Origin of the sequence: Streptomyces sp. NPDC002680, from assembly GCF_042889145.1 — a bacterium.
In the GTDB taxonomy this organism is placed as follows: domain Bacteria; phylum Actinomycetota; class Actinomycetes; order Streptomycetales; family Streptomycetaceae; genus Streptomyces; species Streptomyces adonidis.
The window spans coordinates 113,520-170,237 of record NZ_JBIAQP010000017.1 but is presented as its reverse complement, the minus strand read 5'-3'; the positions used below and the strand labels follow the sequence as shown (position 1 = coordinate 170,237).

Sequence of the window (56,718 nt, the reverse complement as noted above, 5' to 3'; positions counted from 1 at the left end):
ACTCCGGCCCCTTCTCGACGACTTCACCGAGGTACTCGTGGCCGAGGACGATCGGGTACTCGGAGGGGAACAGGTGCCCTTCGAAGAAGGAGATGTCCGTCGAGCAGATCGACACGCAACGGGTGCGCAGCAGCACGCCGTCGGCCGGCGCCGAGGGACGCGGCACCTCCGCGACCTGGGTCTGGCGCGGGGCGACGAGCTGGAGGGCCTTCATGGTCGGCATGGTTGTCCTTCCGGGCAGATGACGATTCACGACAGATTCCGACAGATTCACGACAGGTTCAGGTGGCTGCTAGCGGCGCATGCTCAGACCGCCGCCGAGCAGGTACTGGCCGGTCATCTCGACGTTGGTCGGCGACAGGGTGATGTGCTTCGCGGCCGAGTGCGCGTCACGGAAGTAGCGTTCGAGCAGGCTGCTCGCGTACAGCGAGGACGTACCGGCGACGGTGAACAGGCTGTCGATGGCCTGGCAGCACTGCTCGGCCACGGTCGCCGCCGCCAGCCGTACGGTCGCGCTGAGCGCGTCCCCGCCGACCTCGCCGAGCCGTTCCGCGTGCCAGGCGGCGTCCGCGAGGAGCAGCCGGGAGGCCCGGACCTGCGCCTCGGCGCGGGCGTACCGCTCCTGCACGGTGTGGCTCGCGGCCAGGGTGGTCGTACCGGCCATCGGCCTCTTCGCGACGGCGAGCCGCTGGAACTCGTACAGCGCGCCCCGGGCGGCGCCCAGCACGGTCGAGGACGAGCCGAACAGCCCGAAGTCGTAGTAGCTGATGCCGTATCCGCGCGAGGGACGGGCGGGCGGGGCGAGGAACATGTCCCGCTGGGCGACCGTGTACGCGTCGGCGACGAAGACGTCCTCGACCTCGTAGTCCTCGCTGCCGGTGCCGCGCAGCCCGAGGGTGCGCCAGTTGTCCAGCATCCGTACGGCGTGCCGGGGCACGAACAGCATCCGGATCTCCGGGCCCTGTTCCGTGAGCCGGGGTGTGCCGCCGTCGGTGATCCGGGCCGCGCACACCAGCCAGGTGGCGTGCGCCGATCCGCTGGCGAAGCCCCAGCGCCCGGAGAGACGGTAGCCGCCGTCGACGGCCTCGGCGAGCCCCGTGGGGTTGACGGAGCCGATCACCAACCCGTCCTGGTCCCGGAAGAGTTCACGCGCGACCGGCTCGGGAAGGTAGTCCGACAGCCGGCCGATGGCGGCCTGCACGCCCATCTGCCAGGCGACCGCCGGGTCGAGCCGGGAGAGTGCCTGGAGTGCCTGCGACCCCGTCTCCAGGGAGACCTGGGAGCCGCCGAGGTCGTGGGAGACCAGCATCCGGGGGAAGCCCGCGTCCCGCAGTGCCTCGAACACCGGCACCGGGGAGAAGCGCTGGCGCTCGCCCTCCTCCCGCCACTTCTCGATGACCGGGGCGATCTCGTCGACCCGCCCGAGCCAGTCCGCGGTCTCCGCCGGTACGGGCCTGTCGTCGACCAGTGAGAGAGCGTGATCGTTCTCTTGGTTCTGAGTCGCTTGGTTCTGAGCCATGTCCACCTCCTGATGTTGCTGGGAACGTAGGCGGAGGAACCTCGCGTTCAAGACCGGAATCCGGCGGGCGTGGGGGCCTCTTGACCGACGTATTACGGCGGGAAGAGACACGGAAAAGGGGGTGGCCGGCGTCCTGAGGACGCCGGCCACCCCCTGTAGAGCGGCGGATCAGCCAGCCCGGTCGAGTACGTCGACGAAGGCCAGCCAGATGTCGATGTGTTCGTGGACCGCGAGGGTCAGGGCGGCCCGGCTGTGCGGCGGTACGGCGGCCAGCAGGGCGTCGCCCCCGGCCCCCAGAAGGGCCCGGTTGTCGAGCAGCCGCAGCAGCTGCCGCCCGGACGCGGAGAACCGCAGGGTGGGATCACGGGCCAGGACGGCGAGCGGGTCCTTGCCCGGGGGCGGACCCGTCGGGGTGCGGGGCCGGGCAGGCTCCCGGAGGTGCCCGTTCCGCTCTACGGCGGTCAGCGCCACGGGCTCGTCCCGTACGGCGGCTGCGGCGACCGCTCTGCGGCCGACGGGATCCTCGCCCCGCTGCACCCGGGCCCGGACATCGCGGGCGGTCCCGACGGAGATTCCGGCGGCGCCCGCGATCTGGCGCAGCGAGGCGTCCGGGTGTTCGCGCAGATAGGCGGCGGCACGTCTGCGGCCGACGGTGGGGTCCACCGGGCGGGCCCGGCCGTCACGGCCGACCCGGGTGTTCGACTGGGGCTCCTCCCCGGTTGCACGGCGTCTGACGGCCGCCACCGTCTTCGTGGACAGCCCCGCGGCCTGGGCGACCGCCCGGTTGGACCACCTCGGGTAGGTGGCCAGGATGCGCCGGGCCGCCGCCAGCCGCTCCCGCTGGTTCAGCCGCCGCCCACGGTGCAGATTGGCCTGGACGGCCTCGACGAACGCCTGCTTCTCGTCGCCGTCGAAGTAGCGGACGTCGATGTCCGCGCGGCCGGCCAGGGTCGCCGCCGTCAGCCGGTGCATACCGTCGATGACACGCAGGGTGCGCCGGCACACCAGGATCGGCGGCAGGTCCCGTACCTCCGCCAGTGATCTGGCGTAGGCGAGATCGATGTCCCCGGCACGCGGGGAGTCGGCGGGCACGAGCGCCGCGACCGGTAATCGTCCGGTGCGCGGCGCGGCCCCGTCTTCAGGTGGTTCTCGAACTGGAAAAAGCGCAGAACTGCTGGTCATGCTCCGACTCCCCCGTCGTATGGCCGCACGTAGCTCTCTGCAGTCGCTCCACCACCGAGTTCACTTGGCGCCCGGTCCGATTGCCAGGGTCAGTTGTGGCCGACTGGACACAAGCGGCCAGAATCCCGCGTTCCGCACCTCCGGATCCGCGTCGCGGCCTCCCCCGTCCCCCCGGCCCACGGCACCCCGGGCGCCTCCTCAGCAACCCCTCCGACCTGCGCGGACACCTCGAAGACGGCAATTTTCCGCACAAGTTCCGGTCAGTTCACGGGAGTTGTAACGGACCTTTGGGAGAGTGTGGCGCTCGAACACAGAACGGGGAGGAAGAAAGTGGACAACCGGCCATTGACAGCCGCGGCACCCATTGACATTCCGGCCGACATCTCAGCCACACCCGTCGGCGCGGCCGCGGAGCTGCTGACCCGGGCCGTCGACACGCTCGCGGCGCTGACGAGTACCGAGATCGCCGACAGCTACCGCGCCCTCGCGGAGGCGGACGGGCCCACCCCGCTCCAGGAGGCCGACCCGCCGCACCAGGCGCGGGGCGGGAGTTCGGCCCCGCTGCTGGCCCTGGGTCTCGCCCATGTACTGCCCCACGATCCACCGCTGCTGCGGGCGGCGGCGCCGGTGCCGGCCGTGGAGGCCGCCCTGGTCCACAAGAAGCACGAGCTGGACGCCCAGTACGACGTCGTCGCCCGCGCCCAGCGCGAGGTGCTGCGCATCCGCCAACTCGCCGACCGGCAGGCCCAGGACACCTCCTCGCACCGGCTCGCGCAGGTGCTCACCGACTCCGACGACATCGCCGCCCTGTCCAACACGATCGGCACGGCGGCCGTCCAGGAGCATCTGACACTGGAGACCTTCCAGTACGACCTTCCGCTGAAGGCGAGTTCGGCGCAGCCGCCGACGGACGCGTCGATCGCTCGGGGCGTACGGCACCGGAGCATCTACGAGACGGGCTTCCTGACCGACCCCGTGGGCACCGAGATCGTCGAACACTGTGCGGCAGCGGGCGAGGAGATACGACTCCTGCCCCGACTGCCGATGAAGCTGAAGATCACGGACGGCTCGCAGGCCCTGCTGGCCCTCACCCCGACCGGGTCGAGCGTGGCCCTCCATCTGACCTCGCCCGTCGCCGTGGAGGCGCTGCGCCACTACTTCGAGCTCCTGTGGCGCGAGGCCCGCCCGCTGACCAACTCCCCCTCGCCCAGCGGCAGCGACCGGGAACGGCAGCGCCACGAGATCGTCGCGCTGATGCGGCAGGGCTTCAAGGACGAGGCCATCGCCCGGAGGCTGGCACTGACCCCGCGTACCGTGCGCCGCCGCATCAGCGAGTTCATGGACGAACTCTCCGCCGAGACCCGCTTCGCGGCGGGGGCGGAGGCGCAGCGGCGCGGCTGGTTCGACGCACCGGACTCGTCCGACGCGTCGGACGAGTAGAGCGCTCGCCGTACGGGAGCGGGAGTGGAGCCTGCTACACCATCGATCGGGGAGGACGCTCCCTCGTGGCGTCGTGCCGTTTGCGGGATCGTCGATCTCACCAGGTCAGCGGCTCCCACCGGGAGCCCACCGCTCCCCGAAAGGCTGTCTCCCGTGAAGGCGCTGCTCTCCTCCCGCCCCGTCCTGTGGTTCCTCTTCCTGTTCAACCTCGTCGTGGCCCTGGCCGCGCCGCTCATCGACGACAGCGCGAAGGGCATCGCGACCAGCATCGGCATGGCGGTCGTCTCCCTCGGGGCGGGAAGCGCCCTGTACAAGGGCCGCGCGCAGGCCCGCGTGGAGACCGCGCAGGGCCGGCGGCACTGACCGGGTGATCCGCTCACTGTGCGCGGAGCGCGTCCGCGGGCGGGGTGCGCAGGGCGTGGCGGGTGGGGAGTTCGATGGTGAGGAACGCCGTGGCGGTCACCGTCAGGGCGAGCGCGGGCAGCAGCCACACCGGGCCCGCCGGCCAGGGGCGGCCGAGGAAGCCCTGGCCCAGGAGGGCGAGGGGTACGGCGGACAGCAGCAGGGCCGTGGTGAGCGCGGTGGCCGCGGTCACCGCCGCCTCGCGGCGCATCATCGCGCGGATCTGGCGGGGCGTCGTGCCGTTGAGACGCAGGGCGCCCAGTTCGACCCGGCGCTGGGCGGTCGCGGCGACGAGCTTGTTGGCGATGCTGAGCAGCAGATAGACCAGCAGGACCACGATCAGGGCCAGGTTGATCCACACCTCCGGCGGCGCGTCCGCCAGCCCCTTGCCGGAGGAGACCGGGTCGGTGTCCTCGACCGCGAGCCCCGGGCGGGACGCGGCGAAGGCGGCCACGGCCTGCCGGGCGTCCGCCGTACCGTCCGTACGGACCAGGATGCTCTGGTCGAGCCCGGTCGTGGTGTGACCGGCGGCCAGGTCGTGCGAGAGGACCACGTCGCCGAAGCCGAGGCCCCGGTCGTAGACGGCGACCACCTCGGCGTCGGCCTTCGCGCCGTCACCGAGCACGAGACTCACCCGCCGCCCCACTGCCGCGTCCCGCGAACGGGCGGCATCGCTGCTGACGGCGACGGTCGCCCCGGTGAGCCGGCTCAGACTCCCGTCCCGTACACCGAGGTCCAGGACGTCCGCCGCGTCCGGCGTGAGGATCATCGCGGAGCCGGACTCGGTCTGCGGATCGCCGAACAGGTCGTACGTCCACACCACACCGGTGTAGCTCACGGGAGCCGCCGCACGCACACCGCTGGTCCCGCGTACGTCGGCGAGCGTGCCGCCGGGCAGTCCACCCAGTCCCGGTGCGCTCAGGCTCTGTTGGGCGAGGGTGCCGGTGCGGGTGTCGTCGGCGGTGGCGGCCAGCACGGTGGTCTGGGTCAGGGTGTACGTCAGCACGAACACGACCGCCATGGCCAGCGTGCTGACGATCCCCGCGTTGCGCAGGGCGTAGGCGCGGACGTTGGCCATCGCCAGCCAGGTCGGCGCGGAGGCCCCGGAGCGCGTCAGCCGGGCCGCCGTGTCGCCGATGCCCCGCACGAGCGCCGGACCGGCCATGGCCAGGCCGATCGCGCCGAAAATGCCCGCCAGGGAGGTGGCGGTGGCGCCGAGGACCGTACGGGAGAACAGCGGCAGGGCCGACATGGCGGTCGCGGCGACGATGACGAGAACGCCGACGCGCGTCCGGATCCGCGAGGGCTCACGCGGCTCGCTGCGCGACTCGGCGACGGCCTCGGTGGCCGGCATCCGCGAGGTACGCCACGCCGAGCCCCGGGCCGAGACCTGCACGACCAGGCCCAGCAGAAGGATCGTCGCGAGGGCGGGCAACGGGCTGAAGGTGAGCGGGAGTTCGGCGGGTACGACCCCCCGGTCCGCCAGTAGTTGACGGAACTGTCCGGCCAGCAGATAGCCGAGCGCCACACCGGGTACGAGGGCCACGGCCGCGACGACGCTCGACTGGACGGCGGCAAGTCGCCTTATCTGCCGGGGAGTTGCTCCCACGGCCCGCATCAGCGCCAGCTCCCGACGCTGCCCGGCGATGGACACGGCCAGCGCGCTCGCCATCACGAACCCGGTGATCAGCAGGACGATCCCGGAGAGCGACCCGGCGAGGAGTATCAGGAGGGAACGGGACGCACCCGCCCCGGGCGAGACGAGATCCCCACGATCACCACCGGTGACCACCTCAAGTCCGGTGCCCTTCAACTTGGTTCGGACTTCGGCGGCGACCTTTTCCTCGGCGCCGGGGGCAGTGCGCAGGGCGATGAGATCGACGGTTCCGGCGCGGGGGCTGGTGGTGCTGGTGCCTTCGCTGGGGGCGGTGGTGGCGCCGTCTCCGGTACCGCTCGCGCCGGCGCCGCTCCCCCCACCACCCCGCCCCGCCAGCCGTACGGCCGTCGTGTCGGTGAAGAAGACGCCGGCGTCGGTGTCCGGTGCGTCGATGATCGCCGAGACTCGGTACCCGGTGGCCGGGCGGGCGTTCGTCATCACCTGGACGCTGTCTCCCAGCTCGACGCCCGCCGCCGTGGCCGTGGCGCTGTCGACGGCGATCTCGTCGGCACCGGCCGGCCCTGCACCCTCCACCCGCGCGCCCTCCAGCAGCTTCACCGAGGACCAGCCGTGTCCGGCGACCCGGGGATCCCCCGCCGGTACGACCCGCCCGTGGGCGTCGATGAGCGCGGCGGGGAAGCCGAGGTCGCCGACGGCGTCGGTGACACCCGGCAACTCCGCCAGGTCGCCGACCAGTTGGGCCGGGACGGTACGACGCTCCGGGAGCGCCAGGGGCAGGTCTCCCGGCGGATGGAACTCCTGGTCGGCGGCGACGATCACGTCCGCACCGGCGAGCCGGCCCGCCGGGAGGTGGGAGCGCAGGCCGGACTCGGCGAGGACGCCGGTTCCGGTGATCAGGGCCGCGCCGCCGAGGACCGCGCACGCCACGGCGATCAGCGCGGAGATCCGGTGCCGGACCATCTGTACGGCGAGACCGAGCATGCCAGTCATGGCATTCATGGCTTTCATGGGTCAGACCTCTCCCAACTCGACTAGACGGCGGGCCAGTTCGGGGGCGGTCGGCGCGTCGAGGGCCTCGACGACCCGGCCGTCGGCCATCACCAGCACGTGGTGCGCACGGGCGGCGGCGGCCGGGTCGTGGGTGACCATCACGACCGTCTGGCCCAGGTCGTCGACCAAGTCCCGCAGCAGGTCCAGGACTTCATGGGCACTGCGCAGATCGAGCGCCCCGGTCGGCTCGTCGGCGAACACGACGGCCGGTCTGGCCACCAACGCCCGTACGACGGCGGCCCGTTGCTGCTGACCGCCGGACAGCTCGGCCGGACGGTGGGCGAGCCGGTCGCCGAGCCCGACCCGCTCCACCAGCGTCCGCAGCCAGTCCCGGTCCGGCGTACGGCCCGCCAGGCGCAGCGGCAGCGTGATGTTGTCCTCGATGCTGAGCGAGGGGATCAGGTTGTACGCCTGGAACACGAACCCGACGCGCTCCCGGCGCAGTTCGGTACGGCGGGTCTCGTTCAGTCCGGCGATCTCGTGACCGTCGATCCGGACGCTGCCCGAGGTCGGGGAGTCGAGCCCGGCGGCGCAGTGCATCAGCGTGCTCTTGCCGGATCCCGAGGGGCCCATCACCGCGAGGAACGTGCCGCGCCGCACGGTCAGCGACACCTCGTCGAGGGCGCGTACGCCACCCGCGTACTCCTTGCCGACCCGGTCCAGGACGATGGCCGGCGCCGACGCGTCGTACCCGGTGGCCGCGGGGCGGCGGGTCCGGGCGAACACGGGGCTCATCGACGGCCCCGCAGGCTGCGTACGACAAGGGTGCCGCCGGCGAGCACGGTGACCGCGCCGCAGGACAGGTTCACCCAGGTGTGCGCGCCACTGAACGAGGCCGCCATGTTGGCGACCGCACTGAGCACAACCAGGATCCAGAGCAGGCTGCGGGCGATGTCCGCGCGGGTGGGGGCGGTGTCGCGCCGCTGGTGAAGGGGGTGGGGGTCGGTGTTCGTCATGGGGTTCGTCATGGGTTCCTCCCGAGGTCCGCTGTCGTCACCGACGCTATGGATCGGGACCCCCTCGGGCCGATCCCGCAGCCCGCCCGGTTCGGGGTACAGCAGGCTGTACTTTCCGGCCCCTGGACCGACGGCCAACGGGCCTACGCCATAAGGTCCTTCGCAACGAAGGGAGGGCGCATGGCCGTATCGCGAGACACCACGGCCGGTGACCGGAGCGCGGAGTTCGAGGACTCGGGGCTCAGGGAGACCGTCGTACGGAGTCTGCGTGCCGCGCGTGCCGCGATCGGGGAGTTGGCGTCCGGGCTCGGTACCGCACTCCCCGCCCTGCTTCTGCTGCTCTGGCTCGCCGTCACCGCCGTGACCAGTGTGGTCGGCGTCGGGCTGCTCATGGTGCCCGCGCTGCTGCGCGCCCTGCACCGCCTCGCCGGGCGGGAGCGGGCGCGGCTGGGGCGGCGCGGGCCCGAGGTCGTCGCGCCCGAGACTCCGCCGACGCGGCTGCGGCCCGCCCTCGTCGACCCCACCACCCGGCGGGAGCTGCGCTGGCTGGTGCGGCACGCGAGCCTGGGGCTGGTGCTGGGGGTGCTCGGCGTGCTGCTGCCGCTCGTCGCCGTGCGCGACACCCTCTTCCCGCTGTACTGGACGTTCATGCCGGGCAACGCCACGGCCACGTCCGTCGGTTACGGCAACGCGCACTCCTGGCCGGACGCCCTCGCCGTGGCCATGCTGGGCCTGGGCTGGGTCTTCATCATCCTGGGGCTCGGTCCGGGCATGGCCCGGCTCCAGGCGCGCCCCGGGCGTGAACTCCTCGCGGCCGGACCGGAGACGGATCTGTCCCTCCGTATCGTCGAACTCACCGCGACCCGCGCCGCCGCGCTCGACGCCCACGCCACCGAACTGCGCCGGATCGAGCGGTCGTTGCACGACGGCACGCAGAACCGGATCGTCTCCGTGACCGTCCTGCTCGGCGCCGCCCGCCGGATGGTGGCCCGTGACCCGGCCGGCGCCGACGAACTCCTCGAACGCGCCCAGTCCGCCGCCGAACAGGCCCTGGCGGAGCTGCGTACCGTCTCCCGGAGCATCCTGCCGCCGGTGCTCGCCGACCGCGGTCTCGCCGGGGCGCTCTCCGGGCTGGCCGCGAACTGCGCGGTGCCCTGCCGGGTCGACGTCGACGTGCCCGCTCGCTGCGCCGCCTCCGTCGAGGCCACCGCCTACTTCGTCGTCGCCGAGGCCCTGACCAACATCGCGAAGCACAGCGGCGCCACCCACGCCACCGTCACCGCGTACAGCCGGGGCGGCCGTCTCGTCCTGTGCGTCGAGGACGACGGCCGGGGCGGCGCCGACGAGGACGGCGGCTCCGGACTCACCGGCATCCGCGGCCGGATCGCCGCGCACGACGGCACCCTCTCCCTGGCCAGCCCGCCCGGCGGCCCGACGACCCTGAAGGTGGATCTTCCCTGTGGAGCATGACCGTACGGATACCGGTATGCGGATCGTGATCGCCGAGGACGACGCCCTGTTGCGCGAGGGCCTCGCCCTGCTGCTGCGCGCCGAGGGGCTCGACGTGGTGGCCACCGCGGGCACCCCCGACGAGGCGCTGGCCGCCATCGACGCGCACAAGCCGGACGTCGCGATCCTCGACGTACGGATGCCGCCGACCCACACCGACGAGGGGATCGTCGCGGCGGTCGAGGCCCGGCGCCGCCGGCCCGACCTGGCCGTCCTCGTACTGTCCGCGTACGTCGAACAGAGCTTCGCCACCGAGTTGTTGGGCGGCGGCGTGGGCGGACTCGGCTACCTCCTCAAGGAACGCGTCGGCCGGGTCGAGGAGTTCCTCGACGCCCTGCACCGGGTGGCGTCCGGCGGCACCGCCATCGACCCCGAGGTCGTCGCCCAGCTCTTCACCCGCTCCCGCCAGGACACCCGCCTCGACCGGCTCAGCCCCCGCGAACGGGACGTGCTCGCCCTGATGGCCGAGGGCCTCGGCAACACCGCCATCGCCGAACGGCTCGTCGTCACCGAGGGAGCCGTCCACAAACACATCCGCAGCATCTTCGCCAAGCTCGACCTGTCACCCACCGACCAGGTGGACCGGCGGGTGGCGGCGGTCCTGCGCTATCTGGAGGATCTGCGCCGACTGGGGTGACCGCCGCCCACAGCTCGTCCCCGATCCCGGTCAGGGTGTGGGCAGTTCACGCAGGGCGGGCAGCAGTTTCCGCTCGGCCCACGGTATGCGCAGCGACGACTCCCCGGTCCGCCACGCGCCGAGGAGACGCTCGGCCAGGCGGTCCTCCAGGTACGTGGTGGCGTCCGCCCCGAAGGCGACGTCGCCTTCCAGGTGGGGCTCCTCCTCAAGGAGGCCCGCGACGACCTCGTGGCGGACGACCTGTTCGTGCACGGCGTCGGCCTCGACGTGCTCGTCGTAGAAGTGCTCGGCGGCCGGTCCCGCGCCGGTGCGCCGCATGGCCTCGGCGAGGCGCCGTGACCCCGGGGACGAGGTGATCTCGACGGCGGCGAAATGTCCCACCAGGGCCCCTCGCAGGGCGCGGTGCAGGCCGAACAGGGACATCACGTTCACGGTGGCGAGGGCTTCGGCGCCGGACGCGTCGAGATAGTGCCCGTACGAGGTGTCCAGGCCGAGGTCCGCCATGAGGTCGGCGAACAGACGGGCGTGCACGCGGTCCGCGCGGCCGCCGCCGAACTCGTCGAACTCCACGGCCGCCATTCCCGCCTTCGCCCTCCCCCACAGCCGGGGCAGCACCCAGGCGTGCGGGTCGGCCTCCTTGAGGTGGTAGAGCGACCGCTGGGCGGCGTACTCACGCACCTGCCACAGCTCGCCCTCACTCCGCAGGAAGTGGCTGACGCCACTGCCGTCGACGGGTTCGACGAGCAGTTCGGCCAATGCCTCGTCGGCGCGTTCGCGCGCGGGCACCTCGTCGCGCAAGGCCCCGAGAAAAACCTTTTCGGCAGCGGCTCTGACCCTGAGCAGGTCGGGGTCCCATTCACGGTCGGCATCGACGTCCGCGAATCCCCGGTAATGCAGCTCGTAGCACATATAAAGGGCCAGCTGCAGATCTTCTCCGAACGGGGTGGCGTCGAAAACCGTCTTTTCGTCCGGGAGCGGCCCCCTGTTCCGTACGTATTCGCCGACCGCCGCCGAGACAGGGCCGCGGGCGGACGGCAGGGGCGGCTCTTTCGGTGGGGGGCGCATGGGCACCGAGTACCCGCGATCGGACCACTCACCTGCGCCGTCGCGAAAAGTCGGGCGCCGGCATGACCAGGCTCTTTCGGGGAACCCGGCGGGCGTGACCGATCTCGATCCGTTCACCGACCTGATCGACTGTCCCTTGTACGTCGTGACCGTGGAGGCCGGCGGTGAGCTAGCGGGCTGCCTGGTCGGATTCGCCTCCCAGTGCTCGATTCGGCCCGCCCGGTTCGTGGTCTGGCTGTCCAGGGCCAACCGGACGTACCGGGTGGCCGTGCGCGCCGAGCGGCTCACGGTCCATGGTCTGCGCCGCGACCAGGAGCGGCTGGCCCGGCTCTTCGGCGGCGAGACCGGCGACCGCACCGACAAGTTCACCGACGTCGCATGGCATCCGGGACCGGCCGGGTCGCCGGTCCTCGACGAGGCGCCCGTCTGGTTCGTCGGCCGCGTGGAGAGCCGGATCGACGGCGGCGACCACGTCGGTTTCCTCCTGGCTCCGGAGGCGGCGGAGAACTTCGTGGGCGATCGCGCCACTCTGCTGTCGCTCAGGGACGCGCGTGGCATCACCCCTGGTCACCCGGTGGACTGACCGCCACCTACGTGAGAGCCCCGGGACTCCTGACGAGTCCCGGGGCCGCGATGCTCGGAGCGGGCTCCGGTCAGGCGTGCGGGCCGCCGAACGGCGTACCCCTGCCGTAGTGGGTGCCCAGCTCGTCGTGGTAACCCTGGTTGCCGAGGTGCTTCTCGCGGTCGAACTCCGGGGCGTCCTTGATCTCCTGCTTGGTGAGACCGACGAAGATCTTCCGCTCGTTCGGGTCGATACCCACGACCGTGCTCGCCGGGAGCAGGACCTCCTTGCCGAAGATCCACACACCGGTGTCCACCACCAGGTACGCGGCATCGGCGTCGTCGGAGTGCTTGTCTACCTTTCCGATGCTGCCGTCCGTGGCCTCGACCTTGTACCCGATCAGGTCGACGCCCGCCTGACGGCCCGCGGTCGAACCGTAATTCCACATATTCCCGGTCACGCGAAAACAACTCCTCCGGTAAACAGAGGACGGCGAGAATTCCCGCCGCTCCTCCTTTTTCCGTACATCCTTTTCCGTGCATCGTGCACGGCGGTTTCTGTGACCGCCTTTTCTGCGAGTGCCCTACGTCCGGGGTCCCACACACACGGGAAATGGCGGCGGGCGGTGAGACGGTTCACCGACGTGGTTGTGCACGTCGCGTGAAAAGCTGGGTAGGAGATGTGTCCGCAAGGAGAGATGTCCAGGTGGCGCGGAACGCGGGAGGACGCAGTGGACGTGGACTGGGGCCGGTTCGCGCAGCAGATGGCGGCGATGGCACGGGACCTCCTGGCACAGGAATCGGTGGAGGCAACGCTCGACCGGATCACCGCGTCGGCCACCGAGCTGGTGGACGGGTGCGACGCGGCCGGCATTCTCGTGCTGCGCGACGCGAAGGTGGAGACCCTCGCTCCCACGCACCGGCTGGTCGTGGACAGCGACCTGCTGCAACAGCGGCTGAGCGAGGGGCCGTGCTACGACGCCGCCCGTACTTCGCAGGGGGAGCGCGTCTTCCGCATCTCCGACCTCACCGTCGAGCACCAGCGCTGGCCCGCCTACGCCCCGCAGGCCCGCGCGCTCGGTGTGGGCAGCATGATGGGCTTCCTGCTGTTCACCGAGGACGAGGACCTGGGCGCGCTGAACCTCTACTCCCGCGAGCCCGGCGCGTTCACCGAGACCAGTGAGCTGGTCGGCTGGCTGCTGGCCTCGCACGCCGCGGTCGCCTTCGCCAGTGCCCGCACCCACGCCCAGATGGAACAGGCCGTCGCCACGCGCCATGTCATCGGCGAGGCCATGGGCATTCTGATGGGGCGCGACCACGTCACCGAGAAGGAGGCGTTCGACATGCTGCGCCACTCCTCACAGGTGAACAACGTGAAGCTCCGCGAGGTCGCCCAGCGGGTGTGCGAGAAGGGCAGCCTCCCGTAACCCTTCTCTCGTTACGTCTGCTGCCAGGGGGTACTCGGGAGGTGCTGCCGTGACTCGTGTGCGTGCAGCGGGCCGCCAGTCCCCCGACACCGGAGCGAACGTGCGAGCACTCGTCGTCAACCGCACCCCCAGGAAATCCCCGAGCCGTCGCGGACACGTGGCTCGCGTGGCTGAGGAAGGCAGCATGACGACCGAAGCCCTCACCGCCGCTCCCGGCCTCCGCTGCTGGGTCCCCCGGGGCGTGTACGCCCCGCAGACCGACACCCGGCTGCTCCGGCGGGCGATGGGCCGCGAGCGCATCACGGCGGAGACGGACGTACTGGATCTGGCCACCGGAAGCGGTCTGCTCGCGGTGGAGGCGGCCCGGCTCGGCGGCCGGGTCACCGCCGTCGACATCTCCTGGCGGGCGCTGGCCACCACCCGGCTGAACGCCCTGCTGAACGGCGAGACCCTGCGGGTGCGCCACGGCGACCTGGCGGCAGCCGTACCGGGCCGCCGGTTCGATCTGGTGGTCACCAACCCGCCCTACGTACCCGCGCCGGGCACCGTGCCGGCCCGGGGCCCCGCCAGGGCCTGGGACGCCGGACGGGACGGCCGCCTGCTGATCGACCGCATCTGCGACACCGCGCCGACGGTGCTGCGGCCGACGGGGGCGCTCCTGATCGTGCACTCCCATCTGTGCGGCATCGACGCGACGCTGACCCGGCTGAAGCGGGCCGGGCTCCGCGCGAAGGTCGTCGACCGGGCCCTGCTGCCCTTCGGCCGTGTGCTGCGGTCACGGCTCACCTGGCTGCGCGAGCAGGGCCTGACGGCCGACGGGACGACGGAGGAGCTGGTGGTGATCCGTGCCGAACACGCCTGAACGCCCCCGCCGAGTCCGCGTCCGCGTGCAGCGGGACGGGCCCCTGCTCATCGAGGGACCGGTCGAAGTGGTGGACGAGGACGGCGAGTCGACGGTCTCCGACCGCTTCACGGTGGCGGTCTGCACCTGCCGCCGCAGCCGCGCCTTCCCCTGGTGCGACACCAGCCACCGCCGCCGCACACCGCCCGACGCGGCCGAGGGCAAGGCAGGCGAGGCCGCTTCCCAGTGACTTCCGCAACTCGCCGACGGAACTCGTCGCTCACCCCGTCCTCGCCGCTGCCCTTCGGGGACGGCGGCGGCCAGTAACCGCAGGGTGGCATCGGAGCGGCCCCGACGGGCGTTGCCACGTGCGAGCCGCCAGATCCCGCTCCCGGCCCGGTGCCGGACCGCCCAAGTCGCCCTGCGTGTCCACTTCATGACACGGCGAGTGCCACACCAACGGCGAGTCGCACCCACTGACGGCGACTTCACTCAGGTTCGGTCTGTGTACTGCCGTGGGCGGGGAGCGAGTCGCCTCGGACACCCTGTTCCCCGTCGTTTCCCGTCTGCCGCACCACGGTCCCCCGGCCGGTGGGCGCCGCTCATGGCGCCACCGGCGTGGAGGGGTGGGCCTCCGCTGTCAGAGGATCGGACCAGGGCCGCCGAAGGTGCCGGGACCGCGGGTACCGGGACCGGGGGCGCCGGGCATGTCGCCGGGGCTGCCGGACGGGCCGGGCGTTCCGGGCGTACCGGGGTCGCCGGACTCCCCGGGCCGGATGCGGCCCCGCCAGGCGCCCGTCTCTCCGCCGCGCTCCTCGATGTAGTCCTTGAAGCGGCGCATGTCTCCCTTGACCCGGCGGTCGATCATGCCGAGCGCGTCCGCGCCCTTCTCGGCCATACCGCTGGGCTCGACGTCCATCGTCAGCTCCACGCGGGTGTGCGTGTCGTCCAGGCGCTCGAACCGGACCGAGCCGCGCTGCTCGGTGTCGCCGCCGACGGACCGCCAGGTGATCCGGTCGTCCGGCAGCTGGTCGACGATCTCGGTGTCGAACTCGCGCCGCACCCCGCCGATCTTGGTCGTCCAGTGGTTGTGCCGGTCGTCGAGCTGCCGCACCTCCTCGACGCCCTCCATGAACTTCGGGAACTCCTCGAACTGGGTCCACTGGTTGTAGGCGGTGTGGACGGAGACGTCCACGTCCACTGCTTCCTTCACCGTGCTCATGCTGTCCTCCTCATACATTCCATTCGAGTGATTCAAGCTGTTTGCACTGTTTGAACTTTTCACATCGTTCGCGGTTTTTCTCCCGCACAGCGCCGGGTACCCAGACCCACGGAATGAAGACCTCCCTGCCGAGGCGTATCGCGGATCACGAGGGGCGCTCGGCCGGCATGGGAACACGCTCGTCCACGACCGGCTGCTCCGTAGCCCTTCGACTACGCAGAGCAGGCGGTGGTTCGAGCCGTAGTTCCCCGGTCGTAGTCCGGACCTCTAACCCCGGTTGTAGAGCGGGGTCTTGAGATCAGTTCATGAGTCGATGTTCTACCGTGTCCGTTCTCCAAGAATGTGTGGACCTAGCCAGGACACGAGCGACTCAGGAGTCTGTGATGAGCACCAAGACGGGACCGCAGCGATTCCCCGGCGCGAGCCGGGCGAACTGGTACCAGGACGACTTCGGCGGTGACCCGATGCAGGTCGACGTCGTCGTCCTGCACACCACGGAGGGTCCCACCCTGCCCGGGTACGACGGCGGCTCCTCCGCGCCGAACCTGACCGCGGTCCCCGACCTGACCGCCAAGAAGCTGAAGTGGTACCAGCACTTCGACATAGAGACGTCCTCCAGAGCCCTGGTCAACCTGCGCGGCGGCGTCGAGACGAACACCCTCAACGTGTGCCAGGTCGAACTGGTCGGCACCTGCGACCCGAAGACCCACGCGAAGTGGCAGAAGTCCGGTACGGCGCACATCTACTGGCCCGACGCGCCCGACTGGGCCCTCCAGGGCGTCGCCCGCTTCCTGGCCTGGATGCACGAGGAGCACGGCGTACCGCTGTCCGGCCCCAAGTCGTGGCCCGCGTACCCCACTTCGTACGGTGCGGGCGGCCAGCGGCTGACCGCCGCGCAGTGGACCGCCTTCAAGGGCGTGTGCGGGCACATGCACGTGCCCGAGAACGTCCACGGCGACCCGGGCGCGATCGACTTCGCCAGGATCGTCAAGTACGCGAAGGCCGAACTGGACCTGGACGACGACACCCCGGCGACGAGCACCCCGGCCAAGCCGGCGGTCCCCGCGTTCCCGGGACGCAAGTACTTCGTCGCCGGGGCCTCGAACGCGTACGTCCTCCAGCTCGGCAAGCAGTTGGTGAAGCGCGGCTTCGGCGACCACTACAAGGTCGGCCCGGGCAAGTCCTGGGGCGAGGCGGACCGGCTGAACGTCCGGGACTTCCAGAAGTCCCAGAAGCAGCTGCGCGGCGACGCCGACGGCACGCCCGGGCCGCTGACCTGGCGTCTGCTGTTCTCGTAAACCTTCAGTACCTTCAGTAACTGAAGTAACTGAAGTAACTGAAATACCTTCAGCAACGGTCAGGGGCGGCCGCCACCGCCTCCTCCGCCTCCTCCGCCGCCACCCCCGAAGCCACCGCCGCCTTCCGGGGCCTCCCCCGCCGTGACCGTGGCGATCTTCTCGGCGGAGCCCAGCTCACCCGACTCGGCCAGACCGCCGGTGTCGGTGCCCGAGGCACTGCCACCGGCGTGGACCGTGTACTCCTCGCCGTTCTTGACGCCCGCTCCGGAGTACACGATGTTCTGGGCGGCCTTCAAAGTGACGTACGACGCCACGACCTTGCCGTCGGAGTCGACGATGTGCACGGTCGTGCCGGCCTCGACGGCCGAGTCGAGGGTCGCCGAGAGCCAGCCCTGCTCGGACTCGTCGTCGGGGGTGACGACCATGCCCGCGCTGCCGGCGGCGAGCAGGGTGCCGCCGCTGACGGTGAAGCTGCCGTTGACGTCGAGGGCGCCGTTGCCGTTGCGCTCGGGCCCGTTGACGACGACCGTCCCGCCGGTGATCTCGGCGGTGCCGTTGGAGTCGAAGCCGTCGCCCTCGGAGTCGATGACCAGGCTGCCGCCGGTCACCGTGACGGTGAAGTCACCTACCCCCTCGCCGCCGCCTCCGCCGCCAGGACCGCCGCCGCCCCCGAAGCCACCCTGGTCACCTTCCTCGCTCGAAGTGGCCTCGCTGCCGGACGCGTTGACGCCGTCGTCACTCGACGTGACGTCGGTCGAGCCGCCGCTGACGAGGATGTCCTTGCCCTCCAGACCCTCGTTCGCCCGTGTCACCTTCACCGTGCCCGCGCTGATGACGAGATCGCCCTCCGCGTGCACTCCGTCGTCACCGGCGGCGAGGGTGGCGGCGGTGCCGCCGAGGTGGACGGCCCCGTCGCCGTGCAGGGCGTCGGCGGAGGAGGTGACGTCGACGGTGCCGCCCTCCAGGACGGTGATGACACCGGACTTGATCCCGTGGGCCGAGGAGTCATCGGAGGCCTCGCTGGTGACGGTGACCTTCCCGCCGGTGGTGACGAGGTCGGTGGCCGCGTCGATGCCGTCGCCCGCGCTGGTCACCTTCACGGTGCCACCGCCGACGGCGATGTAACCCCGGTCGGCGTCCTCGGTGTTGTCGGCCTTGAGCCCGTCGCCCTTGGCGGTGACGGTGACCGTGCCGCCGTTCACCACCACGTAGTCCTTGCCCCGGATGCCGTCGTCGGCGGCGTCGACGGTGAGGGTGCCGCCCTGGATCACCAGACCGTCGGTGCTGGTGATCCCGTCGTTGCCGTTGCCCTTGACGGTGAGCGAGCCGCCGCCGCCGATGGTCAGGTCGGCGGCACTGTGCAGGGCGGCGTTGGCCGTCGCGTCCTCGGCGTACGTGTCCGTGTCGCTCAGCGTGTTGGCGCTGCCGTCGGCGAGGACGACCACGACCTCGTCGGCGTCGGTGACGTCGATAGCGGCGCCCTTGGAGTTGGCGATCCTCGCGCCGTCGAGGATCAGCGTGACCTTGGCCTCGGGGGCGGTGACCACGACCTGCCCGTCGTCGAGACTCCCGCTGAGCCGGTAGGTGCCCTCGGCTGTGATGGTGACGGTGGCCCCGTCGACCTTGACGCCGGCCCCGCCGGAGGAGGCGGAGCCACCCGTCAACTCGACGCCCACGACCCCGGACGCGTCCACGTCCACATCCGTGTCGCCCGCCTCCGCGTGGACGTCCTGGTTGTCGGCGAGCACGGCGGCGGCCTTCTGGGACCCGTCGACTGCAGCGGCGGCAGCCGACCCGGATCCCGAACTGGCCCCCGAGGAACCCGAGTTGTCGCCGTCCGACGACGAGCACCCGGCGAGCGCGGCAGCGGCAAGTCCCACCGAGGCGAGCAGACCCGCCAGTTTGTACGTGCTCCTGCTGTACGCGCTCCTGTTGTAGGCGCTCATGCTGCGCTCCCGTGAAGTGCGGTCGGATCGGTCGGATCGGTCGGATCGGTCGGATCGGTCGGATCGGTGGGATCGGTCGGAGAGTTGGGGAAGTGCCGCCGCAGAACGGGCAGCCACCGGTGTGCGGGCAGTTCGGGCCGCAGCGCGGCAAGCCCGGTGCCGTACTTGGAGAGCGGGACGGGCCGATGCTTCAGCGACCACAGCAGCCGGTCCGCCTCCGACCCGGCCCGCCCCGACTTGGTCTCGACGACGGCCCGTTCCGGCGTACGCAGCCCGGTCCCGTCGGGCAGCGCCCAGGTCAGCCCGGTGTCGACGGTCACCCTGCTGTCGCTCGCGGACAGGAACAGGGTCGTACGCCGGTACGAGGTGACCAGCGTCGGGACGAACCGGAAGCCGCCGGAGTCGATCCCGGCCCCGGCGAGCACGTCGTCGGCGTACGCCCGCGCCTCCGGGGACAGACGCCACAGGTCACCGTCGTACGGAATGCGCTGCTTGACGGTCGTACCGCGCGGGCCGCTCGTCTTGACCTCGAAGTAGTGGTCCCCGGAGTGGTCCCCGGAGTCGAGATACGTACGGACGCGCAGCTTGTACCGGCGCCGACGGCGACGCGCGGTCCGCAGATAGCCGTCCAACTCGGGGGTGTCGAAGTACACCGACCGATACCCGAAGTCCCGAGCACCGCCCATCTCCAGAACCTGCGCACTGGAGCCCAACCCACCCACAAACAGGGGTAGTTCACGGACCGGAAGCATGTACTTCCGGTCGAGCCGGGTCAACAGCGAGGCCCGCTCCACGAGTTCGTCGAGGTCGATCGGGCGCAGGGCACCGACCATCGGGCCGAGGTCGAGGGAGGAGGCGGGCGCGGTCACGCCCCGACTCCCTGTCGGGCGGGGGTGGTTCCGGCCTCCCGGGGCGCCTGCGAGCCCTCGCCGACGAGGTAGCGCACATCGACCTGGGTGGTGTCGTTGACGAGGTCGACACCCTTGACCGACATGTTCACCACGCGCCCGCCGAGCAGCACCTCCAGATGCGCCCGCAGGGCCTCATAGTCGGTGTACGCGGAGTCGAGCCGCAGGCTGAGCTGCCGGTGCCGCCCGAAGAGCCGGGGGTGGTCGCCGACGTACATCGTGAGGACGATCAGCCCCATCAGGGCGACCGTCAACACGTTCAGCCTGGCAGGAAGCCCGGCGAGCAGACCAAGAGCAAGGGCGGAGAAGTAGTAGGCGATCTCGTGCTGGGCGATCTCGTACGACCGCAGCCGGATGATCGACAGAACCCCGAACAGCCCCATCCCCAGCCCGATCCCCACCGATGCGGAGCTGAGCGTCATCGCAACCGAAAGGACCCCGACGTTCACGCCGAGGAAGGCGGCGATCAGGTCCCGACGATGATGGCGCGGGAAGTAGACCCCGAAGGCGAGGACGGCGATCGCGACGAGATCGACGGCGACGAGCAGCGACTGGTTCACGACGCGCTCACCGACCCACTCTTTACGGTGACTTGGCTCATTGTTTAACCATGAGCAACCTGCCTGTGAATCAACTGGGCCGTTTCTTAAGGAACTTTGAGAATCACGACGCGGGCAGGAGAGCAACGCGAGGACGGGGACGCACTGCTTCTGCACACAAGATCCCTACGCTCCCGTGGCACCGACCAGGGTCAACCGTCCACCGAGCGCGCAGGGAGCCGTCCGTGACACTCGTCATCGCCACCGCAACGCCCTTCCACGGCCATGTTCAGCCCGTCCTCACCGTCGCCGCCGACCTGGTGCGGCGGGGACACGAGGTCGTCGTCCTCACCGGAAGCCGCTTCGCCGAACAGGTCAAGGCAGTCGGGGCCCTTCACGTGTCGCTGCCGTCCGCCGCGGACTTCGACGACCGGAAACTGGAGCTGTACTTCCCCGAGCGCGCCGCCATCCCGGCGGGCCCGGCGCAGATCGACTACGACATGAAGTACATCTTCGGCGACCCGACGGCGGCGCAGTACGGCGCCCTGAAGAACCTCCTGGACCGCCGCTTCCCGGCATCGGTGGTCATCAGCGACCCCCTGTTCCTGGGAACGGCCGCACTGGCCCTGTCGGCACCCCCCGGCCGCCGACCGGTGACCGTCAGCCTCGGCATCACGATGCCGACCCTGCTCAGCGAGGACGCCCCGCCCATAGGGCTGGCCGTGCCACCCCTGACGGGAGAGGACGCGAAGCAGCGCCACAGGGAAATGAACGAGCAGGTCAAGCAAATGATGGCGGGGGCCCAAAGCCACATCGAGGAGAACTTCGGGGAGAGCGGCGTCCAACTCCCCGGTTTCATCCTCGACTGTCTGGTGACCGTCCCGGACCACTACCTCCAACTGACCGTCCCGGGCTTCGAGTACCCGCGCGGCGACGCCCCGCCGTCCTTCCGCTTCATCGGCCCACTGGCCCGCGAGCCCCACGGCACGGAGGAACTCCCGGAGTGGTGGACGGACGTACAGAACGCGGACCGACCGGTCGTAGTGGTGACCCAGGGCTCGTTCGACAACCGCGACCTCGGCCGCCTGATCCGCCCCACCCTGGAGGCCCTGGCCGACGAGGACGTCCTGGTCGTCGCCGCGACAGGCCGCCCGGAGGGCCCCACGGAGATCGAGACGGCGGCCCCCGTCCCACCGAACGCCCGCCTGGCCGGCTACGTCCCCTTCGACCTCCTCCTCCCACACGCCTCCGTCCTGGTAACGAACGGCGGCTACGGCGGCGTCCACCAGGCCCTCCAACACGGGGTCCCACTGGTAGTGGGCGGCGACGGCGAGGACAAGCCGGAGATCGGGGCACGGGTGGAGTGGAGCGGGGTGGGCATCGACCTGCGGAGCGGCGACCCGTCGGCGGGGGATGTGCGGAAGGCGGTGTTGAGGGTGCTGGGGGAGACGGGGTATCTGACGCGGGCGGGGGAGTTGCGGGGGGAGTTCGGGGAGCGGGATGCGTTGGGGGTTATTGCGGGGGTGGTGGAGTCGGCGGGGGTGGTGGTGTCGTGATGACCGGGGTCTCGGGTGCGATACCCGCTCTCTTGAAGCGGGGGTCGCAGGTTCGAATCCAGTCGGGGCGCGGAGAAATATCAGTCAGGGGCGCTTCCGTCCGGCGAACGGGAGGGCCTCTGCGGTGGCAGCGCAATTACGGCACCGGCACCGCGGCCACCTACAGGTGCTGCTCCCACGGATTGACCACCAGAGCCCCGGTCCGGGCCATGTGCTTGATATTGCGTGTGGCCACCGTCCAGCCGTTGGCCAGGGCGGTGGCGGCGATCAGGGCGTCCGGTGGGTCAATGCTGGTGCCGGCGACCTTGAGCGTCTTGTGGATGGCGAGGTAGGCGGCCGCTTCCGGTTCGCCGATCGGTGCGATGCGGTCACGGAATTCGTGCCGTACCGCAGCGAGGGCTTGTGCGTAGCGGGCTTGCCTCACGGGATCCGGGGCCGCGGCAACACCGGCCTCGATCTCGGCGACGGTGATCACGCTCAGGAAGCGGTTGGGCCGGGCCGTGGACCGGAACCAGGCCAGGACGCGAGGATCGGGCTTCGCCCGGGTCGTGAGTTCGGCGACGACATTGGTGTCGAACAGGTAGATCACTCGGCGTCCGTCTGCGCATCGTAGGAGCGGGCGCCGAACTCCAGACCCTCGAACGGCCGGGAAAGCAGGAATTCCTCGAAGCCGTCGTTGCTCAGCGCCACCCAGCGGTGCAGCATCTCGGGCAGAGCCTCGATCTCCGTATCGGCGAGCTCGGCATCGAAGTGCCGACGCTGGTCCTCAGGCAGAGACTCCCGGATGTCGCTGATGGTCCGCAGAGGATGCGACGACGGACGCGGCGGGTGAGGCGCACCGCCCGGAGCTGTGGTCATCGGCATCCCTTCCGCGTGCATCGGGCCGCGTACTGCTGCTGGTCCCAGGCTACGGGTTTCCGCCTGCCCGCTCACATCTTTGGGGCGAGTGCGGGCATCTCTCCGTAGACGAGAGGCCGCGCGAGCCGTACCGCCCAGGCAGAAATGGCGCGCCACGCCGCGCCCGAAATGCCCTACACCGTGAGTGCCGCCCCGCCCGTGTCCAGCACGAGGATCCAATCAGTGGTGGAGGGCGCCAGGGCGGCGGAGCCTCCTCACGCTGCCAACGGCCCTGGAGAACCCAAGCTTCCCAAGCCCAGCGTGCGGACGGTGCCGACGCGGACGATGCCCTCCGATACGGTCCCGAGCCATGGCGAATGGCGACGGTGTGCCGGAGAAAGTGGCGTGGATCCTGGTTCGCGACGACCGGGTGTTGGTGACGCGCAGCCACGGCAGAGACCGCTTCTACTTCCCGGGCGGTCATCGTGAGCCGGGCGAGTCCGACGGCGAGACCCTGGTGCGGGAGATCGACGAGGAACTGCGGGCGGCGATCGACCCCGGCTCCATGGTGCACTTCGGCACTTTCGAGATCGGCGAGGGCCATTCGGATCACGGCCCCTTCCGGATGATCTGCTACACCGCCGATCACCGCGGTGAGCTGACCCCGTCGAGAGAGATCGCCGAGAAGGCATGGTTCCGCTACGCCGACCGGAATCGGGTCTCGGCCGTCGACGGGATGGCTTTCGACGCGCTTCACGAGGCCGGGCGGCTTTCCTGATCCCGTGACCGGGGCCTGCACGGCCGCTGCTGCGGTTTTCTTCACATGGGTGGGCGAAGGCAGCGCAGCACCGTGTGCAATCTGATGGCTCCGAACGAGACGGTGCAACCACCGATCGGCTGGTTTCACCACAACCGCCCACTCGCGGTCACACTGAGCCACCGGGTCCGTATGGATCGGCGTGGGGGCTTCGTCCTCTCGGCAGTGTTCAGTGGCCAAAGAGGCCGTCCCAAAGTCACTCCCACAGGTCAAAACCGAATCGGGGCCGCCCGATCGCAGCTTCCCAAGCTGCGGCCGCCTCACCGCAACCGAAAACCCGGCTCGTTGACGGGCGTCGCCGATAACGGAGTCGGCGCTCAGCGGCGGCAGACGAGGACGCCTCCCAGGCACGTGACCTCGAAGACCCCATGCTGAGCAATGTGGTCGCTGACGATGGCGCGGGCCCGCTCGATCGTCGCCTCGAAAGGCACGTCGTGCTGGTCCGCCCACGCCCGGTAGGAAGCCATGTGCGCGATCACCGGTTCGGGATCGTGGACCGTGATGGTGCCGGGCAGTTCGACCGTCTCCACCCGGCCGAACTCCTCCCCCAGCAAGGACGGGGCCTTTTCCAGGGAGAAGCGGGCGCTGAGCGAGATGCGCGCCGGGCCGCGTCCGGTGCCGAGAACGTCACCCGCAGCGCGCTGCCACAGGTCGTCGAGTTCGGCCTTGTCCCGGTCGCTGTTGGTAGAGGCGACCACCAGCCCGTCACGGGCAACGACCCGGGCCAACTCCCGTACCGCCTGGGCGATGTCGGGGACGTGGTAGAGCATGTGCAGCGCCAGGGCGGCGTCGACGCTCTGCGCGGCCAACGGCAGGTGGAGGGCGTCGGCCACGGCGACCGGGCCGGGGACAGTGGCGAGGATACCGGGGGCGATGTCCAGGCCGAGCAGGGACAGATCGGGCCGGTCCTCGCGGAGCCGCTGGATGAACTTGCCGTTGCCGCAGCCGACATCGACCACGCGCCCGCGTACGCGCACGCCGCTCAGTTTCTCGGCGACGATGCCCGGCAGGTCGTAACGGGGCGTCTGCCACTGGTAGAGCGATTGGCGGGCGGCCAGGTCCCGGTCGCTGCTGTAGGCGCTTCCGGCGAGGCGGCCTCGGTCGGTGACGGCAGCGTCGTGTGCGGCGGACGGTTCGGTCACGTCGGAAGCTCCCGAGGGTGGGCGGCGGGTAAGGCCGCGCGGACGGCCGTGTGCGCATAAGCCACTGGCCCCGCCGTTCGCAAGGCCTCCCCCTGGCATCAGCTCGTGACTTCGACGCACACGGAACCGTCTTCAACCACGGCCTTCGCGGTTCGTTCGCACGGCCATCCTTGCCGCTTCGAGGTCAGCTCAAAGACTTACCCACCTCGTGGATGGTGGGGCGATCCTCGGGCGCGTGGCTGAGCATCGCGTCGACCAACTCGCCTAGTTCACCGGGCACTTTCACAGGCCGTCGTCGGCCGTTGGCCACGGCTTCTCTTTGTACGGGGCGCGGGGCGTCATCCGCATACTCGACCGCCCGCCAGCCTGTGGCGGACATGAGCAGGGACGCGCCGAGTGCGTAGATGTCGGCTTCCTGGGTCGGTTCGGCTTCCCCGGTGTCGAGCACGCTGCGCGCGATCTCCGGTGCCTCGTAGTGGACGAGGCAGCCGCGGAAAGGGAAGTCGTAGCCCTCGGGGACGTGTCCGCCGTGGGCAAGGGCGAGGTCGATGAGGTGTGTTCGTTGCGGCCCGATGATGAAGTGGGCGGGCTGCACATCACCATGTGCCCAGCCTTTGGCGTGGAGTTCGGCCAGCGCCTGGACGCATTCCAGTGCCACGCTGGTGTCCGGTGCGATGGACGAGCCTTTCGTACGGCAGCGCTCCCACAGCCGGTACAGGTCCGGCCCCTCGTGCCACGGCTGGAAGTTGCATGTGCCGTGCTCCCATTCGCCGTACGCGATCCCCTCGACGCCGAGGCGAAGCAGAACGGCGCCTTCCCGCGCGGGCGCGAGCGCAGTCCAGGGCTGGGCAGGCCAGTCGGCCGTGGCCTCGATCGGATAGCCGAGTTTCACGGCGTAGTGGCCTCGGTGGCTCTCCACCTCCCAGACCGTGGAGCCTCGGCGGTTGATGACCATGCGCTGAGTCGTGGGCATGAGGGCGTCGAGCACCACGATCGGCAGTTCAGGGGTTGAGCCGGGCAACGTCTCTTCTCCTTCCAGGCGAGCGCGGCCGGCCACGAGTTCGGGCCGACCGCGTCGCTGTTGTCGTGTGCTATGCCTGACCGTACGGTCGGCCGCAGTCCGAATCGCACTGCGCGAGATTCACGCCGTTCACGGTCCACAGGTCGTCGAAGACCATGAACCCCGCCGCCTTCATGGCGCGTGCCGAGGCGGCGACCATCTCCGGGTCACGGGCGCCTCCACCCGGCTTGGGGTTGTGGTGCAGGAAGCGGCCCGCGTACTGCTCGCAGAGCCTGGCGTACTCCTTGGTGTGCAGGATGAGCGCGTGGAGGCCGAGGTCCACGTCGTCCGACGGGACCATGGGCACGGTGGCGAGGCTCTGAGGCCGGCCATCGTCGGTCAGCTCCGGCATGTCGTGGGCCTGTTGAAGGAGAGCCGACCGCCGTCCATCCAAAACGGCCTGTACGGAATCGCCGCCGAGTTGGCGCGCCTCACCGGCTGGACCTACTTCGACGCCCGCCAGTACAACCAGGCACGCGCGTACTTCACCGAGGCACTGCAACTGGCCAAGGAGATCAACGACCGTCAGTTCATGGCCAACGTCCTGGCCTGTATGAGCTTGCAGGCCACGTACCAGGACAAGCCGGGGGACTCTCTCGCACTCGTGACCGCCGCTCAGGACCAGGCCCGCCCAGCTCTCGGCACCACGCCGCGCGTCATGTCGATGCTGTCCATGCGCGAGGCCTTCGCCCATGCCACCCTCGGCAACCGGGACTCCACACACCGGGCGATCGGAGAAGCGCACCGCCACTTCGAGCAGATCCAGGCGAACGACCCCGACCCGTCCTGGGTGACCTACTTCGACGAGCTGAAGCTCATAGTGGACACCGGCATTGCTCACGGCAGACTCGGGGAGGCCGCGACCGCAGAGCCCTTGATCGCGGATGCTCTGCGGCGGGAGAACAGCACCAACCAGCGAGGCCGGGCGTTTCACGCGTTCTGGCTTGCTCGTACGCAACTGGACCAAGGCAAGCTTGCCCAGGCGTGCCACACGGCCACACAAGCGCTGGAACCCGCTTCGGCGGTGTCTTCCGAGCGGGTGTCGGGCCATCTCAGGGAGTTCTACGAGCAGTTGGCCCCGCACAGGCGGGAGCCCGTAGCCCTGGCCTTCGAGGCACGGCTACGGGAACTCCTCCCACCGGTCAGCGGATCGCTTCGTCCATGAGTACGTAGAGGAGGCCGACGAGGGATCCGCTGCTCACGATCTCGTGGCGGTCGATCATTCCGCGTACCTCACTGAGTGGGATCCACTCGATGCGGTCGGACTCGTTCTTCTCCGTGGGCGGTCCGTCGTACGTCGCGCCGTCCGCGCGGAAGACGTGGTGCTGCGAGTCGGTGATCCCGTTGGCCGGCTCGGCGTAGATCAGCGGCTTGATGGGACCGGGGCGCCAACCCGTCTCCTCCAGGACTTCACGAGCCGCCGCCTCCTCCGGGGACTCGCCTTCCTCGACCAGGCCCATGGGCAACTCCCAGGCCCAGGAGTCGGTGATGAAGCGGTGCCGCCACATCATCAGCACCTCCTGGCGGTCGTTGACCACGGCGGCCACGGCCAGGTGCCGTAGGCGAACGACGTGGTACTCCCACCTGCGCCCGTCAGGCTGCTGAACGTCGACCAGACACAGATTCACCCACTTGTTGGTGTAGATCTGTCGCTCTCCGTGGGTCTTCCACTCCATACCTGCGGCCCCTCTCGATCGGACTCCAGGATCTCAGAACGATCTGGAGACGAAGCGGGGTCGGCTCAGATCACGTCAGATCGACGAGATGGTGGGGTCCAAGCGGTCGTGCCGTCTGATCGTTCAGAAGCAACCGCAGGACCACCCGTAGGCGACGAGCAGGGCAGCCACACCAAACGTGGCGGCCGCCGCACCCGCCAGTCGTCCGCGCCGCCTTGGCCTGGCAGGACGAAGCAGCTCCCAGCCGCCATAGCCGAGGAAGACCAGCAAGGCGCCACCCGCGCCCCCGGTGACGAGCGGGCTACGCCCCCATCCCCAGACAAACGCCAGAGCCAGACCCAGCAGGACAAGGCAGGCGACCACTGTCAGCACTGCCTCGCCTACGAGCTCCACCAGGAGTTCCTTCAAGAACGAGCCCACGCCGCGGATCACGCGTCGGACCCGGCTCCGAGCCGCAGGAACAGCCACACGACCCCCAGGGACCGTCTCGAATGATCGGACTCTACGAAAGCGCGAACCCTCGGGGAAGAGCAGGCCGCGCCCTCCCGATCGCGCCGCGCCCGAAATGTCCCACCCCGTGAGTCCCGTCCCCGCCGATGCCTAGCATGAGAATCCGGTCGGGGGTGGAGGTGAAGGGTGCCAGAAGAGCCGGTTCCTCTGCGGTTCAGGGTTCTTGGGGAAGTGCGGGTCTGGCGGGATGGGGTCGAGGTCGATCCGGGGCCTCCTGGGCGTCGGACCCTGCTCGCGCTGCTGCTCGCGCGTGCCGGATCCCCCGTGCAACTGCCGGACATCGTCGACGCGTTGTGGGCGGACCGGCCGCCCGGGCATGCCGTGAACATGGTGCACCGGCATGTGGGCGAGCTGCGGCGGCTGTTGGAGCCGGGGCTGCCCCTGCGGGCCGAGGGCGGGCTGCTGTTGCGCGGGGGCGGGGGCTATCGGCTCACGGTGCCGACTGAATCCGTCGACCTGCTCGTCTTTCGGCAACTCGTGGGGCAGGCCAGGGACTTGGGTGGTTCCGCGGGCGCCGTCGACATCTTCGTCGAGGCGCTCTCCCTGCGGGGCGGGGACGGCGCGGGAGCTGCCGGGGCTTCGGCTCCGGCGGTCACCCATCCTCTCTTTGTCGAACTGGAGCGCGAGTACGACTCCGTCGTGCGCGAAGCCGCCACGCTCGCGCTCGACTGTGGGCTGGCCGACCGGGTACTGACCGTCCTGGCCTCCAGTGCGGCTCGGTGTCCGCTCGACGAGGGGATACAGGCTCTGTTCATGCGCGCCCTCTCCGCGACCGGGCGCCCCGACCGGGCCCTCGCGGTGTTCCGCGCCACCGCCGCCCGGCTCGCCGACGAGCTGGGCGTCGATCCCGGGCCCGAACTCACCGCCGCCCGGCCACCGGTGACCGACAGGCCGGCGCCCTCCGCCGTAAGTCCCCCAGCGCCCCCAGCGCCCCCAACTCCCCTTCCCCTCACCACCCCACCCGTCCCACCCGCCCAACTCCCCTCCGCCCTCCCCGCCTTCGTCGGACGGCACGTCGAACTGGAGCGGCTGCGCGTGCTTCTGGAGGACGTCGACGGGCCTCGTCCCTCCTCCGCCCCCGTCATCTGCACGATCGGCGGCACAGCCGGTGTCGGCAAGACCGCGCTGGCCGTGCATCTGGCGCACGAGGTCGCCGACCGGTTCCCGGACGGGCAGTTGTACGTCGATCTGCGCGGCTTCGCCGCCGGGGTGTCGCCCACGCCGCCGCAGAACGCCGTACGGGGATTCCTGGACGCCCTCGGCGTGCCGGCCGCGCGGGTGCCCGAGAGCCTCGATGCGCAGGCCGCCCTGTACCGCAGTCTGTTGGCGGGGCGCCGCATGCTGGTCGTGCTCGACAACGCCCGTGACGCCGCGCAGGTGCGGCCCCTGCTGCCCGGTGCCGCCGGGTGTCTGGTCCTTGTCACCAGCCGGAATCGGCTCGGCGGGCTCGCCTCCGCCGACGGCGCCCGGCCCCTCACCCTGGATCTCGTCACGTCCGACGACGCCCGCAACGCGCTGGCCGCGCGGATCGGCGCCGACCGGGTGGCCGCCGAGCCCGAGGCCGTCGCGGAGATCGTCGCGCTCACCGCACGGCTGCCCCTCGCGCTGGCGGTCGTCGCCGCCCGTGCCGTCGTCCACCCCTCCTTCCCCCTCTCCGCACTCGCCGACCAACTGCGGGGCTCGCACAGGTCACTTGACGGCTTCCGCGACGCCGGCGCCGACACCGCGACCGACGTACGGGCGGTCTTCTCCTGGTCGTACGACGCGCTCGGGGCCGAGGCCGCCCGGCTCTTCCGGCTGCTGGCCCTGCATCCGGGGCCCGACCTCACCGTCCACACGGCCGCCGCCCTCGCGGATCTGGCCGTCGGACGGGCCCGCTCGCTGCTCGCCGAACTCGCCGACGCCCACCTCCTCACCGAGCGGGCCCCCGGCCGGTACGTCTTCCACGACCTGCTGCACGCCTACGCCACCGAACTCGTCCACGCAGACGAGAGCGCTGAGCAACAGCGGGGCGCCGTGCGGCGGTTGCTCGATCACTGTCTGCACACCGCCCACGCCGCCGCGCTGCTCTACGACCCTCCGACGGCCGTCATCACACCGGCGGAGGCGTCCCAAGAGTCCGTACGGGCCCAGGCGCTCGCCGACGAGACCGCCGCCTGTGCCTGGTTCCGCACCGAACGGCCGCTCCTGCTCGGGGTGTTCAAGCAGGCCCTGGAGCACGGGCTCGACGGCCATGTCTGGCAGCTGGCCTGGTGTCTGGAGCGGTTCCACGAACGGCTCGGGCACTGGCACGAGTACCTCGACCTGCAACGCGCCGCCCTGCCCGCCGCCCGTCGCCTGGACGATCCGGTCGCCCTCGGGCATGCCCATCGCGGGCTCGGCCGGGCCTGCGTGATGCTGCGGCACTACGCCGAGGCAGAGGAGCAACTGCGGTGTGCGCAGGGGGTGTTCGAGGAGGTCGGAGACGGACACGGGCTGGCGCAGGTCCAGTTGTCGCTGTGGCTGCTGCTGACCCGGCAGGAACGGTTCAAGGAAGGGCTCGACGAACTCGCGCCCACCCTCGGCATCTACCGGGCGTCCGGCCATCGCCGGGGGCAGGCGTACGTCCTGGTGGCGACCGCCTGGGGCGAGGCCTGTCTCGGCGACTGCCGCAACGCCCTCGTCCACGCCCACCAGGCCCTCGCCCTGTTCCAGGAACTCGGCGCCCGTCTCCCCGAGGGCTACACCTGGGACACCCTCGGCCACGTCCACACCCAACTCGGCGAGCACCGGCGGTCGGTGACCTGTCACCAGCGGGCCCTGGCCCTGTTCCGGGAGGCCGGTGACCTGTTCAACGTGGCCTGTGTGCTCGACCGGCTCGGCGACGCCCATCTCGCGGCCGGCGACCGGGCGGCGGCCCTGAGCACCTGGCGGGCCGCGCGGGAGGCCATGCGGGACTTCGACCCCGTATGGGCGGCCGAGGTGCGGAGGAAGATCGATGCGCGAGGTGGCGAGGTGCCGAGGTCGTGAGGTGCCGAAGCAGTGATCACTGAGGTGTTCAAGGCCTGCCGCGCGCTGCGCTCCCCCGCTCACAAGCCAGGCACACTTCGTCCACTCCCCCCTGCCTACGCTCCCGCCGACATCGCCAACACCCGTACACGGGGAGCAAGTTCCATGACGTACACCATGATCAACGGTAACCGGCTGTTCCACACCGACGAGGGGCCCGCCGCCGACGCGCGCGGCGAGACGCTGCTGCTGGTGCACGGCGCGACCTGCGACTCGCACGACTGGTCCGCGCAGATCGACGCGTTCTCGGCGCGGCACCGGGTGATCGCGCCGGACCTGCGGGGGCACGGCCGTTCCTCGGGGCTCACGGGCGGGCAGCGCCCGCGCGACTTCGCCGCCGACCTCGCGGAGCTGCTCGACAGCATCGACTCCGGCCCGGTGGTCGTGGTCGGGCACTCGCTGGGCGCGGTCGTCGCCTCGGTGCTCGCGGTCGAACACCCGTCGCTGGTACGGGCCGTGGTCGCCGTCGACCCCGGCTACGGCTTCGAGGAGGGCTTCGCGCCGCAGCTCGCCGCCGCCTTCCGCGTCCCGGACCCGGTCGGCACCGCCGCGGCGGTCATCGGCGGGCTGGAGAACAACAGCGCGTCCGGACCCGAGGCGGAGGCCCTGCGATCCTGGCACCGCCGACGCATCCTCGGCATGGACCCGATGACCGTACGGGACGTCTTCCACGGTCTGTTCGACGAGGCGGCGACCCCGCTGACCTCCCGGCCCGGCGTCGAGACGTTCCTGGCGCGCAGGGCATGCCCGGTGCTGTCGCTGTCGGCCGCGAGCTCACTGAAGGCCAAGGGGATCGACGGGGACTGGGAGGAGAAGCTGAGCGGGCATCCGTACAGCGCCTCGGTGGTGCTGGAGGGGGTCGGCCACTGGCTCTTCCAGGAGCGGCCGGCCGAGTTCAACTCGCTGGTGCTGGGCTGGATGGACGGGCTGCCCGCCGTCTGACGGAGAGTGGGGAGTACGGACGGCGGGGCGAAATCGGGGGCGTACGTGCGGGGCTACAGCGGGAGTTACGACGGTGACGATGCGGTTCTCGGTACTGGGACCGGTGCGGGTGTGGCGCGACGGCGGGGAGGTGCGGTTGGGGGCCGCACAGCAACGGCTGTTGCTCGCCCTGCTGATGGCGCACGCGGGACAGCCCGTGACCATGGAGGAGACGGTGCGGGCGCTGTGGGGCGAGTCGCCCCCGGGCCGGCCCGCCAACGCCGTGTACCGGCACATCGGGGTGCTGCGCCGGTTGCTGGAACCGGAGTTGGCGATGCGCGCGACGGGCGGCTGGCTGGTCCGGGACATCGGTGGCTATCGCCTCAACGCGTCGTCCGACACCCTGGACCTGTTGCGCTTCCGGGAGTTGGTGCGCCGAGCGCGGGCGACCAAGGGCGACGGCTCCACGGACTCCGGCTCAACTGCCGCCGTTTCGATGTTCCTTGAGGCGCTGGCCCTGCGAACCGGGGCCATTGCCACGGGGATTCCGGCCGAGGCCCGGTCGCATCCCGCGATCGAGGCGCTCGAACGCGAGTATCTGACGGTGGTGAAGGAGGCCGCCGACGTGACACGGGCGGCCGGTGCCTCCGGTCAGCTGCTCGGCGTGCTCCACCGCACCGCCGCCGACCATCCGCTCGACGAGTCCCTCCAGGCCCGTCTCGTACGGGCGTTGGCGGCCACCGGGCAGCGCGCGGAGGCCCTGGACACCTGGCAGCGCGTACGGGTCACGCTCGACTCCGAGCTGGGCGTGGCCCCCGGCCCCGAACTACGGGCCGCACAACGGGATGTGCTGCGGCTGGACACACCCGCGACCAGCCCCCGTACGAAGGGCGCGACGGGCACGCCGGTCATGGCCCGCGCGAACGGAACGCCCCGGACCGACAACGGCACGAACGGCACGGCCCGTACGACGCACAAGGAGCGCGTACGGCCCGTGGCGGCCGGCCGGCTCACCGCCGTCCCCGCGCTGGAGGAGAGCGGGCCGCGACACGGGGAGCCCTCGGCGGGCAACGGCGCCGGTCCCCTCGTACAGTCCGCCCCCGATCCCTTCGTACGGCCCGCCCAACTCCCCGCGGATCTCGCCACGTTCGCGGGCCGCAGGGCCGAACTCGCCCAGGTGACCGGGCTGTCGGCGGATCCGGCACCCGGGCTGCGGATCGCCGTGATCAGCGGCATGGGCGGCATCGGCAAGACCACGCTCGCTGTGCGCTGGGCCCACCGGATCGCCCACCGCTTCCCGGACGGGCAGTTGTACGTCAATCTGCGCGGCTTCGATCCGGGCGGGGCGGCGACGGACCCGGGGCAGGCCCTGCGCGGGTTCCTGGAGGCGCTCGGGGTGCCCGGGCAGCGCATACCGGCCGGGGCGAACGCCCAAACAGGGCTGTACCGCAGTCTGTTGGCGCGGCGCCGGGTGCTGATCCTGCTCGACAACGCGCGCGACGCCGAACAGGTCCGCCCGCTGCTGCCGGGCAGCCCCGGCTGTCTGGTCGTCGTCACCAGCCGCGACCGGCTCCTCGGCCTGGTCACCGCCGAAGCCGCCCGCCCCCTGGCCCTGGACCGGCTGCCCGCCGCCGAGGCCCGCGAGTCACTCGCCCGCCGGCTCGGCGCCGAACGTGTCCTGAGCGACCCCGCCGCCGTCGACGAGATCGTCGCCCGGTGCGCGGGACTCCCGCTGGCCCTGGCCGTGGTCGCCACCCGGGCCGCCACGAACCCCGACTTCCCGCTCACCGCCGTCGCGGACGAACTCCGCACCGCCCAGGGCAGTTTGGACGCCTTCACGGACACGGACCCGGCCGGGGACGTACGAGCGGTGCTCTCCTGGTCGTACCGTGCGCTGAGCCCCGGCGCCGCACAGCTGCTGCGGCTGCTGTCCCTGCATCCGGGCCCGGACGTCACCGTGCCGGCCGCGGCGGCCGTCGCGGACGTCGGACCGGAGGCGGCGCGCTGTCTGCTGGCCGAACTCACCCGCTCCCACCTCCTCACCGAGCGCGCCCCCGGCCGCTACATCTGCCACGACCTGCTGCGCACCTACGCGATGGAACGCGTCGGCCAGGACGAGACGGCAGAGGCCCGCGAGGCCGCCGTACGCCGACTCCTCGACCACTACCTCCACACCGCGCACGCCGCCGGCCTCCTCTACTCCCCGCTGTGGCGGACCAGTCCGCTGCCCGCCGCCGCACCGGGCGCCCGCCCCGAGTCGCTCGCCGACGACGGGCAGGCACTGCGCTGGTACACGGCCGAACGCCAGGTGCTGCACGCCGTCGCCGCCCTCGCCGCCGAACAGGGGTACGACGGCCATGTCTGGTCCCTGGCCTGGACGCTGGAGCGGTTCATGGACCGTCAGGGGCACAGCCACGAGTCCGTGGCCCTGCACCGGGCCGGCCTCGACGCGGCCGTCCGGGACGGTGACCGCACCGCCCGGGCCCATCTGCACCGCGGGCTGGCCCGTGCCTCGGCCCGGCTGGAACGGTACGACGACGCCCGCGCCCACATCGCGCGGTCCCTCGCCCTGTGCACCGAACTCGGCGACCGGCCCGGCCTCGCCCACGCCCACCGCAGCCACGCCTGGCTCCTGGACCGGCTCGGCGACTACGACGGCGCCCTCGACGCGGCCGGCCGCGCCCTCACCCTGTACCGGGCCGTCGGCGACCACGCGGCGGCGACCAGTGCGCAGCACGCCCTGGGCTGGACCCACGTCCTGCGCGGCGACCACCGCCGGGCCACCGTCCACTTCGAGGAGGCCCTGGCCGGGCTCGACGGGACCCAGGGCACCCGCTACGGCAAGGCCGGCACCTGGGACAGTCTCGGTATCGCCCGGCACCACCTGGGCGAACACCAGCGGGCCATCGCCTGCTTCCAGTGCGCGCTGCGGCTGTACCGGGAGATCGGCGACACCTTCAGCGAGGCCGGCACGCTGCGCCACCTCGGCGACACCTACCTCGCCGTCGGCGACCCCGGCTCGGCTCGCACGGTCTGGGAACACGCCCTGCGCCTCCTCGTCCGGACCGACCCGACGGCGGCCTCGGAACTCCGGACGAGACTGCGGGCCCTGGGCGACGCGGTACCGGCGCCGAGGATCAGCGCCGTGCCCGCGTATCCCTGACAGGGACGTCACCGGGATGTCACCAGGAGAGGGCGTCGGCCATGTCCGACTGCCAGTACGTGACGGTGATCGAGCTGTCGACGTACACGCCCTTGGCGGGCAGGGACGGGCGGGCCGGGGTCGTGCTGTCCGAATTGAAGTAGACCTCCAGGGTCTTGGCCGTGTAGCCGTCCCTGCCACTGCCGTCCGCCGCCGAGACGACGACGGCCGCGTAGCCCGACTCCCCCGGGGCCAGCGTGACCACGGCCTGCGGCTGGGAGTCCTCGATGACCGGCGGCACGGACTGCGCCTCACCGAACCGCACCGCCGGGTAGTACGCGAGGTCGCAGTTCCCGGCGCCGGTGTTGGTGACGGTGAGGAGGACGTGGTTCAGGGGACGGTTGACCACCGTGGCGGTCGTCCTGGTGGTGGCGGGGGTGCAGGGGGACAGGTTGGACTCGGAGTCGTCCGAGTCGTTCGAGCCCGAGCCGTTCGAGCCCGTGGAGCCCGACGAACCCGTGGAGCCCGTGGAACCAGAGGTGCCCGAGGAGCCCGAGGTGCCGGTGGAGCCGCTGGTACCGGTCGAACCAGTGGTGCCGGTGGTGCCCGTCGAGCCCTTGTCGCTCGCCTGTCCCGCCCCCGTGGTCGTCCCCCCGCTCGTCGTGGACGAGGAGGCGGACTCGGTGGCGGTGGAGGAGGCGGACGGGGCTCCCTCGTCGCGGGTGCCCTCGGCGCTGCTGCAGGCCGTCATCGTCAGAGTGGCGACCGTGAGTGCGGCGGCGGCGAGCAGACGGGTGCGGGCGGTACGTGCGGACATGTGATTCCCCGATTTCGCTACAAGAAGGGTTTGTACGCAGGCCACTTGACCGGGTTCCGGAAGCGGCGTGCTTGGATGGCCAGAGCTTGTCCGGTGATCCGTCCCAGCCGCCACAAACGCCGGGGCATCCGGGACGCTGGAACGCCAAAACCCCCTCTGACCTGGGGGAACAACACCCGCCTGGAACGGCGGTCCGGGACACGGGAAGAGGGAGGAACGGTGACGGGGGATGAGTTCCCGGAACTGCTGGGCCGGTTGAAGGAACGGTCCGGGCTGAGTTACGGCGTGCTCGGGAAGCGGCTGCACATGAGTGCGTCCACGCTTCACCGGTACGTCAACGGGGACGCCGTACCGGCGGACTACGCGCCCGTGGAGCGGTTCGCCCGGCTGTGCAAGGCGACGCCCGAGGAACTGGTGGAGCTGCACCGGCGGTGGATCCTCGCGGATGCCATGCGGGGCCAGCAGAAGGCGAGCGCCGCCACGGCTCCGGCGGCGGAACCCGAGGCTGCCGCGCCTGCGACACCTGCCTCGCCTGCCACGGTTGTCGTGCCTGCGGTGTCCGCCGCGTCTGCCTCATCCGCCTCGTCCGCCGATGAGGAACAGCAACCGCCGGCAGCGGACTTGACCGTCGGGGCGACCGAGGTACCCGGGCCCGTGACCGGGGCCGCCGGGGCCCCCACGGCTCGGCGTCGGCGTACCGTCGTCCTCGCAGGGGCCGCCGTGGTCGCGGCTGCCGTCGCCGCCACGCTCGTGGTGAACCTCGTACCCGGCAAGGAAGACGACGACCGGAGCGGGAAGCGGTCCGTGGGGGTCGCGGCCCCCGGGGTCGACAGCAGTCCCACCGCCTCCGCGCCGACCGGAACGAAGAGCGCGTCGGCCTCGCCGTCCGCCTCTTCCAGCGGCAGTCCTACGGTTTCCTCCTCGCCCTCCGTCTCCGCCTCCCGGAGCGCCGAGGCCGGGGCAGGGGCGGGGGCGCAGGACGACGCCGTCGAGGACGGGGCGACCGCGCCGATCGTCACCGTCAACCCGTACAAGTGGGCAGACCCGTGCGGCCCGCACATCCTGATCGACCGGGAGCCCGACCAGGTGCCTCCGCCGCCGAACGAGCCGGACGCGCGCGGCTGGAACACCGCGCTCGGCGCGGTCACCGCCGGGCAGCAGATGATCGCGCTGACCATCCAGGGGACCGGTGAGGCCACCGTCGTCCTGGAGAACCTGCATGTGCGGGTGGTGGACAAGAGCGAGCCGCTCGCCTGGAACGACTACCAGATGCACGACGGCTGTGGCGGCGGCGTCGACACGAAGGCCTTCGACGTGAACCTCGACGACGGGCGGCCCCTGGTCTCCCCCAGGTCGGGTCAGCGCGGCTTCCCGTACAAGGTGAGCGAGTCGGATCCCGAGGTCTTCTACATCTTCGCGGACGCACGGGCGTACTACGTGGGCTGGTACCTGGAGCTGGAGTGGTCCAGCGGCGCACAGCACGGAATCCTGCGCCTCGACGACAACGGCAACCCCTTCCGCACGAGCGGCAACGTGGGCCGGCCCTCGTACGTGTATCCGAACGGTTCCTCCGCCTGGGAGCGCCACCCGTACGAGCCCAACATTCCCGGCTGACGGTGGAGCCGGCTACACCGGCGGCCGGGGAGGGCGCTCCCTCGTGATGGCGGGCCGTTCACGGAATCGTTGATCCCGCGAGGCCGAGGGCTCCCCGAGGGTCTCTCGCAGCCCCATCCAAAAGGTTGCTTGACTTAAGTAACTCTATTATGTTTGCCTAAGTCAAGCAATGAAACACCCGCACTGCTGCCAGCCCGCCCGCCACCGGACAGGAACCGCTCCCCCATGATCAGCAGCCTGCAGCGGCAGCTGCGCAGCCGCCCCAGCCCGAATCCGGTCCCCAGCCCCAGCCCCACAGGGCATCCCGCCCCCGTGGACCGCCCCGGCCGCACGGACGCGGCCGTCGCCGTCGCGGTCTTCGCCTGCTCCTTTCCCGGCAGTGTCTTCACGCTCCCCGGCGGCCCGGAACTGCCCTGGGGTCCCGGCGCGCTGCTGACCGGCGTCTCCTGCGTGGCGCTGCTGTGGCACCGCTGCCTGCCCCGCACCACCGTGGTGGTGACCGTCCTGTGCGCCACGGCGATGGCCGGGATCGGCCACGTGCTCTCCGTCCTGCTGCTCGGGCCGCTCATGGTCGCGCTCCACTCGCTGGCCCTGCGCACCGACCGCAGGACCGCCAACCTCTTCACCCTCGGCGGGATCGTCCTGCTGGTCGGCACGGGGCTCTTCGTCGGCCCCGCCGGTGAACCGCTGATCCTCAAGCTGGGCGGTCCCGCCGCCTGGCTGCTGCTCCCGACCTCCCTCGGCACCGTGACCCGGCTGCGCGGGGCCTACCTGGAGGCGGTCCAGGCCCGCGCCGAGCACGCGGAACGCACCCGGGAGGAGGAGGCGCTGCGCCGGGTCGCCGAGGAGCGGATGCGGATCGCCCGTGATCTGCACGACGTGGTCGCCCACCATCTGGTCCTTGCCAATCTCCAGGCCGGTGCCGTGGCCGGCCGGCTGCCCGACCGGCCCGACGAGGCGGCGCGGATCGTCGCCGACCTCACCGGCACCACCGCCTCCGCCCTGCGTGAACTCAAGGCCACCGTCGGCCTGTTGAGACAGTCCGACGACAGGGACCGGCCGGACCTGCCCACGGAACCCACTCCCGGTCTCGCCCGGCTGCCGGAACTCGCCGCCTCCTTCGAGCACGCGGGACTCAAGGTCGCCGTCACCGTCGAGGGGGAGCCGCGGCCACTGTCGGCCGGCGCGGACGTCACGGCGTACCGGATAGCGCAGGAGGCCCTGACCAACGTCACCAAGCATGCCGCCGCGCGGTCCGCCGAGGTGCGGCTCACTTACTGCTCGGCGTCCGTCGTCCTGGCCGTCACCGACGACGGACCGGGGAAGCGGCCCGGTGCCGGCGCCGGCACTCCGCCCAACTCCCCCTCCCCGAGCGGTGGTTACGGCCTCATCGGGATGCGGGAGCGGGCGCACTCCGTCGGCGGGCACTTCCGTGCCGGGCCTCGACGCGAGGGCGGCTTCGGGGTGGTCGCCGAGCTGCCGCTCCAGTGCGAGGAAGCAGATCGGGCCGAGCACGGCTCACTGTGATCTAACCCACGCTCAACCCCCTCGATTTAACTTGCGTAAGTCAAGCAACCCTTCTTATGCTTGCGTAAGTCAAGTAATTTGATTCTTCCCAACGGAGGCCCGAAGCCATGTCCGACGCCCTTACCCGTCCCGCCGGAGCGGGGACATCCGCCCCGCCGCGGCCGAACGCCGTGGTGGCGGTGCTGGCCCTGGCCGGGATCGTCGTCTCGCTGATGCAGACCCTGGTCATCCCGATCGTGCCCGAGCTGCCGAAGCTCCTGGACGCCCCGGCGTCCGACACCGCCTGGGCGGTCACCGCCACCCTGCTTGCGGCCTCCGTGGCCACCCCGGTGGTGGGCAGGCTCGGAGACATGTTCGGCAAGCGCCGGATGCTGCTGGTCAGCATCGTGCTGCTGGTGTCCGGCTCGCTGATCTGCGCGATGGCCGACTCCCTCGTCCCGATGATCATCGGGCGCGCCCTCCAGGGCCTGTCCGCCGCGGTCGTCCCGCTCGGCATCAGCATCATGCGTGACGCGCTGCCCGCCGACCGTCTGGCCGGCTCCACCGCGCTGATGAGCGCCTCGCTCGGTGTCGGCGGTGCCCTCGGTCTGCCCACGGCCGCCTTCATCGCGGACCGCTGGGACTGGCACCTCCTCTTCTGGGTCTCCGCCGCGCTGGGCGCCCTCGCCCTCGTTCTCGTGCTGCTGATCGTGCCGGAGTCGAAGGTGCGCACCGGCGGCCGGTTCGACCTGGTCGGCACGGTGGGTCTGTCCGCCGGGCTCATGTCCCTGCTGCTGGCCGTCTCCAAGGGCGGCGACTGGGGCTGGACCAGCGGCACCACGCTCGGCCTGGGTACCGCGTCCGTACTGATCCTGCTGGCCTGGGGCTGGTGGGAGCTGCGCAGCCCGCAGCCGCTGGTGGACCTGCGTACGACCGTCCGCCCGCAGGTGCTGTTCACCAACCTCGCCTCGATCGCGCTCGGCTTCTCGATGTTCGCGATGTCCCTGGTCCTGCCGCAGCTGCTCCAGCTGCCCGAGCAGACCGGCTACGGCCTGGGCAAGTCCATGCTGACCGTCGGCCTGGTGCTGGCTCCGCAGGGTCTGGTCATGATGGTGATGTCGGCGGTGTCCGCGAAGGTCACCAAGGCCAAGGGCCCGAAGGTCACCCTGATGATCGGCGCGCTGATCGTGGCCGGCGGCTACGGCCTGAACCTCCTCCTGATGTCCGAGGTCTGGCACCTGGTCCTGGTGTCCTGCGTCATCGGCGCCGGTATCGGCTTCACCTACGGCGCGCTGCCGGCCCTGATCATGGGCGCTGTCGACCCGACCCAGACGGGCGCGGCCAACAGCCTCAACACCCTGATGCGGTCCCTGGGCACCTCGTTCGCCAGCGCCCTCGCCGGTGTGATCCTCGCCCAGATGACCACCGACTTCGGCGGCACCGCACTGCCCGCGGAGAACGCCTTCAAGGTCATCATGGCCATCGGCGCCGGAGCCGCCCTGCTGGCCTTCCTCCTCGCCTCCTTCATCCCGCGTCGCCGTGACCCGGCGCAGGAGGCCGTGGCCGACAGCCCGGCCGGGACCCCGGAGACGGCGGCGGTCAAGGCCTAGGCGACAGACGCGGGCATACGTCCGCACAGGCACCCCCCTCAAGGAGGCCGCCGTCCGCACCCGCGGGCGGCGGCCTCCTCGCGTGATCCGCGCAACACCTGGTGCCGCCACCCCACCTACTACTTGCGTAACTCAAGCAATTCCATATACTTGAGTAAGTCAAGCAAGCTAAAGCGGCGGCATCGCGACCGCCCGCACGAACCGGATGGAGCCAGCCATGGAGAACGCGCCCCGGACCCCGGCGGCTCCGGCCGCTCCCGGTCCGTTCGCCTCCTTCGTCCGGTTCGTGGTGTGCGGCGGCGGGATCGGGGTCCTCTCCAGCTTCGCCGTGACGCTGCTGGCCGTCTCGATGCCCTGGGGACTGGCGAACGCGGTGGTCACCGTCGCCTCCACCGTCCTGTGCACCGAGCTGCACGCCCGCTTCACCTTCGGGGCGGGCCGCAGCGCCGGCCTGCGCGAGCACTGGCAGTCGGCGGGTTCGGCGGCGGTGGCGTACGCGGTGACCTGCGCGGCGATGCTCCTGCTGCACCTGGTCCAGTCGTCGCCCTCGGCGCTGACCGAGCAGCTCGTCTACCTCGGCGCCTCGGGCCTCGCCGGCCTCGGCCGCTTCCTGGTGCTGCGGCTGGTCGTCTTCGCCGCCGGTCGCGGTGACCGTGGTGCCGAGGACAGCGGCCTCGTCACGGCGAACGGCCTCGTCACGGCGAACGGCCTTGTCACGGCGAACGGTCTCGTCGCGGCGAACGGTCTCGTCACGGTGCCGGTGCGGGAGTACGTCGTCCCGGTCGGCGTGGGTGTTGCCGGGCGGCACGGGGTCTCCGGCGGGGGCCGCACCGCTGGAGTACTCACGCCGCGTCGACTGTGCCCGCCGTCCGTGCGGCCTCGCAGCCGGTGTCAGAGCGGCAGGTCGTCGGGCAGCACCCGGAACGCCTTGCGCCGACTCGACGCACGTACGCCCCGGACCTCGGCCATGTCGAGGTCCGGCGCGTCGCACGGTGACCCGGGAGCGGCTTCGCCCCGGGCCGCCCGGCGAGGCCCAGGTCAGGAGTCCAGGGCCTTGTTGAGCTGGTCGGCGTAGTAGATGTAACCCGTCAGGTTGGGGTGGAAGACCTCGGTCGTTCCGCTGCTCAGGTTGTTGATCCACGGGTCGGTGCCGCACGCGCCGTGGCCCTTGAACGTGTCGCGGACGTCGACGAACGTGACCGACTCCTGGGCCGTCGCGGCCTTGGCGCCCTCGGCCAGCGCGTCGGCGAAGGCGTTCATGTAGGTGCGCTTGGCGGTGCTGAGGTCGATCACCGGGCAGGTCCCGGTCAGGGAGAGCGCCTGCGGGTAGCCGACGACGACGATCTCGGCGCCCGGCGCCTTGGCCTTGATGTCCTTGTACAGCGTGGCCAGCTCCGTCACCAGCTGGTTCTTGGCGTAGTACGACATCCAGTCCGTGGCCGTCTTGCAGTAACTGTCCGACTCCAGCAGGCAGTTCTGGACGACGGTGGAGAACTGGGCGTCGTTGCCGCCCACCGTGAGCGTGACCAGGTCGGTGCCGCTGGTCACGGCGGACAGCTGGTTGGCGCGTACGTCCGCGATGGTGGCGCCGCTGCAGGTGACGTCCTTGAGCGTGTACTCGGAGTGCGCGGCGGCCGACTGGGCCGGGTAGTTGAGCTGGCTGCGCTTGCAGTCGCCGCTGGCGGTGTCGTAGTACCCCGCGCCGACCCCGGAGGCGTACGAGTCACCCAGGGCGACGTACTCCTTTTCGCCCGCCGCCTGGGCGGGGGTGCCGGCCACCGCCGCCATACCGGCGAATGCCACCACAGTGCTGACGACAACTGACGCCAATTTACGCATGAGTTCCTTCTGAAGACTGGAAGGGGGAGGGCGTGAGGATCGTAAAGCGGTGCACCTTTCGGGCAATTCGGGGTCGCTCGGCCGCAAGTGAGGGAAAATGCCCGGCATTTGGTGCCCTCGTCGCCGAGTACTGCCCCCGTTCCTGCACCGGGGGTCAGCGCCACGCTCCCGACAGGTCACGGGCGACGACCGCGCTGAACAGCCGTACGCCGTGGGTCGAGCCGGGGTCGGTGTCGGTGAGTTCGCGGACCCGGCGCAGGCGGTAGTCGAGGGTGCGGGGGTGGATGTTGAGGGCCGCCGCCGCGGGACCGCGGTTCATGTCGTGGCGGTAGTACGCGTCGAGGGTGACGAACAGGTCCGGGCCGGACTCCAGGCGCCGGGCCGTCGTACGGAGCCAGTCGTCGACGAACGGCACCTCGGCGACGGCGAGTTCGACGAAGACGTCCGCCAGGGTGTGCGGTCTCAGCCGGGTCGACGCCCGCCGCAGCGGGGCCGCCCTGCTGATCCGGCGGGCCCGGTCGAACGCCTCGGCGAGGCCGGTCAGCGGTGCGGTGGCGGTGCCGGCGGCGCAGGGGCGGCCGAGGACGTCGGCGAAGTCCCGTAAGAGGTCGGGGACGACATCCGGTAAGAGGTCCGGTACGAGGCGGCGTCCCGCAGGAGCCGGTGCCAGGTCCGGCAGCGCGTCGGGGGCCGGATCCGGGACCAGGGCCACCAGTTCGCCGCCTCTGCCGGTACCACCGCTGATCCCGGTGCCGTCTCCGTCGTGCTCCGGGTACCACGTCATCGGCACCTGGTACGTCTTCACCAGCGCCTCGATATCGTTGTCCAACTCGCGGTCGCCGGGCGAGCGGTCCGGCACCCGGATCACCAACACCGTGTAGGACTCGGCCAGTTCCATGTCGGCGACCTGGGCCAGTTCCGCCGCCGCCCCGTTCTCGGACAGCAACGCCCTTGCCAGCAGGGCGACTTGTTCGAGGTACGGCATACGGCGGCGCATGACCGTCACGAAGCCCCGTCGGTAGGCGCCGATGCCGCGCTCGCCCTGGGGGGCGAACCAGCCCATGATGCGCATGAGTTCGTCGAGGTCGCCGCCGCGCTGGGCCTCGGTCGCCTCGTTGATCTCGCGCAGCATCAGCTCGGTGTGGATGCGCAGAATGCTTTGCCGTGAGTCCAGCGACATACCCGCGCCCGCCCGGACCTCGCCCATCGACGCGATGTAGCCGAGGTCGTCGTCGGTCAGCATGTCGTTGCCCGGGGCCAGTTCGACCGTGCGGCGGCGGAGCCAGACCGAGTACTCCATGGTCTCGGCCCTGGCCCGGGAACTCGTGTCCAGGGACCCGAGTTCCGGTATCTCACGTACGTACGTCTCGACCTCGCGGCGGGCGTTGGTCGACGCCCGCCGGGCCAGTTCGGCGAAGAGGCTCCCCATAAGCGTGAGCATGTCACCCAAGGTGAGAGGGCCGACAGACGAAAACCGGACGGCCGTTTATCAATCCGGGTGAAACGGTGAAGGGTGTGCGGGTGGCGTATTTGTCACAGTGCGCAAAGTTCCCTTATCGGGGCGTACTTGTGGCTCGATTCCCTTGTGAGGGGGCTGTGGCCTCGGCTTAATGAGAACCGTGCCCGATGCCCAGGGGGACCGTTTCGGAAAAGGGACCACCTTCGAATTCGCGGGGCTCGTGCCGCCCAGTGACCTGTGTTCACCAGTGACCTGTGTTCAAACGGGAGGGTAACAATGCTGAAAGCCATGAAATCCGGAACGAGAAAGAGAATCGCGACCGCGGTCGCCGTCGTGTCCGCGGCCACCGCGCTCATGGTGACCGCGCCCGGCTCCAGCACCGCCGCCGTCACCGCCACCCCCAAGCTGTTGGCGTTCGGGATCACCGCTGACGGCCTGACCATGGCCAGCTTCTACACCGACAACCCGGGGACCCTCAACTGGGTCCGGGATGTCACCGGACTCAGCGGCGACACCAGGCTGGTCGGGGTCGACCAGCGGGTGCAGAACGGTCTCATGTACGCGCTCGGCGAGAAGGGCGGCATCTACACGGTCACGCCCCCGCCGCCCGGCACCAGCAACCCCGTGGTCTTCACCAAGGTCTCCCAGCTCCAGGTCGCGCTCTACGGCACGTCCTTCGACATCGACTTCAACCCGGCGGCCGACCGGCTTCGGGTGATCAGCAACAACGGCCAGAACCTGCGGCACAACCTGAACGACGGCACCACGGTCGCCGACAGCAACCTGAACATCCCGCCGTTGACCACGGCCGCCACCGGGGTGACCGGCGCCGCGTACACGAACAACGACCTGGTCGGCGCCACCAACACCACGCTCACCAACGTGGACACCTACAACGACCAGATCACCATCCAGTCGCCGCCGAACGCCGGCAACCTCGTCGCGACCGGGCTGCTCGGCTTCGACGCGAACCTCGAAGCCGGCTACGACATCTTCAGCACCCTCACCAACGGTAAGACGACCGCCAACACCGCCTTCGCCGCCCTCACGCCGTACGGCGGCAGGGCGTCCTTCTACGGCATCGACATCCTCACCGGCACGCCGACACTCATCGGTACGTTCCCGAACTCGGTCCAGCTCACGGACTTCACCATCAGCCTCAGCGGCAGCTGACTCTCCGAGTCCTCGACAGCGCCTACAGCGCCTACTCGCCGCGGTCCGGTTTTCCCGGACCGCGGCGCAGTACGCGGGAGCACCAGCCGATGACCGTGGCGTTGACCAGGGCCCCGACGACCACGGCAAGGACGACCATCGCGGCGGCGTCGGGCAGCCAGAACAGCACGAAGCTGGCCGGCGCGGTGGCGAGCATCGGGATGACGAGCGCCATGGACTCGTCCGTGCTGTCGGTGATCGTCACGACGAGCGCCCACACGAGCAGGACGGCGCAGATGCCGAGGTAGACGAGGGCGGCGATGTCGCCGAGCGCGTGCCGCACCCGGCGGGGAAAGGTGAGGGGAAGACTACGGCCGGAATCGGAACCGGTACCGGTCACGGGAACTCCTGAATCGTGTCGATGACCGTGGTGGTCAGAGGTGGGCGGCGCCGGGCGGGTTCGGGCGGGCCAGCCCGAGGTCGTACGCGAGGATCGTCGCCTGGACTCGGTCGCGCAGGCCCAACTTCCGTAGCAGCGCGTTCACATGGGACTTGACGGTGCCGACGGTGATGCCGAGTTCCGCGGCGATCTCCGCGTTGTTGAGTCCGGCGGCGATCAGGGCGAGGACGCCCCGCTGGCTCTCGGTCAGGCTGTCCAGTTCGCGGGGGCCGCTGTCGGTGCGGTTCCCGGTGTTCGGGCGGGAGGCGTAGTGGCCGATGAGGCGGCGGGTCGCGGACGGGGCGAGCACGCTCTCGCCGGTCGCCACCACCCGTATGCCGTCCAGCAGTTCGGCCGGGCGGACGTCCTTGAGCAGGAACCCGGAGGCTCCGGCACGCAGCGCGTCGAAGACGTACGCGTCGAGGTCGAAGGTGGTCAGGACGAGGACGCGGGGCGCGTTCTCGCGGCCCGTGATGATCCGGGTGGCGGCGATGCCGTCCAGTTCGGGCATGCGTACGTCCATCACGATCACGTCGGGAGCCAGCTCCTCGGCGAGCCGCACCGCTGTCGCTCCGTCGGCGGCCTCGCCGACGACCGTCAGGTCCTCCTCGGCGTCGATCACGGCGGCGAATCCCGCCCGCACGATGCCCTGGTCGTCGACGACCAGCACCTTGAGGCTCATCGCTCCCCCAACTCCCTCTTCTCGTCGGCCGGCGCGAATGGCAGCCGGAGGTGGACCGTACCCGGCCCGTCTGTGGTCGGCGTGCCCACGACCAGCGCTTTGAGCGTCATCGCTCCCCTCGCCCCCTCTCCTCGCCGACCGGCGCGAACGGCAGCCGGAGGTGGACCGTACCCGGCCCGTCAGTGGTCAGGGTGCCGCCGAGCGCCTCGACCCGGGCGGCCAGCCGCTCCCGTACGGCGGAACCGGCGGCGCGCGGGACACCGGTGGCCGTGAGCGTCAACGTACCGTCGGCCGCGTCGAGTTCGAGCACCGCCGGGTCCTCGCCGCCGGCCGCGAGGAGCGTCTCGGCGGCGTGGTAGGCGGCCAGGTCGACGGCGGTGGGGAGGTGTTCCGGTACGCGGTCGGTGAGGCGTATCTCGACGTCGCGGCCGGTGGCGCGGCACTGGTGGGCGAGCAGATCGAGGGCCTGGAGGGTGGGCTGCGGGCGCAGTTCGGGTCCCGCCCCGCCTCCGTCGCTCTCCTCCCCCGGCTGCCGGACCGTGTCGAGGAGGGCGCGCATCGCGGCGAGGGCCTCGCGGGCGCGTTCGGCGGTCTCGTCGAGGCGGCCCGCCTCCGCCTCGGCGACCATGTCGGCGGTGCGCGAGAGTACGGTCGTCTCCAACCCGGCGGCGATCCGGCGCCGTTCGGCCCACGCGTCCCGCACGGCCTCCTCCGTCCAGGCGGCGAGCCGTTCGTCGTGGACGCCCCGGTCGGCCCGGTCGCGCCGCCCGCGCAGGGAGCCGGCCCAGACGGCGGCGGCGACCACGAGAATCGCGCCAACTCCGGCGCCGAAGGCCACCGCCCAGAACGGGAGCGCGGTACCCCGGTCCAGGACGGCGACGGCAACGGCGACGCCGTGGACCAAGACGGCCAGTACCGGGAGCACCCGATCCCAGGGCGGGAAGCCACCGGCGGCAGCGGAGTCCCGGGCGACGCCCACCCCCCGGAACGGACGCGCGGCACCCCGCGCAAGCACAGCTGCGGCAGCCCTGTCCCCCTGGCCCACCACCTCCGACGCCGGGAGCACCCGGTCCTCGGACGGCGAATCACCGGCGGCAGCGGAATTGCGGGCAGCGCCCCCCGCCCGGAACGGACGCGTCACACCCCGGACCAGCACGGCCACGGCAGCCGTGACGCCGGTGGCCACCACCGCCGAGGCCGGGACCACCCGGTCCCCGGACGCCGAGTCGCCGACGGCGGCCGAGTCGCGAGCGCCGCCCACCACCGCCGACGCCGGGAGCACCCCGTCCTCGGACGGCGAGACGCCCTCGGCCGTTCTGCGGGCCGTGGTCGCCGCCAGTGCCACGCAGGTCGCGAGTGCGCTCAGCGTGGGTGGCAGGAGGACCGGGCCCGTGTAGTGGCCGGCCGCCATCGCCGCCGGCCAGAGCAGGGCGAGGCCGAGCAGGGTGCCCTGGGTGGTGCGGGGCGCGCGGCGCAGCCAGAGCAGGGCGACCGCCTGGGCCGCCGCCAGCAGCGCGAAGAGCAGACCCGCCGACACCCGCCCACTGCTGGACGCGGTCTCCGCCCGGAAGATCAGCGCCGGGAGCAGTGGCTGGAGGACCAGGCCGACGGCGGCGATCAGCTGGGCCGCGCGGTAGGCGCGTGGCACCGACCGTTCCACGGGGGCGGCGGTACGGCCGGGCAGTACCGCGCTCACCTCCCAGCCGCCCTCCGCCGTGGGCCCGCTGTGCAGGGTGCCGCCCGCCTCCCGGGCCCGGGACCGCAGGAACCCCTGGCCCCGGCCTCCGCCCAGGCCCGCGCCGTGTGCCGCCGCACCTGCGGGCGGGGCCGCGCTGACGACCTCGACGTCGGTACGCGTGTCGCCGTACCGCACGAGGACCCGGGTGTGCGCGCCCGGTGCGTGCCGGGCCACGTTGGTGAGGCCCTCGCGCACGATGCCGTACGCCGCGTCCGCGACGGCCCCGTCCGGCAGGGGGTCGATCTCGCAGTCGACCTCCTGGTCGAGGCGCCGGAATCCGGCGACCAGGTCCAGGAGCCGTTCCTCCGGTGAGGGAAGGTCTTCGCGCGAAGGTGCCGGGGCCCGTACCGCACCGAGGGCCCGAGTGACCTCACGGCCCGTGTCGACCGCGAACTCCAGGGCCTCTGCGGCCAGTTCGGGCCGGCGTTCGCGCAGTCCGAGGGCGGCGCCCGCCGTGACGACCACCGCGGTCAGATGGTGGGCGCTGACGTCGTGCAACTCCCGTTCCATCCGGCGCCGTTCGGCCGCCGGGAGCCGGTGGCGCTCGGACTCGGCGCGTTTCAGGAGGAGTTCGGCCGTCCGGCGGGCGCGCCTGGTCCTCCGTACGAAGAAGCCTGCGCCGCAGGCCGACCCATACAGGAGGGCGGTCAGGGCGAGGTCGATGCCGTCGTGGTCGCGGAGGCCGTGCAGGGTGATGTCCTGGAGGGCCTGCCAGACCGCGAGGCTCAGCACGCACAACACCGTGGTGAACGTGTCGCGTTCGGTCGCCACGGTGAACAGGGCCAGCGCGACCCCGGCGGTGCCGAACACCGCCGTCGCACCGGTGGGCAGCGCCCCCGCGCCCAGCGCACAGGCGACGGCGACCAGCGCGAGGGTGACCACCGGGCGGGCACGGCGCAGGGCGAGCGCGGCCGTGACCGGGCCGGCGACCAGAGCCGCTACGAGGAGCGCGGACGCGGCCGGGACCGTGCCCCGTACGAGCGCCGCGCCGGGCCAGACCGCGGCCTGGGCGCAGAGCAGCAGGACCGGGAGGAGCCGGTCGTCGGTGGTGATGTCTGTTCGTCTCATGGCTCGACCAGGCTAGGTCCGCAGGTGAGCGGCCCGGCTCCCGCTGGAGGGGGATCCCTTTCCCGGTCTCTCTATCTCCGGTTGCACGCGCTGATCGTCCGTCCGCCCGAAGACCGGGGGGTGTGCCCGGCCATAGATTCGATCACATCAACCACAGCGGCCGAGCCGCCGAATTCAGGGGGATCTCCCATGTCGAAAACTTCCCACTCGTCGAAGCGCATTGTCCTTTCCTCGCTCCTCGGCGTCGCCGTCATCGGCGGTATAGCCGCCGGCGGTCTCGCCATGGCGTCGGCCTCCGCGCCGACCGAGCCGACCCTGGAGAACGGCTCGGCCCGCTTCACCGCCCCGTCCGACGGCAAGGCCGGCTCGCTCACCTTCGCCGCCGACGTGAGCGACGACTCGGGCGTCAAGGGCGTCAAGGTCATCGCCTGGCCCGCGAGTTCGAAGCTCGACCCGACCGAGGCGGAGCTGCGGAACGTGGACAGCGCGGTCTGCGCGAAGACCGCCGACGACACGTCCCGCTGCACCTACACCCTGCGCGTCACCAAGGCGGAGGCGGCCGAGCTGGCCCAGGGCACCTGGTACGTCTCGGCGCTCGCGACGGCCGTGGACGGCGGCACGACGTTCGTACCCCGTGCCGCCACCTTCGACGTCACCGTCACGCACTGACGGTCACGCACTGACGGTCACGCACTGACCGTGGCGGCGACGCGGAAGCCGACGGTCGGGTAGCGGCCCGACGGGTCGCGGCCCTCGCCCCGGTAGACGGCTGTGCAGCTGTTGAGGTTGGCGTACCAGGAGCCGCCCCGGATGGCGTTGACCTGCTGCCCCATCTCGCCGCCGTGGGTGGCGGTGATGACGGAGGTGGTCCACTCCCAGCAGTTGCCGCAGAGGTCCAGGATGCCGGTGGTGCTCGCCCCGCCGGGGTAGGCGGTGACGGGGGTGGTGTAGCCGCCGGTGTCGGTGAGGGCGTCGTAGACGTCGGTGTAGACGAAGCCGGTACGGCTCGCGGTGACGTTCCAGCCGGCCACGGTTCCGGTGCTGCCGATCGAGAGGATCTCGGAGATCGGGAAGCTCTGCCCGTACAGGTCGGAGCCGGTGGCGGTGTAGGTGGCCAACTCGTCGCCGTGCTCGGCGAGTTCATAGGCCGCGCAGACCGCCATGTAGTTGTATTCGCTGGTCAGCACCAGGTCGGCGTAGGTGGTGCCGGCCGTGTCGCCCCAGGGGTAGTCGAGCGCGTCGGGGCCTGAGGCGGCGTACTCCCACTCGGCCTCGGTCGGCAACCGGAAGGTCCAACCCTCGCTGTCCGCCTGGCTGTTGAGCCATGCGCAGTAGGCGGTGGCGGAGTCGAGGGAGACCGTCAGTACGGGGTGGTCCGCCTTGCCGTCCGGGTAGGTGCCGCCGTCCCAGTAGGGGGGCGTGGCCTGGCCGGTGTCGGTGACGAACTCCAGGTACTGGGCGTTGGTGACCTCGTGGACGCCGAGCCAGTAGTCGGCGTCGATGGGCGAGGCCTCGCCCGAGCCGGCCGTTCCGGCGAGGTCGGTGGCGAAGACGAAGGCGGGGTTGGCCGTGATCCCGGCCAGCTCCTGGCCGGCGACCGTGCTCGTGACCGTCGTGGCGGCGGTGGCGCGGGACGGCCGTAAGAGGGCTGCCGCGCCCGTGAGGGGGAGGAGGCCGAGCAGGGTCCTTCTGTCGATACCGGGGGAGGTCGCGTCCATGACTGCTCCTGAGGAGATGACGGCGCGCGTCTCTGCGCAGTGCTGATGCTCCATCAACTCCCGTAAACTGTCGACACTATGACCGGTAACAGTCGGCTGAGAGCAGGCTTTCCCCGCCCTGAGTCGACACTGTGCGAGGCGGCATACCACGGCCAAATGATGAACTCCCCTACACTGATCCGCATGTCCCACACACCGTCACGGCGCAGCGTTCTGCGCGGATTCACGGTCACCGGCGCGGTGGTGACCGGCTTCGCCACCGGCACCCGGAGCTGGGCCACCACCGGCTCCCCCACCGACCCTGACCTCGCCCGGCTCCCCCCGCTGGACGGGACCCTCGTCATGGACGAGCCGTCGCTCACGGCCGCCGCCGACGACTACGGCCACATCGTGCACCGCCGCCCCCGCGCCGTCCTGCGCCCCGGGTCGGTCCACGACGTCGTCGCCATGGTCCGCTTCTGCGACGAGCACCGGCTGAAGGTCGCCCCGCGCGGCCAGGGACACGCCACCAACGGCGGGGGCCAGGTCGAGGACGGTCTGGTCATCGAGACGGCGACCCTCGCGGCCATCGGCGCCCTGTCGCCCGGCGCGACCACCGTCACCGTCGGCGCCGGCGCGAGATGGAGCGAGGTGACGAAGGCGACGCTCGTCCACGGCCTCACCCCGCCCGTCTTCACCGACTACATCGAACTCTCGGTCGGCGGCACCCTGTCCGTGGGCGGTCTCGGCGGCCAGAGCCAGCGGTACGGCGCCCAGACCGACAACGTCACCGAACTCCAGGTCGTCACCGGGGCCGGCGAGTTCGTACGCTGCTCACCGACCCGGCGCCCCGACCTGTTCCACGCGGTCCTCGCCGGCCTCGGCCAGGTCGCCGTCGTCGTCGGCGCCACCCTCCGGCTGGTGCCCGCGCCGGAGACCGTACGGCACTATCTGCTGCCGTACGACGACCTGGAGACCTTCCTCGACGACCAGCGCGTCCTCGTCCGGGACGGCCGCTTCGACTACGTCGAGGGCCAGATCTCGGCGGACGCCGACGGAACCTTCCGCGTCCCCACCCTGGAGGCCGTGGCCTACGGCCCGCCGGTCGGACCCGCCCCCGACGACACCGTCCTGCTGCGCGGCCTGCGCCACAACGCGGCCGGCGTCCAGGCCTCCGACCTCGGCTACTACGACTTCGTCGACCGGCTGGCCCCCGTCGTCGCCGCCCTGAAGGAGGCCGGCATCTGGGCGTACGCCCACCCGTGGCTGAACCTGCTGCTCCCCGGCGAGTCCGCCGACTCGCTCATCGCGGCGGAGCTGGCCGACCTCACCCCGGCCGACGTGGGCGCCGGTCTCGTCCTCACCTATCCGATCCCGAGCGACCGCCTCGCCACCCCGCTCCTGCCCACCACCGGCGACGAGTTGACACACCTCTTCGCGATCCTGCGGGCCACCCCGCCTGCCGACACCGCCACCGTCGACCGCCTCCTGGCCGCCAACCGGGCCGCCTACGAGGCCGTCGCTGCGGCGGGCGGCACCCAGTACCCGGTCGGCAGCGTCCCCTTCACCCGCGCGGACTGGCGCACCCACTTCGGCGCTGCCTGGCCGCAGTTGAAGGCGGCGAAGCGCAGATACGACCCGCGCGGGGTCCTGGTCCCGGGCCAGGGCATCTTCTGAGGCCGTAGAGCGGGCAGTAGTCGCCTGACGCCAACTGCCGCTGTCCGCGCGGTGGTTGGTGTCAGGCGCCCAGTGTTCCCCGTACGGTCTGGGCGAGTTCGCCGACCGCGACGACCAGTGGCGTCACCGGCTGGACGAACTCGGTCAGCCGGTCCAGGGCGCGGCGCAGTACCGGCGGCTGCGGCTCCTCCTCGTCGAGTTCCTCGCGCAGGCGCCGCAGTTCCCGGGTGGTGGCCTCGGGGTCGGCCAGCGCCGCGCGGTGCTCGGACAGCAACCGCTCGACGTGCACGAGGAGTTCGGCCGTACGGGCGGCGGCCTGCGCCGGGTCCTGGGGCTGGAAGCCGACCGAGCCGGAGAAGGCCTGGGCCCGGTTTCCGATCGCCTGGTTGCCGACGTAGTGGGTGCCGCCGTTGATCACCAGGCCGTTGTTGACGGGCGGTTGGGGCACCACAGGACGGCCGTCGTCACCGCTGCTGCCGCTGCTCATCGCGGAATCCCTTCTCTCTCAGGCCACTTGTGGCTACTTGTGGCTGCATCTGGCTACTTCTGGGCGCCCGTGGCGGCCGGGCCGGTCTGGCGCGGGAGGTTCTGTGTCGCGTTGGCCCCCGTGCCGATCGCCTGGTTGGCGACGATGCTCGTGCCGCCCTGCTGGATGACGCCCTGGTTGAGGATGGTCTGCTGCTGGGCGCGGAAGTCGGTGGTGTCGTAGCCGCGCGCGTCGAGGAACTCCCGGATCGCGACGAGGGTGTGGCGTTCCACCGCCGCCGTGATCCGTCTGGCGTCCACGACCTGGAAGTAGTTGTGGTAGACGGGGCTCAGCGCCATCGCCCGTACGCTCAGCCGGGCGCCGTAGTCGAAGACCGGGTCCTGTTCCATGGCGGTCAGTTCGTCGACCATGCGCTGGGTGCGACGGGTCTCGAAGCGGGCCCGTCCCCACGCGCGGAAGGGCGCGCCGAGGAACGCGACGAAGGTACGGGAGACGGCCGCCGCCACCAGTGCGCGCTCCCGTTCCGGGCTGAGCGGGTCCCGCAGCCGGTCCACGACGTGGTAGTCGGCGGCCACCGGGCCGAGCACATGGCTGGTGCCGCGCAGATGCAGCGTCCGGCCCTCGACGGAGAAGTGCAGGAACACGCTCGGTACGACGTCGCCGCCCCACAGCGGCACATGGACCGCGAGATGGTGGCGGACCGTGCCGGTCGGGTTCAGGATGATCTCCTCGACCGCCTCGGCCGACAGGCGGGTGGCCGGGGTCAGTTCGGAGGGCGTGATGAACCGGTCGTCCTCGCCGATGGTCGTGCCGTTCACGAAGACCCGGTCCTCGACGGTGAGGGACCGGAGGGTCTCCGGGACGGCGTCCACCGTCCCGTCCGTACGACCGCGCGCGGCGACCGAGCGCAGCTGTTCGCGTACGTGGTCGACGAGTTGGACGGTGGTGAACGGCTCCGGCTCACCGGAGCGCGAGCCGGGGCGTGGGCCCTTGCCGACCGGGTCGTCGGCGGGCAGGAGCGGCACGGTGAGCGGCCAGGTGGAGGAGGCCTCGGCGTAGCCGATGAACGGGGAGTAGCCGCTGTACACGGTGACGTTCCCGTCCTGTGCCTCCTCGACGACCGCCAGCCGGCTCGCGATCCACTCCTTCGCCGGCACGGGCGGCAGGGGCTGCCGGGCGAACTCCTCGCGGGTCATGGTGGTGCGCAGCAGCCGGTCGGTGCCCAGGTCGTGCCGTACGACCGTCACATAGGCGAACAGGACGGCGCCGACGGACGCGAACACGGCCGGGATCCCGCCGAGGTAGGTGCCGAACAGCCAGCTCAGGAGGGCGGGTTCGGACCGTTCCTGGATGTTGGAGGCGGCGTAGAAGGCGAGCACCGTCAGCAGCGCGGCCACGGTCCCGGCACGCACCAGGGATCCGCTGCCGGGCTGCCGCAGGCCTCGGGTGGCGAGGGCGGTCCGTGTGGTGCGGCTCGCCAAGGCCGCGAGCGCAAGGAACACCGTGCTGAACACCAGCCACACCGGCGCGAGCAGCACGACGGTCCCTAAGGCCCCGGCCAGCCGCAGGTCGCGTTCCCGTCTGATCTCCTGTGCGGCCAGGCAGTGGCGGGCCACCGCGACCAGGTCGACGCCGGGCGAGGCCGCCACGGCGCCGGCCTCGTCGGCCAGGACGTCCGCGACGACCCGCTCGGCGAACCGCTCGTCGATGTAGGCCGCGGCGCACAGATACCGGGTGACGTCACCCGGCGTGCTCCCGACCGGCATAGGGGCCTGCGGGGCGGTCGTCATGGCGGCATCTCCCTTTCTCCGGCTGTGCGTTGGACGGAGCGTCGAACGGAACGACGTACTCCTGACAGCCCAACTGCCGGCGGGGCGACAAGGACACCGACGGCCGGGCCGAGAGCGAGGGGCCGCATCATATGGCTGTCCCCGCTCGGGGCGGTGTCGACACCGCCCCGAGCGGGGATCAGGGGAGTTGAGCCGAAGCGTTACTTGGTCGTGAGGTAGGCGCGCTCGATCGTCTGGACCAGTGTGTTGCCGGCCCGGTCGGTCAGCTTGGCGCGCAGCGAGACGGAGCCCGCCGTGGCCGGGTGGGTCAGCGCCAGGTGCGTACCGACGGCCTTGGCGTGCCGCCAGGTGGCGCCGTCGTCGTACGAGACCTCGAAGGCGAGCTTGGCGGGCCGCTGGCCGGCCGCCGCGCCCTCGACGGTGAAGGGCACCGAGAACCGCTGGCCCGCCTTCGCCGTGCTGGACAGGCTCAGGTCGGGCGAGAAGCGGATCACCGACAGCGGCAGCCCGGTCGTGCCGTCCTCGGGGGTGGTGGCGGAGCGGAAGGTCCACTCCGACCGGACGCGGGTGCTGACCGGGTACACCGCCGGATCACGGGAGGCGTCCACGGTCAGCTTGTACGCGCTGTCCTTGGCGGGAACCGTGTATTCGGTGAGGTCGATCGGCGAGTAGCCGTAGTCGTCGGGGATCTCCTTGCCGTCCGCCTGGAGCGAGCTCGACACCGAGGTGTAGTCGCTGAGGCCCCAGTGGCCGGAGCCGTCGCCGAACTGCGGCAGGAAGGCCCTGATGGTGTTCCCGTACCGCACGATGCCGGGCAGTCCCCGCTCCGGTCCGAGGTCGCCCGCGGCGGGCAGGACCGGGCCGAAGACGCCGACGTTGAACCGCTCGGTGTAGCTCCGTCCGGCCTCCCAGTTTCTCGGCATCCGCATCAGGAAGGTCTCGGAGTGCCTGTCGCGGCCCTCGCCGAACATCTGCCACATACGGAAGGACCACTTGACGTCGTTGTCGAGGACGTAGTCGGTGGTGCGTATCGGCAGGTCACCCCGCAGGTCGGAGGCGCCGAAGATCAGGTCGCCGTCGGGTGTGTGCGGCGTCACCTCGATCTGGACGCCCCTGCCGTCGACGGGGACGCCCGCCTGGAAGTCCACCTTGGCGAGCTGGTTCTGCTCGACGGTGGCGGCGAAGCCGTCCAGCCTGCCGGTGCGGTTCCAGGCCAGGTGGTAGGTGACGGGCCGGCCCTCGTCGTCCTCGCGGGTCCAGTCACCGGCGTACACGGCGAACGTGCCGTCGGCGGTCGGCTCGGGTCCGAGCTGTCCGAACGTGGTGCCCTCGAAGGTCGGCAGGAGGTACTCCATGGTGGCCGCGCCCAGGTCCCCGCCCCGGTCGTAGCTGAAGAGGACCGAGGCCTCGGTGTTCTTGGCCGCCGCGTCGGGCACGGTGACCTTCACCGGCCGCGCCTGCCGGGCGTCGATGGTGACGGTGGTGTCCTTGTCCAGGTTCATCATCGGCTGGACCAGGATGGCGTGCTCGGCGGATTCGTAGGAGGGATGGATCACCCCGTTCAGCGTGTAGACGCCCTTGGGCACCCGTACGGTCAGCTCGCCGTCCTGCTCGTCGGCGAGGTCGGCGTAGAAGTCGCTGTGGATGGCGCTGATCGAGGTGGCGGCGTCGCCGATCGGCTCGCCGTTCTCGTCGAGGTGCTTGATCGTCAGGTCGTACGACTCGACCTCGCGCTCCACGCCGACAGCGGTCCGCACCTGGACCTTCCCGTCGGCGGAGGTGGCCTGCACCGAGCCGCCGAAGGAGCCGTCGGTGGTGCCCGCGCGGGTGTCGGCGGTGACGGAGGCGCTCGCCTCGCCGCCCGCCGGGACGGTGAGCTGCTTCGGTGAGACCTCGAACATGCCCTCGGCGGCGGGCTTGCCGTCCACCGAGAGCGCGTCGACGGAGAGGTCCAGGGTGACCGGCTCCGTACCGAGGTTGCGGTACGTCACCTCCTTGGTCGTCGGGGTGTCGTCGCCGTGCGGCCACTGCTGGAGACCGAAGTCGAGCGGCTTCTGCTCGGTGACGACGCCCTGCTCCAGCGCCCGCACCAGATCCGTACGGCCGGTGCCCTGCTGGAAGGAGCTGTACGCGCCCGGCTTGGCGGAACCGGTGAGGACCGCCTTGATGCGCTCGCCGCTCCAGTCGGGGTGCTGCTGGGCGAGGATCGCGGCGGCGCCCGCGACATGCGGGGTCGCCATGGAGGTGCCGTCGAGGGTGAGGTAGCCGGGTACGTCGGAGGGGTAGTACTCCTCCAGCTTGCTGCCGGCTGCCG

The 56,718-nt window shown here is 71.2% G+C and carries 47 protein-coding genes and 3 pseudogenes (2 of these 50 running past the window's edge); 22 read left to right on the top strand and 28 right to left on the bottom strand.

Annotation, left to right across the window (positions count from 1 at the left end):
• The 3 genes from ACFYXF_RS37245 to ACFYXF_RS37235 form a co-directional block, all read right to left on the bottom strand.
• Positions 1 to 223, bottom strand: the 5' end (the start) of a protein-coding gene (locus ACFYXF_RS37245; protein WP_389356391.1) for a zinc-binding dehydrogenase. It extends 845 nt beyond the left edge of the window; the window shows 223 of its 1,068 coding nt (coding positions 1-223); its start codon is at positions 221 to 223; its stop codon lies beyond the left edge, outside the window.
• Between the two features lie 69 nt (positions 224 to 292).
• On the bottom strand, positions 293 to 1,519 hold the full coding sequence (locus ACFYXF_RS37240) for an acyl-CoA dehydrogenase family protein (protein WP_389356390.1): 1,227 nt from the start codon (positions 1,517 to 1,519) through the stop codon (positions 293 to 295).
• A 168-nt stretch (positions 1,520 to 1,687) separates the two neighbouring features.
• On the bottom strand, positions 1,688 to 2,611 hold the full coding sequence (locus tag ACFYXF_RS37235) for a ParB N-terminal domain-containing protein (protein ID WP_389356389.1): 924 nt from the start codon (positions 2,609 to 2,611) through the stop codon (positions 1,688 to 1,690).
• A gap of 420 nt (positions 2,612 to 3,031) precedes the next feature.
• Between ACFYXF_RS37235 and ACFYXF_RS37230 the strand changes: the two genes are divergently transcribed.
• Together ACFYXF_RS37230 and ACFYXF_RS37225 are read left to right on the top strand one after the other, a co-directional pair.
• Positions 3,032 to 4,141: a helix-turn-helix domain-containing protein gene (locus tag ACFYXF_RS37230; RefSeq protein ID WP_389356388.1), complete on the top strand. Its 1,110-nt coding sequence runs from the start codon at positions 3,032 to 3,034 to the stop codon at positions 4,139 to 4,141.
• 153 nt (positions 4,142 to 4,294) lie between these two features.
• On the top strand, positions 4,295 to 4,504 hold the full coding sequence (locus ACFYXF_RS37225) for a hypothetical protein (RefSeq protein ID WP_389356387.1): 210 nt from the start codon (positions 4,295 to 4,297) through the stop codon (positions 4,502 to 4,504).
• A 13-nt stretch (positions 4,505 to 4,517) separates the two neighbouring features.
• On the opposite strand, the gene ACFYXF_RS37220 is transcribed toward ACFYXF_RS37225, so the two are convergent.
• Genes ACFYXF_RS37220 through ACFYXF_RS37210 form a run of 3 tightly spaced genes read right to left on the bottom strand, consistent with a single transcriptional unit; the run spans position 4,518 to position 8,179 of the window.
• The gene (locus ACFYXF_RS37220) at positions 4,518 to 7,142 is read right to left on the bottom strand and encodes an FtsX-like permease family protein (RefSeq protein WP_389356475.1); all 2,625 of its coding nucleotides are present in this window, start codon (positions 7,140 to 7,142) and stop codon (positions 4,518 to 4,520) included.
• Positions 7,143 to 7,172: 30 nt separating this feature from the next.
• A complete protein-coding gene (locus ACFYXF_RS37215) occupies positions 7,173 to 7,946 on the bottom strand; it encodes an ABC transporter ATP-binding protein (protein WP_389356386.1) in 774 nt (257 codons plus the stop codon).
• A complete protein-coding gene (locus tag ACFYXF_RS37210) occupies positions 7,943 to 8,179 on the bottom strand; it encodes a hypothetical protein (protein ID WP_389356385.1) in 237 nt (78 codons plus the stop codon). The genes ACFYXF_RS37215 and ACFYXF_RS37210 overlap by 4 nt, the downstream gene beginning before the upstream one ends.
• Positions 8,180 to 8,347: 168 nt before the next feature.
• Between ACFYXF_RS37210 and ACFYXF_RS37205 the strand changes: the two genes are divergently transcribed.
• Both ACFYXF_RS37205 and ACFYXF_RS37200 read left to right on the top strand, forming a co-directional pair.
• On the top strand, positions 8,348 to 9,637 hold the full coding sequence (locus tag ACFYXF_RS37205; protein WP_389356384.1) for a sensor histidine kinase: 1,290 nt from the start codon (positions 8,348 to 8,350) through the stop codon (positions 9,635 to 9,637).
• 16 nt (positions 9,638 to 9,653) lie between these two features.
• Positions 9,654 to 10,313, top strand: coding sequence for a response regulator transcription factor (locus ACFYXF_RS37200; protein WP_389356474.1), 660 nt, complete (start codon positions 9,654 to 9,656; stop codon positions 10,311 to 10,313).
• 30 nt (positions 10,314 to 10,343) lie between these two features.
• Here ACFYXF_RS37200 and ACFYXF_RS37195 read toward each other — a convergent pair whose 3' ends face one another.
• The gene (locus ACFYXF_RS37195; RefSeq protein WP_389356383.1) at positions 10,344 to 11,378 is read right to left on the bottom strand and encodes an iron-containing redox enzyme family protein; all 1,035 of its coding nucleotides are present in this window, start codon (positions 11,376 to 11,378) and stop codon (positions 10,344 to 10,346) included.
• A gap of 94 nt (positions 11,379 to 11,472) precedes the next feature.
• On the opposite strand from ACFYXF_RS37195, the gene ACFYXF_RS37190 reads away from it, so the two are divergent.
• The gene (locus tag ACFYXF_RS37190) at positions 11,473 to 11,961 is read left to right on the top strand and encodes a flavin reductase family protein (RefSeq protein ID WP_389356382.1); all 489 of its coding nucleotides are present in this window, start codon (positions 11,473 to 11,475) and stop codon (positions 11,959 to 11,961) included.
• Positions 11,962 to 12,031: 70 nt separating this feature from the next.
• On the opposite strand, the gene ACFYXF_RS37185 is transcribed toward ACFYXF_RS37190, so the two are convergent.
• A complete protein-coding gene (locus tag ACFYXF_RS37185; protein ID WP_389356381.1) occupies positions 12,032 to 12,400 on the bottom strand; it encodes a PRC-barrel domain-containing protein in 369 nt (122 codons plus the stop codon).
• Between the two features lie 237 nt (positions 12,401 to 12,637).
• On the opposite strand from ACFYXF_RS37185, the gene ACFYXF_RS37180 reads away from it, so the two are divergent.
• The 3 genes from ACFYXF_RS37180 to ACFYXF_RS37170 all read left to right on the top strand — a co-directional run bounded on the left by ACFYXF_RS37180 (position 12,638) and on the right by ACFYXF_RS37170 (position 14,457).
• Positions 12,638 to 13,366: a GAF and ANTAR domain-containing protein gene (locus ACFYXF_RS37180; protein ID WP_389356380.1), complete on the top strand. Its 729-nt coding sequence runs from the start codon at positions 12,638 to 12,640 to the stop codon at positions 13,364 to 13,366.
• A 184-nt stretch (positions 13,367 to 13,550) separates the two neighbouring features.
• Positions 13,551 to 14,228, top strand: coding sequence for a HemK2/MTQ2 family protein methyltransferase (locus ACFYXF_RS37175; RefSeq protein ID WP_389356379.1), 678 nt, complete (start codon positions 13,551 to 13,553; stop codon positions 14,226 to 14,228).
• Positions 14,212 to 14,457: a CDGSH iron-sulfur domain-containing protein gene (locus ACFYXF_RS37170; protein WP_389356378.1), complete on the top strand. Its 246-nt coding sequence runs from the start codon at positions 14,212 to 14,214 to the stop codon at positions 14,455 to 14,457. Before ACFYXF_RS37175 ends, ACFYXF_RS37170 begins: the two co-directional genes overlap by 17 nt.
• Positions 14,458 to 14,847: 390 nt before the next feature.
• Here ACFYXF_RS37170 and ACFYXF_RS37165 read toward each other — a convergent pair whose 3' ends face one another.
• The gene (locus ACFYXF_RS37165; RefSeq protein ID WP_389356377.1) at positions 14,848 to 15,429 is read right to left on the bottom strand and encodes an SRPBCC family protein; all 582 of its coding nucleotides are present in this window, start codon (positions 15,427 to 15,429) and stop codon (positions 14,848 to 14,850) included.
• A 383-nt stretch (positions 15,430 to 15,812) separates the two neighbouring features.
• Here ACFYXF_RS37165 and ACFYXF_RS37160 point away from each other — a divergent pair, with 383 nt between their 5' ends.
• Positions 15,813 to 16,727: a peptidoglycan-binding protein gene (locus ACFYXF_RS37160; RefSeq protein ID WP_389356376.1), complete on the top strand. Its 915-nt coding sequence runs from the start codon at positions 15,813 to 15,815 to the stop codon at positions 16,725 to 16,727.
• Positions 16,728 to 16,786: 59 nt separating this feature from the next.
• Here ACFYXF_RS37160 and ACFYXF_RS37155 read toward each other — a convergent pair whose 3' ends face one another.
• The 3 genes from ACFYXF_RS37155 to ACFYXF_RS37145 are packed head-to-tail and all read right to left on the bottom strand — an operon-like array spanning position 16,787 to position 20,141.
• Positions 16,787 to 18,673 (bottom strand): carbohydrate-binding domain-containing protein, encoded by a 1,887-nt coding sequence (locus ACFYXF_RS37155; protein WP_389356375.1) that lies wholly within the window; start codon positions 18,671 to 18,673, stop codon positions 16,787 to 16,789.
• Positions 18,670 to 19,542, bottom strand: coding sequence for a polyphosphate polymerase domain-containing protein (locus ACFYXF_RS37150; protein WP_389356374.1), 873 nt, complete (start codon positions 19,540 to 19,542; stop codon positions 18,670 to 18,672). Before ACFYXF_RS37150 ends, ACFYXF_RS37155 begins: the two co-directional genes overlap by 4 nt.
• The gene (locus ACFYXF_RS37145) at positions 19,539 to 20,141 is read right to left on the bottom strand and encodes a DUF4956 domain-containing protein (RefSeq protein ID WP_389356373.1); all 603 of its coding nucleotides are present in this window, start codon (positions 20,139 to 20,141) and stop codon (positions 19,539 to 19,541) included. The genes ACFYXF_RS37150 and ACFYXF_RS37145 overlap by 4 nt, the downstream gene beginning before the upstream one ends.
• 224 nt (positions 20,142 to 20,365) lie before the next feature.
• On the opposite strand from ACFYXF_RS37145, the gene ACFYXF_RS37140 reads away from it, so the two are divergent.
• Positions 20,366 to 21,676, top strand: a complete 1,311-nt coding sequence (locus ACFYXF_RS37140) for a glycosyltransferase (RefSeq protein ID WP_389356372.1) — start codon at positions 20,366 to 20,368, stop codon at positions 21,674 to 21,676.
• A 160-nt stretch (positions 21,677 to 21,836) separates the two neighbouring features.
• On the opposite strand, the gene ACFYXF_RS37135 is transcribed toward ACFYXF_RS37140, so the two are convergent.
• Both ACFYXF_RS37135 and ACFYXF_RS37130 read right to left on the bottom strand, forming a co-directional pair.
• Positions 21,837 to 22,265 carry a type II toxin-antitoxin system VapC family toxin gene (locus ACFYXF_RS37135; RefSeq protein WP_389356371.1) on the bottom strand — a complete coding sequence of 143 codons (429 nt, stop codon included), beginning with the start codon at positions 22,263 to 22,265 and terminating at the stop codon, positions 21,837 to 21,839.
• Positions 22,262 to 22,534, bottom strand: a complete 273-nt coding sequence (locus ACFYXF_RS37130) for a hypothetical protein (RefSeq protein WP_389356370.1) — start codon at positions 22,532 to 22,534, stop codon at positions 22,262 to 22,264. Before ACFYXF_RS37130 ends, ACFYXF_RS37135 begins: the two co-directional genes overlap by 4 nt.
• Before the next feature lie 349 nt (positions 22,535 to 22,883).
• Between ACFYXF_RS37130 and ACFYXF_RS37125 the strand changes: the two genes are divergently transcribed.
• A complete protein-coding gene (locus ACFYXF_RS37125) occupies positions 22,884 to 23,291 on the top strand; it encodes an NUDIX domain-containing protein (protein ID WP_389356369.1) in 408 nt (135 codons plus the stop codon).
• A gap of 356 nt (positions 23,292 to 23,647) precedes the next feature.
• Here the strand turns inward: ACFYXF_RS37125 and ACFYXF_RS37120 are convergent, their stop codons facing one another.
• The 3 genes and pseudogenes from ACFYXF_RS37120 to ACFYXF_RS37110 all read right to left on the bottom strand — a co-directional run.
• A complete protein-coding gene (locus tag ACFYXF_RS37120; RefSeq protein ID WP_389356368.1) occupies positions 23,648 to 24,472 on the bottom strand; it encodes a class I SAM-dependent methyltransferase in 825 nt (274 codons plus the stop codon).
• A gap of 184 nt (positions 24,473 to 24,656) precedes the next feature.
• On the bottom strand, positions 24,657 to 25,493 hold the full coding sequence (locus ACFYXF_RS37115) for a protein kinase (RefSeq protein WP_389356367.1): 837 nt from the start codon (positions 25,491 to 25,493) through the stop codon (positions 24,657 to 24,659).
• 70 nt (positions 25,494 to 25,563) lie between these two features.
• A pseudogene (locus ACFYXF_RS37110) lies at positions 25,564 to 25,845 on the bottom strand (hypothetical protein); the annotation flags it as partial.
• Between ACFYXF_RS37110 and ACFYXF_RS37105 the strand changes: the two are divergent.
• A pseudogene (locus ACFYXF_RS37105) lies at positions 25,822 to 26,697 on the top strand (hypothetical protein); the annotation flags it as partial. The pseudogenes ACFYXF_RS37110 and ACFYXF_RS37105 overlap by 24 nt on opposite strands.
• Here the strand turns inward: ACFYXF_RS37105 and ACFYXF_RS37100 are convergent.
• A complete protein-coding gene (locus ACFYXF_RS37100) occupies positions 26,675 to 27,208 on the bottom strand; it encodes an NUDIX hydrolase (protein ID WP_389356366.1) in 534 nt (177 codons plus the stop codon). The pseudogene ACFYXF_RS37105 and the gene ACFYXF_RS37100 sit on opposite strands and share 23 nt — an antisense overlap.
• 636 nt (positions 27,209 to 27,844) lie before the next feature.
• Between ACFYXF_RS37100 and ACFYXF_RS37095 the strand changes: the two genes are divergently transcribed.
• The 3 genes from ACFYXF_RS37095 to ACFYXF_RS37085 all read left to right on the top strand — a co-directional run bounded on the left by ACFYXF_RS37095 (position 27,845) and on the right by ACFYXF_RS37085 (position 34,850).
• On the top strand, positions 27,845 to 30,727 hold the full coding sequence (locus ACFYXF_RS37095) for a BTAD domain-containing putative transcriptional regulator (RefSeq protein WP_389356365.1): 2,883 nt from the start codon (positions 27,845 to 27,847) through the stop codon (positions 30,725 to 30,727).
• A 144-nt stretch (positions 30,728 to 30,871) separates the two neighbouring features.
• Positions 30,872 to 31,708, top strand: coding sequence for an alpha/beta fold hydrolase (locus ACFYXF_RS37090; protein WP_389356364.1), 837 nt, complete (start codon positions 30,872 to 30,874; stop codon positions 31,706 to 31,708).
• A 79-nt stretch (positions 31,709 to 31,787) separates the two neighbouring features.
• Entirely contained in the window at positions 31,788 to 34,850 is a 3,063-nt protein-coding gene (locus tag ACFYXF_RS37085) for a BTAD domain-containing putative transcriptional regulator (RefSeq protein WP_389356473.1), read from the top strand.
• 19 nt (positions 34,851 to 34,869) lie between these two features.
• Here ACFYXF_RS37085 and ACFYXF_RS37080 read toward each other — a convergent pair whose 3' ends face one another.
• Positions 34,870 to 35,646, bottom strand: a complete 777-nt coding sequence (locus ACFYXF_RS37080; protein WP_389356363.1) for a DUF4232 domain-containing protein — start codon at positions 35,644 to 35,646, stop codon at positions 34,870 to 34,872.
• Between the two features lie 219 nt (positions 35,647 to 35,865).
• Here ACFYXF_RS37080 and ACFYXF_RS37075 point away from each other — a divergent pair, with 219 nt between their 5' ends.
• The 4 genes and pseudogenes from ACFYXF_RS37075 to ACFYXF_RS37060 all read left to right on the top strand — a co-directional run.
• Positions 35,866 to 37,260 (top strand): helix-turn-helix domain-containing protein, encoded by a 1,395-nt coding sequence (locus tag ACFYXF_RS37075; RefSeq protein ID WP_389356362.1) that lies wholly within the window; start codon positions 35,866 to 35,868, stop codon positions 37,258 to 37,260.
• Between the two features lie 225 nt (positions 37,261 to 37,485).
• Positions 37,486 to 38,787, top strand: coding sequence for a sensor histidine kinase (locus ACFYXF_RS37070; RefSeq protein WP_389356361.1), 1,302 nt, complete (start codon positions 37,486 to 37,488; stop codon positions 38,785 to 38,787).
• 107 nt (positions 38,788 to 38,894) lie between these two features.
• A complete protein-coding gene (locus ACFYXF_RS37065) occupies positions 38,895 to 40,376 on the top strand; it encodes an MFS transporter (protein ID WP_389356360.1) in 1,482 nt (493 codons plus the stop codon).
• Between the two features lie 205 nt (positions 40,377 to 40,581).
• Positions 40,582 to 41,022 (top strand): annotated as a pseudogene (locus ACFYXF_RS37060) (GtrA family protein); the annotation flags it as partial.
• Positions 41,023 to 41,414: 392 nt separating this feature from the next.
• On the opposite strand, the gene ACFYXF_RS37055 reads toward ACFYXF_RS37060, so the two are convergent.
• On the bottom strand, positions 41,415 to 42,215 hold the full coding sequence (locus ACFYXF_RS37055; RefSeq protein WP_389356359.1) for an SGNH/GDSL hydrolase family protein: 801 nt from the start codon (positions 42,213 to 42,215) through the stop codon (positions 41,415 to 41,417).
• Positions 42,216 to 42,369: 154 nt separating this feature from the next.
• Positions 42,370 to 43,656, bottom strand: a complete 1,287-nt coding sequence (locus ACFYXF_RS37050) for a PucR family transcriptional regulator (protein WP_389356358.1) — start codon at positions 43,654 to 43,656, stop codon at positions 42,370 to 42,372.
• 306 nt (positions 43,657 to 43,962) lie between these two features.
• On the opposite strand from ACFYXF_RS37050, the gene ACFYXF_RS37045 reads away from it, so the two are divergent.
• Entirely contained in the window at positions 43,963 to 44,847 is an 885-nt protein-coding gene (locus ACFYXF_RS37045; protein ID WP_389356357.1) for a DUF4394 domain-containing protein, read from the top strand.
• A 31-nt stretch (positions 44,848 to 44,878) separates the two neighbouring features.
• Here ACFYXF_RS37045 and ACFYXF_RS37040 read toward each other — a convergent pair whose 3' ends face one another.
• The 3 genes from ACFYXF_RS37040 to ACFYXF_RS37030 form a co-directional block, all read right to left on the bottom strand.
• Positions 44,879 to 45,226, bottom strand: a complete 348-nt coding sequence (locus tag ACFYXF_RS37040) for an SCO4225 family membrane protein (protein ID WP_389356356.1) — start codon at positions 45,224 to 45,226, stop codon at positions 44,879 to 44,881.
• A gap of 34 nt (positions 45,227 to 45,260) precedes the next feature.
• Positions 45,261 to 45,947, bottom strand: a complete 687-nt coding sequence (locus ACFYXF_RS37035; protein ID WP_389356355.1) for a response regulator — start codon at positions 45,945 to 45,947, stop codon at positions 45,261 to 45,263.
• A 106-nt stretch (positions 45,948 to 46,053) separates the two neighbouring features.
• The gene (locus ACFYXF_RS37030; RefSeq protein WP_389356354.1) at positions 46,054 to 48,753 is read right to left on the bottom strand and encodes a histidine kinase; all 2,700 of its coding nucleotides are present in this window, start codon (positions 48,751 to 48,753) and stop codon (positions 46,054 to 46,056) included.
• A 189-nt stretch (positions 48,754 to 48,942) separates the two neighbouring features.
• Here ACFYXF_RS37030 and ACFYXF_RS37025 point away from each other — a divergent pair, with 189 nt between their 5' ends.
• Positions 48,943 to 49,422: a DUF5707 domain-containing protein gene (locus tag ACFYXF_RS37025; protein WP_389356353.1), complete on the top strand. Its 480-nt coding sequence runs from the start codon at positions 48,943 to 48,945 to the stop codon at positions 49,420 to 49,422.
• A gap of 17 nt (positions 49,423 to 49,439) precedes the next feature.
• On the opposite strand, the gene ACFYXF_RS37020 is transcribed toward ACFYXF_RS37025, so the two are convergent.
• Positions 49,440 to 50,471 carry a formylglycine-generating enzyme family protein gene (locus ACFYXF_RS37020; protein WP_389356352.1) on the bottom strand — a complete coding sequence of 344 codons (1,032 nt, stop codon included), beginning with the start codon at positions 50,469 to 50,471 and terminating at the stop codon, positions 49,440 to 49,442.
• A 183-nt stretch (positions 50,472 to 50,654) separates the two neighbouring features.
• Here ACFYXF_RS37020 and ACFYXF_RS37015 point away from each other — a divergent pair, with 183 nt between their 5' ends.
• Complete coding sequence (locus ACFYXF_RS37015; RefSeq protein ID WP_389356351.1) at positions 50,655 to 52,127, top strand: FAD-binding protein; 1,473 nt, start codon at positions 50,655 to 50,657, stop codon at positions 52,125 to 52,127.
• Between the two features lie 61 nt (positions 52,128 to 52,188).
• On the opposite strand, the gene ACFYXF_RS37010 is transcribed toward ACFYXF_RS37015, so the two are convergent.
• The 3 genes from ACFYXF_RS37010 to ACFYXF_RS37000 form a co-directional block, all read right to left on the bottom strand.
• Positions 52,189 to 52,614, bottom strand: coding sequence for a DUF5955 family protein (locus ACFYXF_RS37010; protein WP_389356350.1), 426 nt, complete (start codon positions 52,612 to 52,614; stop codon positions 52,189 to 52,191).
• Positions 52,615 to 52,667: 53 nt separating this feature from the next.
• Entirely contained in the window at positions 52,668 to 54,404 is a 1,737-nt protein-coding gene (locus tag ACFYXF_RS37005) for a hypothetical protein (RefSeq protein WP_389356349.1), read from the bottom strand.
• A gap of 200 nt (positions 54,405 to 54,604) precedes the next feature.
• Positions 54,605 to 56,718: the 3' portion of a S8 family serine peptidase gene (locus ACFYXF_RS37000; RefSeq protein ID WP_389356348.1), read on the bottom strand. Its footprint extends 1,270 nt past the window's final position; only the last 2,114 of its 3,384 coding nucleotides appear in the window; its start codon lies beyond the right edge, outside the window — the gene reads right to left on this strand; it ends in the stop codon at positions 54,605 to 54,607.

Coding starts and splice junctions, on each gene's coding strand:
- ACFYXF_RS37020 (WP_389356352.1), bottom strand. CDS start 50,471: ATGGACGCGACCTCCCCCGGTATCGACAGAAGGACCCTGCTCGGCCTC.
- ACFYXF_RS37080 (WP_389356363.1), bottom strand. CDS start 35,646: ATGTCCGCACGTACCGCCCGCACCCGTCTGCTCGCCGCCGCCGCACTC.
- ACFYXF_RS37165 (WP_389356377.1), bottom strand. CDS start 15,429: ATGAGCACGGTGAAGGAAGCAGTGGACGTGGACGTCTCCGTCCACACC.
- ACFYXF_RS37210 (WP_389356385.1), bottom strand. CDS start 8,179: ATGACGAACCCCATGACGAACACCGACCCCCACCCCCTTCACCAGCGG.
- ACFYXF_RS37085 (WP_389356473.1), top strand. CDS start 31,788: ATGCGGTTCTCGGTACTGGGACCGGTGCGGGTGTGGCGCGACGGCGGG.
- ACFYXF_RS37050 (WP_389356358.1), bottom strand. CDS start 43,656: ATGCTCACGCTTATGGGGAGCCTCTTCGCCGAACTGGCCCGGCGGGCG.
- ACFYXF_RS37100 (WP_389356366.1), bottom strand. CDS start 27,208: ATGGAGTGGAAGACCCACGGAGAGCGACAGATCTACACCAACAAGTGG.
- ACFYXF_RS37045 (WP_389356357.1), top strand. CDS start 43,963: ATGAAATCCGGAACGAGAAAGAGAATCGCGACCGCGGTCGCCGTCGTG.
- ACFYXF_RS37220 (WP_389356475.1), bottom strand. CDS start 7,142: ATGCTCGGTCTCGCCGTACAGATGGTCCGGCACCGGATCTCCGCGCTG.
- ACFYXF_RS37015 (WP_389356351.1), top strand. CDS start 50,655: ATGTCCCACACACCGTCACGGCGCAGCGTTCTGCGCGGATTCACGGTC.
- ACFYXF_RS37070 (WP_389356361.1), top strand. CDS start 37,486: ATGATCAGCAGCCTGCAGCGGCAGCTGCGCAGCCGCCCCAGCCCGAAT.
- ACFYXF_RS37200 (WP_389356474.1), top strand. CDS start 9,654: ATGCGGATCGTGATCGCCGAGGACGACGCCCTGTTGCGCGAGGGCCTC.
- ACFYXF_RS37055 (WP_389356359.1), bottom strand. CDS start 42,215: ATGCGTAAATTGGCGTCAGTTGTCGTCAGCACTGTGGTGGCATTCGCC.
- ACFYXF_RS37215 (WP_389356386.1), bottom strand. CDS start 7,946: ATGAGCCCCGTGTTCGCCCGGACCCGCCGCCCCGCGGCCACCGGGTAC.
- ACFYXF_RS37090 (WP_389356364.1), top strand. CDS start 30,872: ATGACGTACACCATGATCAACGGTAACCGGCTGTTCCACACCGACGAG.
- ACFYXF_RS37065 (WP_389356360.1), top strand. CDS start 38,895: ATGTCCGACGCCCTTACCCGTCCCGCCGGAGCGGGGACATCCGCCCCG.
- ACFYXF_RS37155 (WP_389356375.1), bottom strand. CDS start 18,673: ATGAGCGCCTACAACAGGAGCGCGTACAGCAGGAGCACGTACAAACTG.
- ACFYXF_RS37030 (WP_389356354.1), bottom strand. CDS start 48,753: ATGAGACGAACAGACATCACCACCGACGACCGGCTCCTCCCGGTCCTG.
- ACFYXF_RS37005 (WP_389356349.1), bottom strand. CDS start 54,404: ATGACGACCGCCCCGCAGGCCCCTATGCCGGTCGGGAGCACGCCGGGT.
- ACFYXF_RS37160 (WP_389356376.1), top strand. CDS start 15,813: ATGAGCACCAAGACGGGACCGCAGCGATTCCCCGGCGCGAGCCGGGCG.
- ACFYXF_RS37240 (WP_389356390.1), bottom strand. CDS start 1,519: ATGGCTCAGAACCAAGCGACTCAGAACCAAGAGAACGATCACGCTCTC.
- ACFYXF_RS37205 (WP_389356384.1), top strand. CDS start 8,348: ATGGCCGTATCGCGAGACACCACGGCCGGTGACCGGAGCGCGGAGTTC.
- ACFYXF_RS37010 (WP_389356350.1), bottom strand. CDS start 52,614: ATGAGCAGCGGCAGCAGCGGTGACGACGGCCGTCCTGTGGTGCCCCAA.
- ACFYXF_RS37125 (WP_389356369.1), top strand. CDS start 22,884: ATGGCGAATGGCGACGGTGTGCCGGAGAAAGTGGCGTGGATCCTGGTT.
- ACFYXF_RS37195 (WP_389356383.1), bottom strand. CDS start 11,378: ATGCGCCCCCCACCGAAAGAGCCGCCCCTGCCGTCCGCCCGCGGCCCT.
- ACFYXF_RS37175 (WP_389356379.1), top strand. CDS start 13,551: ATGACGACCGAAGCCCTCACCGCCGCTCCCGGCCTCCGCTGCTGGGTC.
- ACFYXF_RS37130 (WP_389356370.1), bottom strand. CDS start 22,534: ATGACCACAGCTCCGGGCGGTGCGCCTCACCCGCCGCGTCCGTCGTCG.
- ACFYXF_RS37025 (WP_389356353.1), top strand. CDS start 48,943: ATGTCGAAAACTTCCCACTCGTCGAAGCGCATTGTCCTTTCCTCGCTC.
- ACFYXF_RS37035 (WP_389356355.1), bottom strand. CDS start 45,947: ATGAGCCTCAAGGTGCTGGTCGTCGACGACCAGGGCATCGTGCGGGCG.
- ACFYXF_RS37180 (WP_389356380.1), top strand. CDS start 12,638: ATGTCCAGGTGGCGCGGAACGCGGGAGGACGCAGTGGACGTGGACTGG.